General features: G+C 35.2%; 61 protein-coding genes and 9 pseudogenes (1 of these 70 running past the window's edge). 30 read left to right on the top strand and 40 right to left on the bottom strand.

The features are described from left to right. On the top strand, window positions 1-341 hold a 341-nt coding region (locus BAU28_RS23625), incomplete at its 5' end, for an AHH domain-containing protein (RefSeq protein ID WP_244158184.1). Between the two features lie 35 nt (window positions 342-376). Next, entirely contained in the window at window positions 377-946 is a 570-nt protein-coding gene (locus BAU28_RS23630; RefSeq protein ID WP_071720193.1) for an imm11 family protein, read from the top strand. Window positions 947-1,029: 83 nt separating this feature from the next. On the opposite strand, the pseudogene BAU28_RS30070 reads toward BAU28_RS23630, so the two are convergent. Together BAU28_RS30070 and BAU28_RS30570 are read right to left on the bottom strand one after the other, a co-directional pair. Beyond that, window positions 1,030-1,463 (bottom strand): annotated as a pseudogene (locus BAU28_RS30070) (hypothetical protein); the annotation flags it as partial. Between the two features lie 109 nt (window positions 1,464-1,572). Further along, window positions 1,573-1,740: a hypothetical protein gene (locus BAU28_RS30570; protein ID WP_083594910.1), complete on the bottom strand. Its 168-nt coding sequence runs from the start codon at window positions 1,738-1,740 to the stop codon at window positions 1,573-1,575. 553 nt (window positions 1,741-2,293) lie between these two features. Here BAU28_RS30570 and BAU28_RS23645 point away from each other — a divergent pair. Continuing rightward, window positions 2,294-2,650, top strand: coding sequence for a septum formation initiator family protein (locus BAU28_RS23645; RefSeq protein ID WP_071720197.1), 357 nt, complete (start codon window positions 2,294-2,296; stop codon window positions 2,648-2,650). A gap of 307 nt (window positions 2,651-2,957) precedes the next feature. On the opposite strand, the gene BAU28_RS23650 is transcribed toward BAU28_RS23645, so the two are convergent. The 4 genes and pseudogenes from BAU28_RS23650 to exsG all read right to left on the bottom strand — a co-directional run bounded on the left by BAU28_RS23650 (window position 2,958) and on the right by exsG (window position 5,983). After that, a complete protein-coding gene (locus BAU28_RS23650) occupies window positions 2,958-3,233 on the bottom strand; it encodes a stage V sporulation protein S (RefSeq protein WP_002171638.1) in 276 nt (91 codons plus the stop codon). 264 nt (window positions 3,234-3,497) lie between these two features. Beyond that, entirely contained in the window at window positions 3,498-5,102 is a 1,605-nt protein-coding gene (locus BAU28_RS23655) for a lipase family alpha/beta hydrolase (RefSeq protein ID WP_071720199.1), read from the bottom strand. Between the two features lie 270 nt (window positions 5,103-5,372). Continuing rightward, window positions 5,373-5,582, bottom strand: coding sequence for a hypothetical protein (locus tag BAU28_RS23660; protein WP_048372863.1), 210 nt, complete (start codon window positions 5,580-5,582; stop codon window positions 5,373-5,375). Window positions 5,583-5,831: 249 nt separating this feature from the next. Beyond that, window positions 5,832-5,983, bottom strand: a pseudogene (exsG, locus tag BAU28_RS23665) (exosporium protein ExsG). Window positions 5,984-6,202: 219 nt separating this feature from the next. On the opposite strand from exsG, the gene BAU28_RS23670 reads away from it, so the two are divergent. After that, window positions 6,203-7,195, top strand: a complete 993-nt coding sequence (locus BAU28_RS23670) for an excalibur calcium-binding domain-containing protein (protein WP_071720201.1) — start codon at window positions 6,203-6,205, stop codon at window positions 7,193-7,195. A 36-nt stretch (window positions 7,196-7,231) separates the two neighbouring features. On the opposite strand, the pseudogene BAU28_RS31125 reads toward BAU28_RS23670, so the two are convergent. Then, window positions 7,232-7,360, bottom strand: a pseudogene (locus tag BAU28_RS31125) (glutathione peroxidase); the annotation flags it as partial. Between the two features lie 104 nt (window positions 7,361-7,464). Between BAU28_RS31125 and ric the strand changes: the two are divergent. The 7 genes from ric (at window position 7,465) to BAU28_RS23705 (ending at window position 14,751) form a co-directional block, all read left to right on the top strand. Continuing rightward, window positions 7,465-8,172, top strand: coding sequence for an iron-sulfur cluster repair di-iron protein (gene ric / locus BAU28_RS23675; RefSeq protein ID WP_071720203.1), 708 nt, complete (start codon window positions 7,465-7,467; stop codon window positions 8,170-8,172). Window positions 8,173-8,322: 150 nt separating this feature from the next. Next, on the top strand, window positions 8,323-9,012 hold the full coding sequence (locus BAU28_RS23680) for a Crp/Fnr family transcriptional regulator (protein WP_071720205.1): 690 nt from the start codon (window positions 8,323-8,325) through the stop codon (window positions 9,010-9,012). Between the two features lie 343 nt (window positions 9,013-9,355). After that, the gene (gene nirB, locus BAU28_RS23685) at window positions 9,356-11,761 is read left to right on the top strand and encodes an NADPH-nitrite reductase large subunit (protein WP_071720207.1); all 2,406 of its coding nucleotides are present in this window, start codon (window positions 9,356-9,358) and stop codon (window positions 11,759-11,761) included. A gap of 15 nt (window positions 11,762-11,776) precedes the next feature. Further along, entirely contained in the window at window positions 11,777-12,094 is a 318-nt protein-coding gene (nirD, locus tag BAU28_RS23690; protein WP_071720209.1) for a nitrite reductase small subunit NirD, read from the top strand. A gap of 59 nt (window positions 12,095-12,153) precedes the next feature. Continuing rightward, window positions 12,154-13,578, top strand: coding sequence for a uroporphyrin-III C-methyltransferase (locus BAU28_RS23695; protein ID WP_071720211.1), 1,425 nt, complete (start codon window positions 12,154-12,156; stop codon window positions 13,576-13,578). Continuing rightward, entirely contained in the window at window positions 13,575-14,285 is a 711-nt protein-coding gene (locus tag BAU28_RS23700) for a sirohydrochlorin chelatase (protein ID WP_071720212.1), read from the top strand. The genes BAU28_RS23695 and BAU28_RS23700 overlap by 4 nt, the downstream gene beginning before the upstream one ends. Next, complete coding sequence (locus BAU28_RS23705; RefSeq protein ID WP_071720214.1) at window positions 14,278-14,751, top strand: precorrin-2 dehydrogenase; 474 nt, start codon at window positions 14,278-14,280, stop codon at window positions 14,749-14,751. The genes BAU28_RS23700 and BAU28_RS23705 overlap by 8 nt, the downstream gene beginning before the upstream one ends. A 231-nt stretch (window positions 14,752-14,982) precedes the next feature. On the opposite strand, the gene BAU28_RS23710 is transcribed toward BAU28_RS23705, so the two are convergent. The 7 genes from BAU28_RS23710 to moaA all read right to left on the bottom strand — a co-directional run bounded on the left by BAU28_RS23710 (window position 14,983) and on the right by moaA (window position 20,962). After that, a complete protein-coding gene (locus BAU28_RS23710; RefSeq protein WP_071720216.1) occupies window positions 14,983-15,486 on the bottom strand; it encodes a SpoIIAA family protein in 504 nt (167 codons plus the stop codon). 56 nt (window positions 15,487-15,542) lie between these two features. After that, a complete protein-coding gene (gene narK / locus BAU28_RS23715; RefSeq protein WP_071720218.1) occupies window positions 15,543-16,712 on the bottom strand; it encodes a nitrate transporter NarK in 1,170 nt (389 codons plus the stop codon). 80 nt (window positions 16,713-16,792) lie between these two features. Then, entirely contained in the window at window positions 16,793-17,026 is a 234-nt protein-coding gene (gene moaD, locus BAU28_RS23720; protein ID WP_071720219.1) for a molybdopterin converting factor subunit 1, read from the bottom strand. After that, entirely contained in the window at window positions 17,023-17,493 is a 471-nt protein-coding gene (locus tag BAU28_RS23725) for a molybdenum cofactor biosynthesis protein MoaE (protein ID WP_002171623.1), read from the bottom strand. The genes moaD and BAU28_RS23725 overlap by 4 nt, the downstream gene beginning before the upstream one ends. Before the next feature lie 91 nt (window positions 17,494-17,584). Then, a complete protein-coding gene (locus tag BAU28_RS23730) occupies window positions 17,585-18,874 on the bottom strand; it encodes a molybdopterin molybdotransferase MoeA (RefSeq protein ID WP_071720221.1) in 1,290 nt (429 codons plus the stop codon). A 43-nt stretch (window positions 18,875-18,917) separates the two neighbouring features. Then, complete coding sequence (locus BAU28_RS23735; protein ID WP_071720223.1) at window positions 18,918-19,931, bottom strand: molybdopterin-synthase adenylyltransferase MoeB; 1,014 nt, start codon at window positions 19,929-19,931, stop codon at window positions 18,918-18,920. Between the two features lie 17 nt (window positions 19,932-19,948). Then, window positions 19,949-20,962 (bottom strand): GTP 3',8-cyclase MoaA, encoded by a 1,014-nt coding sequence (moaA, locus tag BAU28_RS23740; protein WP_071720225.1) that lies wholly within the window; start codon window positions 20,960-20,962, stop codon window positions 19,949-19,951. A gap of 356 nt (window positions 20,963-21,318) precedes the next feature. Between moaA and BAU28_RS23745 the strand changes: the two genes are divergently transcribed. Next, window positions 21,319-22,011, top strand: a complete 693-nt coding sequence (locus BAU28_RS23745) for a Crp/Fnr family transcriptional regulator (protein WP_048372512.1) — start codon at window positions 21,319-21,321, stop codon at window positions 22,009-22,011. Between the two features lie 135 nt (window positions 22,012-22,146). Here BAU28_RS23745 and narI read toward each other — a convergent pair whose 3' ends face one another. Genes narI through BAU28_RS23765 form a run of 4 tightly spaced genes read right to left on the bottom strand, consistent with a single transcriptional unit; the run spans window position 22,147 to window position 28,552 of the window. Then, window positions 22,147-22,836, bottom strand: a complete 690-nt coding sequence (gene narI, locus BAU28_RS23750; protein WP_071720227.1) for a respiratory nitrate reductase subunit gamma — start codon at window positions 22,834-22,836, stop codon at window positions 22,147-22,149. 17 nt (window positions 22,837-22,853) lie between these two features. Continuing rightward, the gene (narJ, locus tag BAU28_RS23755) at window positions 22,854-23,384 is read right to left on the bottom strand and encodes a nitrate reductase molybdenum cofactor assembly chaperone (protein WP_071720229.1); all 531 of its coding nucleotides are present in this window, start codon (window positions 23,382-23,384) and stop codon (window positions 22,854-22,856) included. 19 nt (window positions 23,385-23,403) lie between these two features. Beyond that, on the bottom strand, window positions 23,404-24,879 hold the full coding sequence (narH, locus tag BAU28_RS23760) for a nitrate reductase subunit beta (protein ID WP_071720231.1): 1,476 nt from the start codon (window positions 24,877-24,879) through the stop codon (window positions 23,404-23,406). After that, window positions 24,869-28,552: a nitrate reductase subunit alpha gene (locus BAU28_RS23765; RefSeq protein WP_071720233.1), complete on the bottom strand. Its 3,684-nt coding sequence runs from the start codon at window positions 28,550-28,552 to the stop codon at window positions 24,869-24,871. The genes narH and BAU28_RS23765 overlap by 11 nt, the downstream gene beginning before the upstream one ends. Before the next feature lie 463 nt (window positions 28,553-29,015). Here BAU28_RS23765 and BAU28_RS23770 point away from each other — a divergent pair, with 463 nt between their 5' ends. The 3 genes from BAU28_RS23770 to BAU28_RS23780 all read left to right on the top strand — a co-directional run bounded on the left by BAU28_RS23770 (window position 29,016) and on the right by BAU28_RS23780 (window position 31,518). Then, window positions 29,016-29,516 (top strand): hypothetical protein, encoded by a 501-nt coding sequence (locus tag BAU28_RS23770; protein WP_071720235.1) that lies wholly within the window; start codon window positions 29,016-29,018, stop codon window positions 29,514-29,516. Window positions 29,517-29,782: 266 nt separating this feature from the next. After that, complete coding sequence (locus BAU28_RS23775; protein WP_071720237.1) at window positions 29,783-30,133, top strand: hypothetical protein; 351 nt, start codon at window positions 29,783-29,785, stop codon at window positions 30,131-30,133. A gap of 473 nt (window positions 30,134-30,606) precedes the next feature. After that, the gene (locus BAU28_RS23780; protein WP_071720239.1) at window positions 30,607-31,518 is read left to right on the top strand and encodes an NADH dehydrogenase; all 912 of its coding nucleotides are present in this window, start codon (window positions 30,607-30,609) and stop codon (window positions 31,516-31,518) included. Window positions 31,519-31,736: 218 nt separating this feature from the next. Here BAU28_RS23780 and BAU28_RS23785 read toward each other — a convergent pair. After that, window positions 31,737-32,081: pseudogene (locus BAU28_RS23785) on the bottom strand (glutathione peroxidase); the annotation flags it as partial. A gap of 498 nt (window positions 32,082-32,579) precedes the next feature. Between BAU28_RS23785 and BAU28_RS23790 the strand changes: the two are divergent. The 3 genes from BAU28_RS23790 to BAU28_RS23800 are packed head-to-tail and all read left to right on the top strand — an operon-like array spanning window position 32,580 to window position 36,981. Next, window positions 32,580-33,542 carry an AAA family ATPase gene (locus BAU28_RS23790; protein WP_025151142.1) on the top strand — a complete coding sequence of 321 codons (963 nt, stop codon included), beginning with the start codon at window positions 32,580-32,582 and terminating at the stop codon, window positions 33,540-33,542. Beyond that, a complete protein-coding gene (locus BAU28_RS23795) occupies window positions 33,542-34,756 on the top strand; it encodes a DUF58 domain-containing protein (protein WP_071720241.1) in 1,215 nt (404 codons plus the stop codon). The genes BAU28_RS23790 and BAU28_RS23795 overlap by 1 nt, the downstream gene beginning before the upstream one ends. After that, window positions 34,753-36,981 carry a transglutaminase TgpA family protein gene (locus tag BAU28_RS23800; RefSeq protein ID WP_071720243.1) on the top strand — a complete coding sequence of 743 codons (2,229 nt, stop codon included), beginning with the start codon at window positions 34,753-34,755 and terminating at the stop codon, window positions 36,979-36,981. Before BAU28_RS23795 ends, BAU28_RS23800 begins: the two co-directional genes overlap by 4 nt. 253 nt (window positions 36,982-37,234) lie before the next feature. Here the strand turns inward: BAU28_RS23800 and bsaA are convergent, their stop codons facing one another. Next, window positions 37,235-37,714: a glutathione peroxidase gene (gene bsaA / locus BAU28_RS23805; RefSeq protein ID WP_071720245.1), complete on the bottom strand. Its 480-nt coding sequence runs from the start codon at window positions 37,712-37,714 to the stop codon at window positions 37,235-37,237. A 246-nt stretch (window positions 37,715-37,960) separates the two neighbouring features. Here bsaA and BAU28_RS23810 point away from each other — a divergent pair, with 246 nt between their 5' ends. The 4 genes and pseudogenes from BAU28_RS23810 to BAU28_RS31625 form a co-directional block, all read left to right on the top strand. After that, the gene (locus tag BAU28_RS23810) at window positions 37,961-38,170 is read left to right on the top strand and encodes a DUF3925 family protein (RefSeq protein WP_048372529.1); all 210 of its coding nucleotides are present in this window, start codon (window positions 37,961-37,963) and stop codon (window positions 38,168-38,170) included. A gap of 158 nt (window positions 38,171-38,328) precedes the next feature. Then, complete coding sequence (locus BAU28_RS23815; RefSeq protein WP_071720247.1) at window positions 38,329-39,300, top strand: MBL fold metallo-hydrolase; 972 nt, start codon at window positions 38,329-38,331, stop codon at window positions 39,298-39,300. Between the two features lie 82 nt (window positions 39,301-39,382). Then, the gene (locus BAU28_RS23820; RefSeq protein WP_071720249.1) at window positions 39,383-39,817 is read left to right on the top strand and encodes a hypothetical protein; all 435 of its coding nucleotides are present in this window, start codon (window positions 39,383-39,385) and stop codon (window positions 39,815-39,817) included. Between the two features lie 37 nt (window positions 39,818-39,854). Beyond that, window positions 39,855-39,935, top strand: a pseudogene (locus tag BAU28_RS31625) (ABC transporter); the annotation flags it as partial. Window positions 39,936-39,977: 42 nt separating this feature from the next. On the opposite strand, the gene BAU28_RS23825 reads toward BAU28_RS31625, so the two are convergent. Beyond that, window positions 39,978-40,658 (bottom strand): DUF3600 domain-containing protein, encoded by a 681-nt coding sequence (locus BAU28_RS23825; RefSeq protein ID WP_071720250.1) that lies wholly within the window; start codon window positions 40,656-40,658, stop codon window positions 39,978-39,980. After that, the gene (locus BAU28_RS23830) at window positions 40,655-41,233 is read right to left on the bottom strand and encodes a sigma-70 family RNA polymerase sigma factor (RefSeq protein ID WP_071720252.1); all 579 of its coding nucleotides are present in this window, start codon (window positions 41,231-41,233) and stop codon (window positions 40,655-40,657) included. Before BAU28_RS23830 ends, BAU28_RS23825 begins: the two co-directional genes overlap by 4 nt. Before the next feature lie 310 nt (window positions 41,234-41,543). Between BAU28_RS23830 and BAU28_RS23835 the strand changes: the two genes are divergently transcribed. Then, window positions 41,544-42,530 carry a quinone oxidoreductase family protein gene (locus tag BAU28_RS23835; protein WP_071720254.1) on the top strand — a complete coding sequence of 329 codons (987 nt, stop codon included), beginning with the start codon at window positions 41,544-41,546 and terminating at the stop codon, window positions 42,528-42,530. A 29-nt stretch (window positions 42,531-42,559) separates the two neighbouring features. After that, window positions 42,560-43,198 (top strand): zinc dependent phospholipase C family protein, encoded by a 639-nt coding sequence (locus tag BAU28_RS23840; RefSeq protein ID WP_071720256.1) that lies wholly within the window; start codon window positions 42,560-42,562, stop codon window positions 43,196-43,198. A gap of 44 nt (window positions 43,199-43,242) precedes the next feature. On the opposite strand, the gene BAU28_RS23845 is transcribed toward BAU28_RS23840, so the two are convergent. From BAU28_RS23845 to BAU28_RS23870, 6 genes are all read right to left on the bottom strand, one after another. Continuing rightward, the gene (locus BAU28_RS23845) at window positions 43,243-43,626 is read right to left on the bottom strand and encodes a VOC family protein (protein ID WP_025149873.1); all 384 of its coding nucleotides are present in this window, start codon (window positions 43,624-43,626) and stop codon (window positions 43,243-43,245) included. A gap of 70 nt (window positions 43,627-43,696) precedes the next feature. Then, window positions 43,697-44,491: a sugar phosphate isomerase/epimerase family protein gene (locus tag BAU28_RS23850; RefSeq protein WP_071720258.1), complete on the bottom strand. Its 795-nt coding sequence runs from the start codon at window positions 44,489-44,491 to the stop codon at window positions 43,697-43,699. A 189-nt stretch (window positions 44,492-44,680) separates the two neighbouring features. Next, window positions 44,681-45,850 carry a DEAD/DEAH box helicase gene (locus BAU28_RS23855; RefSeq protein ID WP_071720260.1) on the bottom strand — a complete coding sequence of 390 codons (1,170 nt, stop codon included), beginning with the start codon at window positions 45,848-45,850 and terminating at the stop codon, window positions 44,681-44,683. A 19-nt stretch (window positions 45,851-45,869) separates the two neighbouring features. Then, complete coding sequence (locus BAU28_RS23860) at window positions 45,870-46,397, bottom strand: hypothetical protein (protein WP_071720262.1); 528 nt, start codon at window positions 46,395-46,397, stop codon at window positions 45,870-45,872. Window positions 46,398-46,487: 90 nt separating this feature from the next. After that, entirely contained in the window at window positions 46,488-48,176 is a 1,689-nt protein-coding gene (locus BAU28_RS23865) for a formate--tetrahydrofolate ligase (protein WP_071720406.1), read from the bottom strand. Between the two features lie 93 nt (window positions 48,177-48,269). Continuing rightward, window positions 48,270-48,950: a class I SAM-dependent methyltransferase gene (locus BAU28_RS23870; protein ID WP_071720264.1), complete on the bottom strand. Its 681-nt coding sequence runs from the start codon at window positions 48,948-48,950 to the stop codon at window positions 48,270-48,272. A gap of 204 nt (window positions 48,951-49,154) precedes the next feature. On the opposite strand from BAU28_RS23870, the gene BAU28_RS23875 reads away from it, so the two are divergent. Beyond that, window positions 49,155-49,514, top strand: coding sequence for a permease (locus BAU28_RS23875; protein ID WP_048372554.1), 360 nt, complete (start codon window positions 49,155-49,157; stop codon window positions 49,512-49,514). A gap of 33 nt (window positions 49,515-49,547) precedes the next feature. On the opposite strand, the gene BAU28_RS23880 is transcribed toward BAU28_RS23875, so the two are convergent. From BAU28_RS23880 to ytfJ, 4 genes are all read right to left on the bottom strand, one after another. Further along, on the bottom strand, window positions 49,548-49,760 hold the full coding sequence (locus BAU28_RS23880) for a hypothetical protein (RefSeq protein ID WP_000711202.1): 213 nt from the start codon (window positions 49,758-49,760) through the stop codon (window positions 49,548-49,550). A gap of 69 nt (window positions 49,761-49,829) precedes the next feature. After that, entirely contained in the window at window positions 49,830-50,150 is a 321-nt protein-coding gene (locus tag BAU28_RS23885; protein WP_002171596.1) for a hypothetical protein, read from the bottom strand. A 51-nt stretch (window positions 50,151-50,201) separates the two neighbouring features. After that, complete coding sequence (locus BAU28_RS23890) at window positions 50,202-50,978, bottom strand: hypothetical protein (protein ID WP_002171595.1); 777 nt, start codon at window positions 50,976-50,978, stop codon at window positions 50,202-50,204. Window positions 50,979-51,138: 160 nt separating this feature from the next. After that, entirely contained in the window at window positions 51,139-51,564 is a 426-nt protein-coding gene (gene ytfJ / locus BAU28_RS23895; protein ID WP_002171594.1) for a GerW family sporulation protein, read from the bottom strand. Between the two features lie 131 nt (window positions 51,565-51,695). Here ytfJ and BAU28_RS31135 point away from each other — a divergent pair. Further along, window positions 51,696-51,986: pseudogene (locus tag BAU28_RS31135) on the top strand (GCN5 family acetyltransferase); the annotation flags it as partial. Between the two features lie 121 nt (window positions 51,987-52,107). Here the strand turns inward: BAU28_RS31135 and BAU28_RS23905 are convergent. Continuing rightward, window positions 52,108-52,365, bottom strand: a complete 258-nt coding sequence (locus tag BAU28_RS23905) for a hypothetical protein (protein WP_025149882.1) — start codon at window positions 52,363-52,365, stop codon at window positions 52,108-52,110. A gap of 292 nt (window positions 52,366-52,657) precedes the next feature. Here BAU28_RS23905 and BAU28_RS23910 point away from each other — a divergent pair. The 3 genes and pseudogenes from BAU28_RS23910 to BAU28_RS23915 form a co-directional block, all read left to right on the top strand. Continuing rightward, window positions 52,658-53,237, top strand: a pseudogene (locus BAU28_RS23910) (WXG100 family type VII secretion target); the annotation flags it as partial. A 220-nt stretch (window positions 53,238-53,457) separates the two neighbouring features. Next, entirely contained in the window at window positions 53,458-53,607 is a 150-nt protein-coding gene (locus BAU28_RS31140) for a hypothetical protein (protein WP_244158185.1), read from the top strand. Between the two features lie 15 nt (window positions 53,608-53,622). Beyond that, window positions 53,623-53,982, top strand: a complete 360-nt coding sequence (locus BAU28_RS23915; protein ID WP_071720266.1) for a DUF6572 domain-containing protein — start codon at window positions 53,623-53,625, stop codon at window positions 53,980-53,982. Window positions 53,983-54,406: 424 nt separating this feature from the next. Here the strand turns inward: BAU28_RS23915 and BAU28_RS23920 are convergent, their stop codons facing one another. The 7 genes and pseudogenes from BAU28_RS23920 to BAU28_RS23945 all read right to left on the bottom strand — a co-directional run bounded on the left by BAU28_RS23920 (window position 54,407) and on the right by BAU28_RS23945 (window position 57,473). Then, on the bottom strand, window positions 54,407-54,598 hold the full coding sequence (locus BAU28_RS23920) for a hypothetical protein (protein ID WP_071720268.1): 192 nt from the start codon (window positions 54,596-54,598) through the stop codon (window positions 54,407-54,409). 17 nt (window positions 54,599-54,615) lie between these two features. Further along, a pseudogene (locus BAU28_RS31145) lies at window positions 54,616-54,822 on the bottom strand (WXG100 family type VII secretion target); the annotation flags it as partial. A gap of 202 nt (window positions 54,823-55,024) precedes the next feature. Next, window positions 55,025-55,458: pseudogene (locus BAU28_RS23925) on the bottom strand (N-acetyltransferase family protein). Then, complete coding sequence (locus tag BAU28_RS23930) at window positions 55,439-55,828, bottom strand: cupin (protein WP_071720270.1); 390 nt, start codon at window positions 55,826-55,828, stop codon at window positions 55,439-55,441. Before BAU28_RS23930 ends, BAU28_RS23925 begins: the two are co-directional and overlap by 20 nt. A gap of 11 nt (window positions 55,829-55,839) precedes the next feature. After that, on the bottom strand, window positions 55,840-56,325 hold the full coding sequence (locus BAU28_RS23935; RefSeq protein WP_071720272.1) for a GNAT family N-acetyltransferase: 486 nt from the start codon (window positions 56,323-56,325) through the stop codon (window positions 55,840-55,842). Further along, window positions 56,322-56,900: a 2'-5' RNA ligase family protein gene (locus BAU28_RS23940; protein WP_071720274.1), complete on the bottom strand. Its 579-nt coding sequence runs from the start codon at window positions 56,898-56,900 to the stop codon at window positions 56,322-56,324. Before BAU28_RS23940 ends, BAU28_RS23935 begins: the two co-directional genes overlap by 4 nt. A gap of 6 nt (window positions 56,901-56,906) precedes the next feature. Further along, window positions 56,907-57,473 (bottom strand): GNAT family N-acetyltransferase, encoded by a 567-nt coding sequence (locus BAU28_RS23945; RefSeq protein ID WP_025149896.1) that lies wholly within the window; start codon window positions 57,471-57,473, stop codon window positions 56,907-56,909. Window positions 57,474-57,609: 136 nt separating this feature from the next. On the opposite strand from BAU28_RS23945, the gene BAU28_RS23950 reads away from it, so the two are divergent. Further along, window positions 57,610-57,671 carry the beginning of a DUF1648 domain-containing protein gene (locus tag BAU28_RS23950; RefSeq protein WP_025149897.1) on the top strand. It continues 556 nt past the right edge of the window, so only the first 62 of its 618 coding nucleotides appear in the window; it begins with the start codon at window positions 57,610-57,612; the stop codon falls past the right edge of the window.

The raw sequence follows: 57,671 nt of genomic DNA on the forward strand, positions 1-57,671 counted from the left end.
GGCTGCAGGGATTGAGGCCACCCCCATATTCTAATGCAGCACATCATCTAACACCTTGGAATGATAAAAGGGCTGTTGAAGCACAAGAATTATTAAAAGAATTTGGAATACACCATGATTCCGCTGCCAATGGAGTATTTTTACCGTATAAAGTAAATGAATATGTGACTACTGAAGTGTTACATATAGGTAACCATAGTACCGATTATATGAAAGAGGTAACTAAGGTACTAAAAGAAGTTAAAGAATATGGTGGTACTCAAGCAGACGCTGTTGCAGCTTTACATGACATAAGAACACGTTTATTAGATGGCAGCTTAAAATTAAATAACCCGAAATAATTTATGAATAGATTAAATATTAAAGGAGAAGGAAAATGAAAATTTGGGAATTGAAGAGTTCATCTGACAACTATGAGTCTTTCCAACTATTAAATTATAAAAAGGATAAGAAATATTTTGAAGGAAAATTCAACTCCACTACAATTTTACTAGATTCATGGGGAGAAATATTTATTGAATGTCTAGAAGAAGGACATCATAGTGATTTTCCTCATTTTTGGGGAGAAACTGGTGCACCAATGGTTAGCGAACAAGCGAAAAAATTATTAGAACCTTTAATAGGTGCTAATGTTGAGTTTCTTCCGCTTATTCATAATACAACAGGTGAAGTATATTATGTGGTTCATGTTTTAAATGTATTAGATGCAATTGATAGTGATAAAGCAATTTTTAAAAAACTAATTACAGGTTTAATAATAGGATGTGAAAAATTTGCATTTACTCCTAACGTTATTCAAAATGAAATGATTTTTAAAGTATATGTAAATAAAAGGATTCATCCTACTGCTGTTTTTGTATCTGATGAATTTAAAAATACAGTTTTAGAAAGTGACTTAAAAGGCTTTGAATTTGTAGAGGTATGGGATTCGGAATCAAATATGTAGTTAAAATGACTTTCAAAAGCTGACAGACATTTTAAAAAAGCAGAACCTTAACTCCCATCAGGTTCTGCTTTTTTTGCTACCTACTACCTCACATATACATAGGCTTCATTAGTTGTTACATAGTATGTTTTGCCTTTGCTATTGTGTACTTTATATTGTGACGATCCATTGACAGTTACTTTCGCATCAACCGTAAATCCTAACCCTGCATCCACAGATCCAGCAACATCTTTCTCTTGCCAAGATGGAGAATCATAGAATCGTAGATTACTAACTTTAGAAACAACACGCTTTCCAACAATAGAAGAATCCACTGTGCTTTTCTTACTAAACTTCACATAAGATGGATCGTTTTTAATCCATTGCTCACCGCCAAGATTTAACCAACCATCCTTTTCGTCACATCATAGTGAGTCCACAATCCTTTTTCTACAGATAATCCACGATCACGTAGGATTTTAGCAAGTAATTTTACATATTTATCATAGCTGCGTTTGAATTTCTTGTAATCAAATGTTCCGTCCTCATTACGTACAGCAAAATAGATTTCTTTTACATCATGTTTGTTTGTCATCATTCATCATCCTCCAAAATAAAAAGCACCCGAATGGATGCCTAAATTAAACTTATTCATTATCAATATCTCTTCTTTCATCTTTAACTGATTTCGGGTCTAACAAGCTTCCTATATCAGGCGGCAAAGTTAACTCTATACCAGCTACTGGTTGATTATCCTCATTAAAATAATACTTCTTCACCTTATTCAATTCTTCATTTTTCTTATTTTCACTCATATTACCCCGCCTTTTATGTATGATATTAAACACTTTACTTAATTTGTACATTGAGAAAGATAATATACTATTTTTTCAACTCACACACGACTTATACAATTTTTGCATAATGAAAGGGCAACTGTGCACCAGCTGCCCTTTCGTCAAAATTTTATGATTATAAATACGGTAAATGAAGTAGTCTTTACAAAATGGATCTCGTCACGAGAGCACTTTATTAAGTGCTCTTTTTTTCTGGAGGTTTTCTACAAAATGAAATTTTTGTGCAAAAGATACAAACTCAGACAAAAATAACGATTTTGTTACTTTTTCGTAACTACTATAGGTATATGTACATGTTACAATTTATATGATTTTACAGATTACCCCTTGCAACTCCATGTATATTCTGCCCTTGTTGCTCCTCCGATAAGGGCAGTTTTTAATAAAAAATAGAGATTTTATTTAAAGTTTACAAAACCCACATTTACAAAAATGAGTTCAAAATTCCCATTTTGTTTATATGATTTCTTAAAAAATTTAAAATTCTATAATTAGTAATGGAGGCATTAAAATGAGCAGTACCCCAGAATTATCACAACAATTAGTCTCCCAAAACCAATTTAATCCTAACAATCGACAACAAACGAAGAAAAAACTAAGACGGCGTTTGTTGTTAACTTTAGCTTTTATATTGTCTGTAACTTTGTCTGCTCAACATTCCATTTACCAACAACAAAAATTAATAAAAGCAAAACAAGCCCTAATAGGTCAAGAAAAACAAAGATTATATGCTCTAGAAAAGGTTGGAAAATCCCTTGAGAAAGATATTAAGACTTTAACAGCAAGCGAAGAAGGAATGTTAAAATTCGCAAGAAAATTATATAAATTTTCCAAACCTGGCGAGACTATATTCCCAATAAATAATTAACGTATAAATATCTGATAGTAATTTAATTTATTTAATATTTGTATCACTGATTTTAATTATTTTTGCTCCAAAAGGTATAGGAAGGAACTTTGCTATTGTTGTTTTTATACTTGTAAGTATTTTCCACCCCTTCTTTTCCATTATTGGTGCTATGTTCGGGGCTAGCTGAAACACATTTAAAAGACATAAGCCCGGTACAAAACCGGGTCCATGCCCAAGGAACTTCCAAATGAAATAACGTGTCTAACTTTTTTGGATCACTTCATTCTATCAAACTTTTCAAATCCGCTTATACTAGCGCCCTCTATTAGGACCTCTTTTTTCTAGGACCTACAATTAATTTGATTGCTGTTCTTTCTTGATTATTGATAGAAACCTCTTGAAATGCTGGAACAAGAACCAAGTCAATGCCACTTGGAGCTACAAAACCTCTTGCAATCGCAATTGCTTTAATCGCTTGATTTAAAGAACCAGCTCCAATCACTTGGATTTCTACATTGCCACTTGCTCTTAGTACACCCGCAATTGCACCTGCAACTGAATTTGGACTTGATTTTGAGGATACCTTTAATATATTTTCCATGTAAGTTGCTCCCTCTATTATTTATTAGCTTTTCGTTACAGTTTGAAAAATAGTTAACATATCTTTATTCCTACCAAAAGCAAACAGTACTGTATAATTACATTCATTCGATACTTTTTGTCTTCTTCCTGCCCAACTACATAAATAAAAAGCGAGGACTAAATTTCAAACTTAGTCCCCGCTTTATTCATTATCTCCTGGTTCACACTAATATATCTTATTGATTAAAGTTTCACTTTATTTAATTCTATATGTTTATTTCTCTTACTTCTCCACATAAACAGACTTAACAATCGTACGATTATAAGGCTGTCCTTCCTTATTCATCCCTTTTATATCAATCGTAATGTTATATACGCCTGGCTGCTTTACGTTTTTCAAAGCGCCTGTAAACGTATTAGTATTTATATTTTGCGATTCATTTGATTCAGATACTAGCTCCCCTTCTTTATTAATTACTCTTACTGTTACTAAAAGGTCACCTTTCATTTCAGGAGCTGTAGGTGATTTTTTTAGTTTATAATCTGTTTTATCTACTTTGACTTTTGCCGGCATTTGAAGGACGAACGGAGCTTCTTTTTTGTAATCAGTTACAATTAAATATGCATCTTTCGGCTGCTTCGCCATCATTTTAACTTGCCATTCTCCTACGTCCATTTTATCAAATTTAAATGTTCTTATAGTCGCTCCTTTAAAGAAAGATTCACCTTCACCAATTGCTAAAGCACTATCTTTATTTGTATAAACTTTTCCTTTTGGAGATATAAGTTGTGTTTCTACATCTGAAGAGGCAGTTAAAACTGAGACTGTTCCTTCTGCCTTTTTGTCTACCACAACAGTTTGTCCTATCCACTGATTTTGTTGTAATTCTCCTCCTAAAATATTTTGATTAGAAGTTGTGTTTAATTGTTCTACCTTTTCATCTGAACTATAACTCGGAGCTAATAAAGCTGGTACTGCTACATTTGCTGTACGTAAATATGGTTCAATTCTTGCGAAAACAGCCGAACCTTTCCGTATATTGTCATGATCAAATCTTGAATCTGTAAATAAATGTGTTCCATACGGCAACTTAGCACTCCATTCGTTCACTAATCCATCATTAGAACCGTATGATGCTAAATACAGTCCGCCCATAGATAATGCTGAAAATACAGGTCCCCAACTTGTCCCAGTAGCCGTAAAGTAGCGGTTCAACTTAACTGCAGGATTATTATCTATTGTAGATCGAAATTTTGCCATTTCACCTAGTTGTAATGAATACGTACCATCATCTTTTTGACCTAATATAGAAGCAAGCCATCCTGCCCACCAACTATATGATAAATCCGCTAAATTTGATCCATAATGCGGAGTGGCAAGTGTAATAACATTTCCAACAAATCGATTCGCTCCGTATCCAACTAAAGCAGCTTGTGTATCGATACCACCTTTACTATGAGCTACAATATTTACTTTTTTACCAAAATGATTATAAATCTCTTCAAGTTTTTGCGCTAACAATTTTCCATTGTCCCACTGACTCGCTGACCCTTTCCCTGCAGCATCATACAATTGAATAAATACAGTTTGATAGCCTGCTCTCACTGCATAATCGTACATATCATTTATATCGTGATACACTGTTTTTCCATACCAACTATCCGCATTACCATTTCTTCCTTGCACAAAGAGAATTGGTGGTTTATTCTCATCATAATTAGCTGGCTTCTGACCTAAAAACCATTCTCCAGGAGTAAATACTTCTTTATCTGGAAATCCGGTCTTAAGCTCTTTTACAACCTCCGCCTGTATATTTGTACTAATAACAATTGGACTTATAATAAAAAGTACAATAAGTAATACGATACATCTTTTCATAATCCCCATTAAAATCCCCCTTTTTTCGTCCCGAAAGAAAGCGTTATCATTTTAATGAATACCTATTGTTATAAAACCTATTTAATCAATTATTTTTGTGATACATTTGAATAAGAAATTAATAACGACATTCCTTTCTTATCCAACGTTATTCTCTAAATAATCCTTCATTCCTTTTTGCAATAAGGGTATTAAATATTTCTCAACAAAGCTTTCTCTTTACAAAAAAGCTGCGTATAAAAGGTCTCTTTAATAACCTTTTATACGCAGCTTCTTTGTTTAAAACTCGATGATGTACTCATCATCATATTTATCGTATTGTAAACCAGCTCCGATTTTCAATTCTGTAACTTGATCTCTTAAAAATGGTGCATCTTCTATATTACTAGTTGCAATTTCAATTCCATATTTTTTTGTTAAGTGTGCTAACTCTATTAAAAACCATTCTCTTCGTAATGCGACTGGAATGTCATACGTTCGTCTTTTCATGTATACTAGCGCCTCATTTATTTTCATAAATATAAAGAGTATCCCCTCTATTTTTAATACACTTTTTAAATCTATACTTCATCATAAAAGGCTAATGAAACATTATAGTATATACATGTCTGTTTTAAACGTGCTATTGCAAAATTAGTATAAAAAAGACGGCATACCCCTTATTAGTTTACATAACAAAATTATGTAACAGTAAAATGGTAAGGCTTGTCCCTCATCCTTTTACTATTACAATTGAAATTAAGAGCATTTTGGTACACCTAAAGCTAAAAATAAACCTGCTACTCCTCTGTAATTGGTACTTTTAACGTAATAACATCATCTACTTTCGTTACTAAAAAGTAAGCATTACCTTCTTGTAACACGCAATTCACTAACAATTGGAATTCCATTCAAATCCCCTTCTTTCAAACGAGATACTATAATCTATGAAAATCTTTTCGAAAGGTAATAGGAATTAAATTCACTTTTCCCTATATGTAAAATATTTATTTTTTGTTTGTTTATCTATTAAAAATAATATAAATTTTTTTATTTTATTAGAAACCCTGTTAATCCCAATGAATTCTTATATAATCAAAAGGGCAAATCTTACAAATGGAGGTATTGAAATGGCAGTTTTGAGTAATATTGGTACAGCTTTATTTTTTATTGCTTTTATTCTTTTAATCTTATGTATTATTTCATTCTTTAAGAAAAATGGTAAGGCGATAAAATATGGTCGTTTTACCGTTATTCTTTTTATGATTTCAATTGTCTTAATGGTGACCGGCACAACAAAATCTGATCACCCAGTCGTCGAATTTTTTGCTATTTTAAGTTTCGTTCTATTTATATTCTTCCTTGTTCTTGCGATATTATCTGTTATTAAGAAAACAGGTGTAGCAAAAAAACAATTTATTATTACCGCTGTGTTATTTGTCATTTTCGTTGCGCTATTAGGTATTTCAGGTCCTTCATCTGAAAAAATGACAACAAGTAATAAACAAGTCGCTTCTAATAATGAAGAGAAAAAAGATGCCGAAAGGAAAAAGGAATTAGAAAAGAAAGAGGCGGACGAAAAAACTCGTAAACAAGAAGATGAGAAACGCCAAGCTGAGGAACAAGCTCGTAAGCAAGAAGATGAGAAACGCCAAGCTGAGGAACAAGCTCGTAAGCAAGAAGAACAACGTCAAGCTGAAGAACAAGCTCATAAACAGCAAGAAGAACAACAACGTCAAGCTGAAGAACAGGCTCGTAAACAACAAGAAGAGCAGCAACGTCAAGCTGCTGAGCAAGCTCGTAAACAACAAGAAGAGCAGCAACGTCAAGCTGAAGAACAAGCTCGTAAACAACAAGAAGAACAGCAACGTCAAGCTGCTGAGCAAGCCCGTAAACAACAAGAAGAGCAACAACGTCAAGCTGCTGAGCAAGCTCGTGTACAACAGGAACAACAAAAAGCACAGCAAAGTCAAACACAACCAGTTGCTGGAAGCAATAGTAATACATATTACAAAAATTGTACTGAAGTTAAAAATGCTGGAAAAGCTCCTTTATATAAAGGTCAACCAGGATATAGCTCTAAACTTGATCGTGATGGCGATGGAGTCGCATGTGAGAGATAATAATAAAAAAGAAGCTCATTAGGAGCTTCTTTTTTATTATACTTCCTCAATTTCCACTTCTAAATCCACGGGCTTCGTCTCTGGTACAAAACGTCCCATTACTTCCCCCTCCTTTTGAATTAGAATCCTCTTAAAGTTCCAGCTCACTACTTTCATAACGAATAATGATGTAATTAACACATAATAAGTGATGTATATCACTAAATTGATTTTAAATTACTGCTATTCTACATTTAGATATTAAATTTAAACTTTATGGAGGCATTCATATGGAGCATACATTTACTGAGACTTCTATTATTGGTGATATTGTTACACAATTTCCAAAGGCTAGTGATCTTTTTAAATCATATAGAATAGATTTTTGCTGCGGTGGTAATAGACCACTTATAGATGCTATTAATGAGCGGAATTTATCAGCAACAGAGATTATCACAGAGTTAAACACTCTTTATCATAATACGAAACTATTAAACGAATCTGAAATTGATTGGAAAACTGCTTCTTATCGCGAATTGATTGATTACGTTATAAATAAGCATCATCGCTATTTAAATGAAGAGTTGCCACAGTTAAGTCCATATGTGACTAAAGTATTACGCGTTCATGGGGCAGGTCAGCCTCATTTAGCTCAAATTCATAAGCTATTTCATGAACTAAAGATTGAATTAGAACAGCATTTAATTAAAGAAGAAACAGAAGATTTCCCATTAATTTTAGAATTCGAACAAAATCCAACTGATGAAAACTATGCAAAATTACGTAAAGTAGTAGATGCGTTGGAAAATGAACATAATCATGCTGGCAAGATTATTAAAGAACTTCGTAAAGTGACAAATGACTTTACACCTCCAGAAGGAGCTTGCGGCACTTATCGACTTGTTTACCAGCGCCTTGAAGCTCTTGAATCTGATTTATTTGAGCATATTCATTTAGAAAATAACATTTTATTTCCGCGTGCAATTACGATAGCATAAATAAAGCGCAGGACATGAGTATAAATACTCATGTCCTGCTTTTTCATTGTGTAAAAAACATTCACACTTCCCCCCACTATTTCACTGAAGAGCTTGATATAATTTAATTTATCGAAGAAATATACCAGTTAGCATTAAGGAGTTGTATTTATGAATGAAGAAATGATTAAAAAACATTTACGAGAGGTCTTCCTCTTTAAAGAACTTTCAGAAGAAGAACTACAGCCTATTGTAGATATTTCAAGTTTACGAACATATAAATCTAAGTCATTTGTATTTATGCAAGGTGCGCCACTTGACCGTGTTTTCTTTATCCACTCAGGGAAAGTAAAAATTCAAAAAACTGATGCAACTGGAAAAGAGCAAATTGTGGCTGTACTTCAAGCTGGAGAAATGTTTCCACACGCTGGTTTCTTTAGGCGAGGTGTCTTTCCGGCTCATGCTGAAATAATTGAAACTGCTCAATTAATCGTTACACCAATCGCTGATTTTGAGAAGATTTTGATTCAGTACCCTGAATTATGTATAAAATTATTTAAGGTTCTAGGAGAAAAAATTGTGGACCTTCAAAACAGATTAGAAGAACAGATTCTTCATGATACGTATGAACAAATTATTATGTTATTACTGCGCTTATGTAAATCAAATGGTATACAAGTAAATGATACATACACATTAAAAACACAATTTACAAATCGCGAGCTCGCCAATATGATTGGATCCTCAAGAGAAACAGTTAGTCGTACAATAAGTCAATTAAAACGTAGAAAATTAATTGATCTCGATGAAAATGGCTGTTACATTATTGACCCTAATGCTTTAGAAGCAGAAATCCTTTAAAAAATGAAACTTTTTTTAGTGGAGGATTCTTCATTCCCAATTGATTATTCCTCCTTTCTCTCTTCTTTAATTCCCTTAAATAGCTTTTTCTCTCATAAAGTGAAACTTCAAATTAGCCTCAACCTCACCCTATCTACTTCCCCTACAATCTTTTGGTATGGCTATCTACTCTACTCACATAACCAAATATTCCTTTTGTTTCTCCCTGCACATAAATCCGAATTTTAATAATTTGTGAATCATTATAAAAATGTGATAAATATCACATCTCCCCCTTTTTTGATTTTCTATAATGGAAATATAATTATTTGTTCAACATTTCACATAAAAAGGGGAAATGAATATGAAAAAACGTTTGGTTATGATCGGAAATGGTATGGCTGGAATACGCTGTATGGAAGAAATATTAAAACATGATAGTGATTTATATGATATTACTATTTTTGGAGATGAACCGCATCCAAACTACAATCGTATTATGCTCTCTCATGTTCTTCAAGGCAAAACAAATATGCAAGACATCATTATGAATGAATATAGTTGGTACGAAGAAAATGATATAACTTTATATACAGACGAAAGAGTTCAAAGTATTGACCGGGAAGAAAAAATTATTGTAACAGAAAAAAATCGTACTCTTACATACGACAAACTCATTATCGCAACAGGCTCTAGTGCTTTTATATTACCTGTTGAGGGTTCCAAACTTCCTGGTGTGACAGGATTTCGAACAATTGAAGATACACAATTTATGATAAACAGTGCTAAAGACTATAAAAAAGCAGTTGTCATTGGCGGTGGATTACTTGGTTTAGAAGCCGCAAGAGGCCTCATTGACTTAGGGATGGATGTACATGTTGTTCATTTAATGCCGAGCTTAATGGAGCAGCAACTAGATTCCAAAGCTGCTTCCTTACTGCGTGAAGATTTAGAAGCGCAAGGCATGAAATTTCTTATGGAAAAGAAAACTGTGAAGATTCTTGGAACAGATCATGTCGAGGGCATTCAATTTGAAGATGGTGAAATTGTAAATTGTGATTTAATCGTGATGGCTGTTGGAATACGTCCGAATACCCAAATAGCAAAAGATGCTGATTTAATTGTAAATCGCGGTATTGTAGTCAATGACTATATGCAAACGAATGATGAGTCCATTTATGCAGTTGGAGAATGTGCAGAACATGACGGTATCGCATATGGACTTGTTGCTCCTCTTTATGACCAAGGTGCAGTATTAGCAAAACATATAACACATTTACAAACTGCTGGATATGCGGGCAGTATCGTTGGTACACAATTGAAAGTTGCAGGTTGTGACTTATTCTCTGCTGGCCAAATTTATGAAGATGATCAAACGAAAGCAATATCAATCTTTGATGAATGTAAACGTTCCTATAAAAAAGTATTAATTCGTGACAATAAAGTCGTTGGTATTGTTTTATATGGTGATACCGCTGATGGTACACGCCTCTTTAGCATGTTAAAGAAAGAAGAAGACATACAAGAATATACAGCAGCTTCCCTTCTTCACAAAGCTGGTGAAGAAAGTGAACTTAACGTTGCTACTATGAGTGCGGATGACACTGTATGCGGATGTAACGGTGTTACGAAAGGCACAATAGTTCATGCCATTTTAGAACAAGAATTAACTACTTTTGAAGAAGTTAAAGGATGCACGAAAGCCGCGGGGTCTTGTGGTAAATGTCGTCCACTTGTTGAACAAATTTTATCTCATACACTTGGAGATGCTTTTGATGCCTCTGCACAATCTATTGGTATGTGTGGATGTACAACGTTATCACGTGATGAAGTCGTAGCGGCCATTTATGAAAAAGGTTTAAAATCACCAAAAGAAGTACGAAATGTACTTGGTTTTGTACATGAAGACGGATGTTCAAAATGTCGTCCTGCATTAAACTACTATTTACGTATGGCAATTCCGGAAGAATATGCAGATGATAAATCATCCCGTTTCGTTAATGAAAGAATGAATGGTAACATCCAGCATGATGGTACATTTTCTGTTATTCCACGTATGTACGGAGGCGTTACAACAGCAGATGATTTAATGAAAATTGCTGAAGTTGCGAAAAAATATGACGTCCCTCTTGTGAAAATTACAGGTGCGAGCCGAATCGGCTTATACGGTGTTAAGAAACAAGATTTACCTAACGTATGGGCTGACTTAAATATGACTTCTGGATATGCGTATTCAAAATCTCTTCGTAATGTAAAATCATGTGTTGGTTCTCGCTTCTGTCGTTTCGGTACGAAAGATTCATTAGGGCTTGGTATGCTCCTTGAGCAGTCATTAGAAATGGTAGATACACCTCATAAAATGAAAATGGGTGTAACGGGTTGTCCACGTAACTGTGCTGAAGTACTTACGAAAGATTTTGGCGTTGTGTGTGTTGAAAATGGATTCCAACTTTATATCGGAGGAAATGGTGGTACGGAAGTACGTGAAGCTGATTTTGTAATGATTGTCCCTACCGAAGACGATGTCCTTCGCATCGCTACAGCTTACGTACAATATTATCGTGAAACTGGTATTTACGGGGAGCGCACTGCCTACTGGACAGAACGATTAGGTTTCGATCACATAAAAGAAATACTACAAGATACAAGTATGGTCACGATGCTAAATGAGCGTTTCCAAACAGCTCGTAACACATATAAGGAAGCATGGGGACAAGCATTAGAAACGAAGTCATTAAAAGCTATGTATGAAGTAGAAACTGTGAAATAAGGAGCCGTGATCCATATGTTACAAACGAAAGAAAAAATAAAAGTTATGCGTGCAGAAGACCTTCCAATTCAAATCGGTAAAGAGGTGCAAATGAAAGACATGTCTATCGCCCTATTCCGCCTTTCAAATGGTGATATTCGAGCTGTAGAAAATCGTTGCCCTCATAAAAATGGACCATTAGCAGAAGGAATTGTCTCCGGTGAATTCGTCTTTTGTCCACTACATGATTGGAAAATTTCATTAATAACAGGTGAAGTTCAAAAACCTGATGACGGTTGTATTCAAACGTATGATGTAGAAGTTATTGACGGAGATATTTATATATACATGTAATTTACAAAAGGAAGCCTCCCCTGGCTTCCTTATTAAATAAAAATAGACGAGGTGCGAATATGAACGGATATGTATATTTAGTTGGTGCAGGACCAGGTGAGGAAGGGCTTATTACAAAAAAAGCGATAGATTGCTTAAAGCGTGCAGATATCGTCTTATATGACCGCTTATTAAATCCTACCTTTCTTAGTTATACAAAAGAAACATGTGAACTTATTTATTGCGGAAAAATGCCAAAGAATCATATTATGCGACAAGAAATGATTAACGCCCACCTCCTTCAATTTGCGAAAGAAGGAAAAACCGTTGTACGCTTAAAAGGCGGAGATCCCTCTATTTTTGGTCGTGTAGGTGAAGAAGCAGAAACTTTAGCAGCAGCGAACATTCCATATGAAATTGTACCAGGTATTACATCTAGCATCGCCGCTAGTAGCTATGCAGGTATCCCCCTCACCCACCGTAACTACAGTAATAGCGTTACTTTACTAACTGGACATGCAAAAGGTCCTTTAACCGATCATGGAAAATATAATTCATCCCACAATAGCGACACAATCGCCTACTACATGGGTATAAAAAACTTACCTACCATTTGTGAAAACTTACTACAAGCAGGAAAAAAAGAAGATACGCCAGTAGCAGTCATTGAATGGGGTACAACTGGCAAACAACGCGTTGTCACAGGGACACTTTCAACCATTGTTCATGTGGTCAAAAACGAAAATATTTCTAATCCTTCAATGACGATTGTTGGTGATGTCGTTTCCTTACGTAATCAAATCGCTTGGAAAGAACGTAAACCATTGCACGGTAAAAAAGTATTATTTTCAGCTGCTACAAATAAAGAAAGTTCAATAAAACAAATGTTACAAGAATGCGGTGCAGAAATATATCAAATTCCAACTTTCAAAAAGAAAGAATACACATTAACCTCTGAACAAATCAATGAGATTTTTAGCGTTGATCGCCTTGTATTTTGTTCTCCTGAAAGTATAGAAATCTTGATGCGATCATGCAGTAAACATCATAAAGATATTCGTTCCTTACACGCGGAACTTCAATATATGAACCTTTCCGTTCAAGAAAAGCTTACGCAATATGGATTGTTAAGTAAACCTGCACAGTTTTCTTCTCATTCTACTATTTATTTAGGCCGAAACATTAACCGAATTGCTTTTATTCAAGAAAAAATTGGTGCTGGTTCTTATATGATGACTCATGAGTATACAATTGATAATCGCTTCGATGAAATTCATTCACGTATGCTTTCTGAATTCTCATGGGATAGCATTGTATTTGAAGGGCGTGCTTCAATTGATACGTTTCTAGCAGAAGTAAAACGTCTTGGCTTTATGCATATTCTTACTCTTCCCTTCTCGTATACAGACGTTCCAACTTTACACTATGCGAATAAAGTCGGGTTTCATAACGTAGATCATCCATTACAAGACATTATTACGAATAAGGATATGGTGAGACAATGAAAGGAATTGTATATGTTGGACACGGTAGCCGATTACAAAAAGGTAACGAACAATTCATTCACTTTATTCACTCTGTTATGAAAGAACGTAACGAAAGGATTCAAAAAATAGCTTTTCTTGAACTCACAACTCCTACCATTCAAGATGCAGTTACAGAAGCGGTAATAGAGGGAGCAACTGAAATAATGATTGTACCTGTTTTATTATTTGCAGCTGCTCATTATAAACGTGATATTCCTTTTGAGATAGAGCAAATACAAAAGGAATATCCACATATAACATTTTCAGTTGCACCGCCTTTTAGTACACATCCACGTATGGTTGAACTTGTAGTAAAACGCATACGTGAAACTATGCCAATGCAAGGTAGTAGCGTTCTGCTCGTGGGACGAGGTAGTAGTGATCCTCAGCCCATATATGAGTTACAACAAATTGGATCAGCTGTCGAAAGAAAACTCGGTATGCTAGTATCTTGTTCCTTTTTAACAAAAGGAACTCCCTCTTTTACCGCTGAGCTCAAAAATATAACATCGAATACTTCCCATGTATATGTTATGCCGTACCTTCTCTTTACTGGATTGTTGCTTCAAAAAATTAAATTGCACACAAAAAAATATGATCACGTTACAACTTGTAATTGTCTTCAGTTTGATACATATATGAAGTTAGCATTATTAGAACGAATGGAGGAATGTGTGTATGTATAGCATGTACCCTCTTATGTTTAATCTAGCTCAAAAAGTAGTTGTTATAATTGGTGGTGGTAAAATTGCATATCGAAAAGCGGCTGGATTAAAAGATACAGGTGCTTTTGTCACCGTTGTCAGTCCAGAGATTTGTGAGGAAATGAAGCAGCTGCCTTATATTACATGGAAGCAAAAAAACTTTACTGATGATGATATTATAGATGCCCACCTTATCTATGCGGCAACAAATCAACATACTGTAAATTTGATGGTCAAACAGGCCGCCCATGATTACCAATGGGTTAACGTTGTAAGTGATGGTACAGCATCCTCATTTCACACACCTGGCGTCATACGAAATGATGACTATATTGTCAGCATTTCAACTTCAGGTAAAGATCCATCGTTTACAAAGCGTATGAAACAAGAATTAACTTCTGTCCTTCCTAATCTTATAAAAAGACTTTCTCGTACTCACAAATTGTAATCTATTTCTTAGCTAAAATAGTAATTAACTTTGGACAAACGTTTTTTAGAGGCGTTTGTTCTTTTTGTTTTGGTTTTGGTTTCGTTTTTTAGAATCGCACAAGCAATTGGACAAGAATCTGCGAAGAAAAATAATGGTGTTGGAAACTTGTAAGCAAGTGAATTTTATGACAACTGCAACATTACGGCATAAAAAAACAGTTTATTGAAAGCAACTGGTTCAATAAAGGTTTTATATTGGATATTCATTCAACCAAATTAGCGCTTGTTCATAATCATCAAAAAATTTTACAGATTCTTTTGTATTGGATTGTTGTAAATAATTCATTATCTCCCCTTCTTCAAGGAGAAACGCAATTGCCTTACTGTGATTCAAAATGGTTTCATTGAAGAACTTATCTTTCCATGCTTTTTGAACAGAAAAATGATTTGGCGTGTATCCTTTTCTATTCACCAACAATTTGTATTTCCGACCCTCGGAAATGAATTGCTGACAAACCTGCTCAAAGCCATTAAACCATTCATAAACATCATCTGTTTTTATCTTGCCAATTAGATGGGTAACAATTAAATCTCCTGAAACTGTTGTGCTGATATTCTGTTTACTCAACTTGGAATCATCTCCCTTAGTTACAATTATGCGTAAAAATCTCATAAAATCAATAAGGATAAAATTCTTATGCAATAAAGCAACATTATTTACGAAAAGAGCCTTGTTATTAATAAAACAATTCATTCTCTTTTGTTCAAGTAAAAAAAAGGATGCCTCTACTAGACATCCTTTTTTTCTTATTAATTATTCTTTAACATCACTAACAGCTTCTCTTGGCTATACATCCACACTGTAATGATTAAACAAGCAAGTGCTACTTCTGATAATGCCATAAATCCAATTGCATAATGACCTGTTAGTTGGAATAGTAACGTTAAAATTAATGGTGGGAAGAACCCTCCTAGTCCGCCTAAAGCTGAAACTAGTCCATTTACAATCCCTGCTTGTTCAGAGAAGTACATTGGAACCAGTTTAAAAATTGTACCATTTCCAATACCTGCACAAAATGCAACTAGTAAACAACCAAATGTATACATATGCATACTAGGCATAAATGATAAAATAATACCAGATAGTGTTAAGCCGATAAATACGAAGATTAATATTTTAAATGGATTAAACTTATCACCAAGCCAACCACCAATTGGGCGCATCATTGTTGCTAATACGATGAATCCTGCTGTCCGCATACCTGCATCTACTTTCTCTAATCCGAAGTGAGATACTAAAAAGTTTGGTAAATATACTGTGAATGCTACAAATGATCCGAATGTTAAAAAGTAAAAGATACATAAAAACCAAAGTTTTTCATTTTTATATACACCTTTTATTTGTTCTATTAATGGTGTATTCACCTTTTTCTCCTTACGATCGCCTAATAAAAAGTTCATAAGTGCAAATGCTGCAAGTAAAACTAAATAACACTGTACAGTTGTTCTCCAGCCAACTGAAGTTGCAATAACAGGTGCTAAGAAGGAAGTAATTGCTGTTCCTGCGTTACCGACACCGTAAATACCATTTACAAAACCGTGACTCTCTTTCGGAAAGTATTTTGGTAAAGAAGTTACCCCTACCGAGAAAACAGCTCCACCGATTCCTACAAATAAGCCACCAATAATTAAATCCATCATAGAATTGGCAACACTAATATAAAAGACAGGGAATAATAAGAGAATAAAACTAATAAAGAATAATTTTCTTGCTCCGTAACGATTTGTCCAATAACCAATTGGAATGCGAAGAATAGAACCTAAAATAACGGGTACTGCTGTGACCATAGAAATTTGTCCTGCAGTTAATGGAATATCCACTTTAATATAAGGCATTAATGATGATAAAATGACCCATACCATAAAACCGATAACTAGATTAGAAGTTTGTAAGCTTAATTGAAAATTAGGACTTTTCATCCTGTTCCCTCCTATGTATGCATAGTTATATTAATTCCCTCCAGTCTAATCACGTACTAACATGATTAGACTGAAAAGAATCAACCACCACTTACTGGCGGAATGATTGCTACAACATCACCAGTTTGAATTATGTCGTCTTCATTTGCATATTCTTCATTTATAGCGACCATAATTTCGTTTGAAATTACTACGTTGTATTTCTTTATAAGAATATCTTTTACCTCAGCAACCGTAATATTTTCACAATCTATTTGCAACGTTGACTTACTTGCTTCTTCTTGCAAATTTGCAAATAATAGTACGTCAATCATCTTCTCATCTCCTTTTCAGGCTCACCATTTACATATGCTACTTTCTCTAACTGATCACCTATCCATGACTCACCATCTTCCCAAAACTCCTTTTTCCAAATCGGAACAATTTGTTTAATACGTTCCATAATATATTCATTCGCCTCATAAGCTGCTTTCCGATGTGGTGTAGAAACGGCGACAACAACGGCAAGATCAGAAATTTGCAATGTACCAATGCGATGTGTAATTGCCACATATGTCCCAGGCCACTTCTCTTCTACTTCGATACCAATTTTCTCGAGCTGTTTTTCCGCCATATTCTTATAAGCCACATACTCTAAATATAGCGTACGACGTCCTTTCGTAAATTCTCTGACAGTACCAATAAAAGTAGTAACAGCACCACACTCACGCCGAATTACTTTACTTGTAACATCTTCAATCGAAATAGGTGTATCAATTACTTCATAATACGTATGTGTCATCTTGCACCTCTTATCTTTGTCTAAAACATTTTTTACATAGATCATTAAATGGGATCCTAATCTGTGGAAAATCCATCAATCTATTTTTCTACTATTTGTATGATCGAAGTGGTTCTTCCCATGGCCACTCGCTTCCTAAGTTCGATTCTAATAACAGTACAGAAACAGTTATTCCTGCTTCAAATCCTCTTGTTCCACCCGGTAAAACGATAAATGCATTCGCATCTGCAAGTGAAGAAATTGCACTAGATTTATCTAAACCAACTGGTATAACTTGCAATTGACCATCTACAATTTCCACTTTTCCTCTAATAAAACGAGTAAATGGGTTTGCTTTCGGAAAGTCTTTTTGTAAAATTGCTTCTGCACGATATACATGCGGATCTTTCCTATGCAAATATGTTTGAATGACTGGTCGAACATATAATTCACATCCGACATAACAAGCAGAAGGATTACCAGATAGACCAAATAATAGTTTTCCTTCTAGCTCAGCTACAGTTGTCACACTTCCTGGTCGCATCGCTATTTTATTGAAAAGTACATTAGCTTGTAATCTCTCATAAATAGCAGGTAAATAATCATAGTCTCCTACTGAAACACCACCAGTTGTAATTAAAATATCAACTTCTTTCATCGCCTTTTTTACAGTGTTATAACACGTCTCTAAATCGTCAACGAATTGTCCATAATACCGTACAATTCCACCTGCTCGTTCAACTTGAGCGGCTATCATATAGGAGTTACTATTTCGAATCTTCCCTTGCTTCAGTTGCTCATATACTTCCAAAAGTTCACTTCCTATTGTTACGATCCCAATAACCGGCTGCCTTACAACATTTACTGAACTATAACCAAATGTAGCAAGAAGCGCTGCTACTCCAGGATTAATAGCAGTCCCTTTTTTCACAAGTAGGGCATTTTGTTTTACATCTTCTCCTTTAAAAGAAATGTTATCACCAGAGGCGAAAGGACGTTTTAACTTCATATATGTTTTTTCGTTTTCTTCAAACCCTTCCGTTAGCTCTAACATAACAACGGCATCACAGCCCACTGGAATTGCGGCTCCTGTCATAATACGTACAGCTTGAAATGTTTTCACCTCTTTTGTAAAAACAAAACCAGCCCCAATTTCACCAATAACTTCGAACTGAATCGGATTACTGCTACTTGCTTCTTTTGTATCTTCCGCTCGAATCGCAAACCCGTCGTATGGAGAGCGATCAAAATGCGGGACATCATGATCCGCAACAACATCTTCTCCAAGAATTCTTCCATAGCTTTCTATAAGTGAAACCTTTTCAGTTTCACCTCGATGAGCGTACTCCATTACACGTGCGACTGCTTCTGCCACTGGAATTGGTATACGGTTTTCTACCATTCTTTTTTCACCTCATTTTGATAAGGAGAAACTTTCTTTCTGTTCATCCTATATATTTTGCGTATAATCGTTTTGCTATTTTCATATCATTTGTCCCATGAATAAATGCCCTACCGTCTGTAAATAAAACAAAACGATATTCATCAATTAGAAACGATAGTAAATACGGAGTTTTTTGGACATTCACACTTTTTTGTAAGCGCTTTTGAATTTCTTCTAAATTAAGAGTTTTCTCTATTCCTGGACGGATTTGAACGGTATTCCGCCCGCATAACACTTCAGTTTTCATCTGTGATTCAAATGTTAAACTTGGGTACGTGCGTACATTTCCACAAGATGGACATGTACTTTTTTTCTGCCTATTTACTTTTAATGAGAGATATTGATTGTTCCAAATATCAAATGATAACATTGTCCCTCGCAGCGCCTGAAAATCATCCACCAATATTTTCATTGCTTCTGTTACTTGGTTAGCAACGACCATTTGTACAGCTGGCTGAATGATCCCTGCTGTATCACATGTTGCACCACCCATAGGATGATCCATTAAGCAGCGAAAACACGGTGTTTCCCCTGGAAGAATTGTATACGTTACACCGTAACTTCCAATGCATCCACCGTATATCCAAGGTATATTTTCTTTTTGTGAAATGTCATTTATAAGTAGGCGTGTATCGAAATTGTCAGTCGCATCCAGTATAAGGTCCACTTCTTTTGTTAACTCTTCCATTTCTTGCACTGTGACATCCGTTACAACTGACACAATTTCTACTTCAGAATTAATCTTTCTTAAATGCTCTGCCGCTGCAATTGCTTTTGGTTTACACTGCTGCGCATCTTCTTCTGTATATAACTGCTGCCTTTGTAAATTACTCCATTCGACGTAGTCACGGTCAGCAATCGTCAATTTCCCAATTCCCATCCTAACGAGCGCTTCCGCATTTGCAGCGCCAAGTGCACCCGCACCAATTAGGAGCACATGTTTTTCTCTTATTTTTCTTTGTCCCATTTCACCAATTCCAGAAAACAATACTTGCCTTGAATAACGCTCCTGCATATGGAATCCTCCTTTCGTTATCCACCAATATAAGACATTTCAACTTTTGGACGTTTTTTTGTACTTTCTGCCGTTCGTTCATCTGAATACTGATCTTTTCTAGACTCCCATGTATGTTGTAGAATTTTTAATAGTGATGCATCGGAAATATTTTCTCGCAGAAGCGTTCGTAAATCCATTCCTTGGGTTGCGAATAAGCACGTAAAAAACTTACCGTCTGCCGAAATACGTGCCCTCGTACAAGAAGAACAAAATGACTCAGAAACAGAAGTAATAAATCCAATTTCTGCATCGCTCCCTACATATCGATACAATTTTGCTACTTCTCCAAAGTAACGAGGCTTAACGGGCTCAATAGGATATACACGATTAATTTTTTCTATTAATTGTTCCTTCGTAATGACTTGTTCAAAGTTCCAGCCGTTCGTACTGCCCACATCCATAAACTCGATAAAACGGAGCTGAATTTCTTGTTCTTTAAAATAACGAGCCATAAGAAGAATTTGACTATCATTCATCCCTTTTTTTACGACCATATTTACTTTTACTTCTAATCCAGCTGCCTTTGCTGCTTCGATTCCTTTCAATACAGGTTTTGTACTTACATTTCGTCCATTAATTTTTTGGAAGACATGATCCTCTATCGCATCTAAGCTAATATTTACACGTTTTAATCCTGCTTGTTTTAATGCCTTCGCTTGTTTTGCTAAATGAATACCATTTGTTGTGAGTCCAATATCTATTAAGCCTTCTAGCTTTACAAGCCTTGCAATTAACTTCGGTAAGTCTTTACGCAATAAAGGTTCACCGCCAGTGAGCCTAATTTTTTCAACTCCCATACTTATAAATAATCTCGCTAATCGTTCTATTTCATCGAACGTTAATAAAAACTCTTCCTGTAAAAAAGCGTAATTAGGTCCGAACACTTCCGCTGGCATACAGTACGTGCACCTAAAATTACAACGGTCAATAACTGAAATACGTAAATCTTGAAGTGGCCGCTCTAAAGAATCTTTCATCTTCTCGTGCATCTATATCCCTTCTTTTCTACTCAAATCCTTAGTAAGCTTTCAAATTTTTCATTTGCCTTCATTATAAAAAAGAAGCTACATATTCAATGTGACTTTTCTCACATTACTTTCCCCATTCAAAAATTCTTCACAAATCCGTTCGAATTTTGTTCACATCTCTAGCCTCATTCTCTTTTTCAAAATAAAAAGCTTAGAGTTATATAATTCCTTACTACAAGTAGCTTTTTTAAAATTTAATGCTGTTTTCCCTTACGGTCATTGAAATTTTACTTTATTTTTAAAATAGCTCTTGCATTTTCATCATACTTACACTCACAATAGGAAATGTATTGCTTATAAGAAGAAAGGTGATCGCTGTGGCAAACAGTATGACATTATCTCAAGATTTAAAGGAATTACTCGCATCTGTTGAATATAAAATGCAGATTAAAAAAGGAAGTTTTATTTTTCAAGAAGGTATGGAAGCAACAGAACTCTATATCATCCACTCCGGAAAAGTACAAATTAGTAAACTAAGTGCTGACGGGCAAGAATTAACACTTCGTATTTGTTCAGAATACGACATTATTGGCGAATTAACATTGTTCACGGACAATGCGAAGTATTTATTAAATTCAAAATGCCTTGAAGATGTTGAAGTAGGAGTTATAAAGCGTGAAGCCTTAGAAAAAGCATTACTCCAAAAGCCCGCTCTTGTATTTGAATTTATGAAATGGATTAGTGAACATTTAAGAAGAATGCAAACGAAATTCCGAGATTTAGTATTACATGGCAAAAAAGGTGCCCTATATTCTACTCTCATTCGAATGACAAATAGTTATGGTGTTTTAAAAGAAAATGGAATTCTCATCGATTTGCCATTAACAAATCAAGAACTTGCAAATTTCTGTGCAACTTCACGTGAAAGTGTAAATCGAATGTTAAATGATTTAAAAAAACAAGGTACGATTTCTATTTATAAAGGAAAGATTACAATTCATGATTTACAATTCCTAAAATGTGAAATCTCTTGTGAAGATTGCTCTGCCTCTGTTTGTAGCATTGAGTAGCATCTTATTTAGATGCTACTCTTTTTTTCATATTTAGCTACTTCACACATACAGTTACTCGCACCTATAAGGAAAGCCAAGGCCTCCAATTAGACCTCGGCTTTCCTTATAAATTACTAAACATATATAACAAAATTATTTTTTCAATTCATTAGGAATACGTCTTCTGTAAATTACATAACTACGGCTTAAATATTTAATTGGGGCACTAAATACATGTACAAGTCTTGTAAATGGCCATACTGCGAAAAGCCCCATCCCTGCAATAATATGAATTTTAAACCATACAGGTACTTCCATCATATATTCAACTTTCGGTTGGAAAATAAAGAGACTTCGGAACCATGGACCAATTGTTGTACGGTAATCAAACCCTTTTGAGTCGATATTTAAAAACGTTGAGGAAAGTCCTGCCAGCATTACAATAAGTAATAAAATAAGCGCAATATAATCTCCCTTTGTACTCGTTGCAATGATACGTTTTACTGTTACACGTCGGTACGTTAATATAATTAAACCGATGATAGAAGCAACACCTGCCGGAAGCCCGAAACTAATTGCAACTATATGGTACATATGCTCTGAAATCCCTATTGAACGGTATACGGACTCTGGAATTAAAATGCCCATAACATGACCGCCGATTACGAACATTATCCCAAAGTGAAATAATAGACTTCCGATTCGGAGCATTTTCTTCTCTAATAGTTCACTAGATTTTGATGTCCATCCAAATTGATCATAGTTGTATCTGAAAATATGTCCACCAATAAAGATTGCAAAAATGATATAGGGAAATAACACCCATAGAAATTGATCCATCATTTTGACAACTCTCCTTTCTAATTCATTTGTACTACCCAGGCGTCGATAGCTAGGAGTACGGCTGCAAGAATTGGTTCGTACATACAGTCTGCTTCTTTTAACTGCCCGTGCAATGCTTGTATATTCTCCTTGTATTTACTCATGATTGGTTCACTATCTTGCTCATTTGCATTTGCAAAAAACTCAAGCAAAAGCGGTAAATAATCAGGGAGTTCTTTATCTGTTACGCTAAAACCAGATTTTTTATAATGCTGTTTTAACTCTAATAATTCAATACCTCTTTCTCTTTGTTCACCAGTGTTCATATAAGTTAAATACATATTTGTCTTTTTACCAAAGTCGAATGTATATACGTAAGAATCAATTAATTGATCGTTCGTTTTATCCAGTGCTTGTTTTATAAATGCTGTAAGTGATGCTTTAACATCTTCCTGTTCAATTGCTTCAATCTCTTCTTGTAATTCAGTTAAAGCTTCTCCCCACCCAAGTTCCGGGTAGGAAAGAAGAAAAGAAGAACAAGAAAAAGCAGTTTGTAAACTTTGTTTCATAATTTTCTGCCCCCTTTATTTATGAAATTGTCGTACAAGAGCCTGGGCCACCCGCGAAGGAAAGACCACAGCTTCCTTGTTCACTATATAAATCTGCAACTTGTTCGCGGTGAGATGTCGGGATGACGAAGCGATCTTTATATTTCGCGATAGCAAGAAGACGATACATATCTTCTACATCTTCTTTCGTTAAACCAAGTTCTTTTAATACAGCTTCATTTGGTTCTTTATTAATTTGCAATGCTCTCATATGTGTTCGCATGACAGCCATTTTTTTCAATGTAATACGAATGTGTGATTCATCTCCTGCAGTGAGTAAATTCGCTAAATATTGAATTGGAATACGCATATTATCAATAGCAGGGAAAATCTCTTCTGCTTGCCAGTTACTACCTTTCCCTTCCACCATATTCATAATTGGGCTAAGCGGTGGGATATACCAAACCATTGGCATTGTACGGTATTCTGGATGAAGAGGAAGAGCAATTTTCCAATCGATAATCATTTTATAGATTGGTGACTCTTGTGCCGCTTTCATCCATTCTTCAGGAATGCCTTGTTTTTTTGCTTCAGCTGCTACTTCTGGATCATTTGGATCTAGGAAAACAGTAAGCTGAGATTCATATAAATCCTTTTCATTTTCAACAGAAGCCGCTTCTTTTACTTTGTCAGCGTCATATAGCATTACCCCAATATATCGAATACGTCCTACACATGTTTCAGAACAAATTGTTGGCATACCAGCTTCAATACGAGGGAAACACATTGTGCATTTTTCTGCTTTATTCGTTTGCCAGTTAAAATACACTTTTTTATACGGACAAGATGATACACAAAATCTCCATGCACGACATGCATTTTGATCCACAAGAACAATCCCATCTTCTTCACGTTTATACATCGCACCAGATGGACAAGACGATACGCAAGATGGATTCATACAATGTTCGCATATGCGTGGTAAATACATCATAAAGACATTTTCAAAATCCGTTTTAATTTCTTCTTCCATTTTCTTTACGTTTGGATCTTGTAATCCTGTAATATGTCCGCCTGCTAAATCATCTTCCCAGTTTGGACCCCATTCAATTTTGTCGATAAATTCGCCTGTAATTGCTGATTTCGGACGAGCAACTGGTTGATGCTTACGCTGTGGGCTATTTGTTAATGTTTCATAATCATAGTTCCAAGGTTCAAAGTAATCATCAATTGTTGGTTGATCTGGATTGTGGAAAATATTCATAAGACGCTTCATTTTCGAACCGGATTTCAGCTGAATTTCACCATTTTTCAATTCCCAGCCGCCTTTGTATTTCTCCTGATCTTCCCATTGTTTCGGATAACCAATTCCAGGTTTCGTTTCTACGTTATTGAAATACATATATTCAGCACCTGGACGATTTGTCCAGGTGTTTTTGCATGTTACGCTACAAGTATGGCAGCCGATGCATTTATCTAGGTTCATTACCATTCCGACTTGCGCTTTAATCTTCAAGCCAATCTACCTCCTTCAATTTGCGAATTACAACGTTTAAGTCGCGCTGGTTCCCAGTCGGACCATAATAGTTAAATCCATAGCTTAATTGACCATATCCACCAATCATATGTGTCGGTTTAACGTGAATTCGAGTTGGACTATTATGCGTTCCCCCTCGGTTACTAGTTAATTTCGTACCAGGTACGTTAATGTGGCGATCTTGCGCATGGTGCATAAATGCCATTCCTCTCGGTATACGGTGCGTTACAACAGCACGTGCTACAACAACACCGTTACGGTTAAAGCACTCGATCCAATCATTATCAGCAACGCCAGCTTCAGCAGCGTCCTCTTTATTCATCCAAACAGTTGGACCACCTCTAAACAGCGTTAACATCGGTAATGAATCGAAATACATACTATGAATCGACCACTTATTATGCGGTGTTAAATAGTTTAGTGTAATCTCTTTTCCTTCTACTTCAGGTCTAGATTTACGGAACGGTTTATGTTGCAGAATTGGTTTAAATGTTGCCATCGTTTCACCAAATTCTTTCATCATGTCATGATCTAAGTAGAAAGATTGTCGACCCGTTATCGTTCTCCAAGGGATAAGACGTTCAACATTTGTTGTAAATGGTGAGTAACGTCGACCACCTTTTTCAGAACCTGTAAAGGCTGGAGAAGTAATTACTGTTTTAGGCTGTGCTGTAATTTGTTCAAATGTGAAGCATTCTTCTTCACGTTCTTCTGCTAAATCACGTAGTTTTAAATCGGTTTGTTTTTCAAGTGCTTCCCATGCTTTTACAGCCATATGACCGTTTGTTGTAGAAGAAAGTGTTAATACCGCCTCGGCAGCATTAATTGCTTCTTTTATGTCTGGGCAACCTTTCGCAATAGAATCAGTCCGAACAACTCCTAATCGACTCTTTAATTGCTCATACTCTTTTTCTGCAGACCAAGAAATCCCTTTCGTACCAATCGGTTGTTTCCCTGCATTTGGTCCAAGCGCTGTCATTTTGTCATAAATCGTTTTATAATCCCTTTCAACAATATGAATTTGCGGCATTGTTTTACCTGGGATCGGTTCACACTCACCTTTGCTCCAGTCTTTAATCTTGCCAAGTGGTTGTGCTAATTCTTGCGGTGTATCGTGAAGAAGTGGTGTTGCAACAACTTCTTTCATTGGTTCAAGATCAATTTTCTTCGCTAAATCTGACACAGCTTTAGAAAGAGAGGTGAAAATATCCCAGTCAGAGCGTGCTTCCCATGGTGAACCGATTGCTGGATTAAATGGATGCACAAATGGATGCATATCTGTACTACTTAAATCATGCTTTTCATACCAAGTTGAAGCAGGTAAGACGATATCAGAATAAAGCGCTGTTCCAGCCATACGGAAATCTAGATTAATGAGTAAATCTAACTTCCCTTCAGGTGCTTCTTCATGCCACTTAATTTCTTCTGGTCGTAATGAATCGCTATCATCATTCATTAATCCATTTGTTGTACCTAATAAATGTTTTAAGAAATATTCGTGACCTTTACCAGAACTTGAAATTAAGTTTGCACGCCATACGAATAAGTTGCGCGGGAAGTTATTTTTATTATCTGGATCTTCAATCGCAAATTTCAGTTCTTTTTCTTTTAGTTTTTGCGCAACGTATTTTCCAATTTCTTCTTGCGTTGTTGCACCTGAAGCAACTGCTTCTTTATATAATTCAATTCCATTTTTCTCAAATGTTGGATAAGAAGGTAACCAGCCAAGTCGTGCAGCTAATACGTTGTAATCACCGTGATGTTGATAACGTGAGTTGCCCTCAACTGGTGATGCTAAATGCCCAACTGGTGTATCTTCATAACGCCATTGATCTGTTACAAAATAGAAGAAAGATGTACCGTTTTGTAATTTCGGTGGCCCTTGCCAGTCTTTTGCCATCGCGATGGTTTGCCAGCCTTCTGCTGGTCGCAATTTTTCTTGACCAACATAATGTGCCCAACCGCCGCCGTTTACACCTTGTGCCCCAACAAGAAGAACAAGATTTAAAACTGCTCGATAAATCGTATCAGAGTTAAACCAATGGTTAATACCGGCCCCGACAATAATCATCGAGCGTCCATTTGTATCAACAGCATTTTGTGCGAACTCACGAGCAATTTGAATAATAAGCTCTCGTTTTACTCCGGTCATTTTCTCTTGCCATGCAGGTGTAAACGGTACGTCATCATTGAAATCGTTCGGTTCTTGCCCACCAAGCCCTCGGTTCACACCGTAATTTGCTAACGTTAAGTCGTATACAGTTGTGACGAACACTTCGCCTTCTTCTGTCGTAATTTTTTTCACTGGAATTGTACGTTCTAATATTGTATTTCCATCATCAGAGAAGTACGGGATTTGTACAGTTTCAACAGCATCTTCCATTCCAAGTAAAGAAAGACGTGGATCAATCTTTTCACCTGTTTGTTCATCTTCTAAACGTAAGTTCCATTTCTTTTCGTTATCCCATCGTGATCCCATTGTGCCATGAGGTGTTGCAAAATCGTTCGTATTTTCGTTCCAAAGAACAGGTTTCCATTCCCCTAACTTTGTTTCACGTCCAATATCAGAAGCGTTTAAGAAACGATCAGCAACAAATTGATTTCCTTTTTGTTTCAATGTGACAAAGAACGGAAAATCAGTATATTGCTTTGCATACTTTGTGAAGTATTCCACTTGATTATCTACATAAAACTCTTGCAAGATCACGTGCCCCATTGCCATCGCAAGTGCACCGTCTGTACCTTGCTTCACACTAATCCAATCATCAGCAAACTTTGTAGACTCAGCGAAATCAGGACTTACAGAAACCACTTTCGTTCCTTTATATCGAACCTCTGCTAAAAAGTGGGCATCTGGTGTTCTCGTCATCGGTACATTTGAACCCCATGTCATAATGTAGCCAGAGTTATACCAGTCACTACTTTCTGGTACATCCGTTTGATCGCCCCAAATTTGCGGAGAAGCTGGTGGTAAATCAGCGTACCAATCATAGAAACTAAGCATTGGCCCACCCATAAGTTGCATAAAACGGCTACCAGCTGCATGACTTAACATCGACATAGCTGGAATTGGTGAGAAACCAACATTTCGGTCCGGACCATATTTAATTACTGTATAAAGTAATGAAGCAGAAACGAGTTGTAATACTTCATCCCAATTCGCGCGAATGAATCCCCCTTTACCACGCGCCTGCTTATAAGCACGTGCTTTTTCAGGGTTTTCCACAATGCTTTTCCAAGCATCTAGTGGTGATTTATGATTTTGTAATTCCTCTTGCCACATATTCCAAAGAACACCACGTACATATGGATATTTCACACGAAGTGGACTATAAATGTACCAAGAAAAACTCGCTCCACGCGGACATCCTCGTGGTTCAAAGTCAGGCATATCAGGACCTGTTGTTGGATAGTTAAGCTCTTGTCCTTCCCATGTTACAATTCCATCTTTCACATAAATGTTCCAACTACAAGAACCAGTACAGTTCACACCGTGTGTAGAACGGATTACTTTATCATGCTGCCAACGCTTTCTGTACACATTTTCCCATTCACGATCTTCATATGTTTCTTGTGTATGATTATCGTTATAACGATCTATTGGTGAAAAATATTTTAAACGTCTCATTAGTGCTGAAGGTTTCTTCTTCATACTGTTCACTCCTCTAATACGTCTCTCTTACATACCCTTACTATAAGAGAGGTTGTAAAATACAGATGTGACATTTCGCACAGTTCAAGAGATTGTCAAAAATTCAGTGGAAAATATGAAAAAGTGAAAATCTAATCATTGTGGGGGGCACATCCTCCACTGAATGTTAAATTACTTCCTCGCTTCTACCAAAGTTTAAGATGAAGTACAGATAATAATGAGCACGCAACATATTTCCTTATATAAATAGAGGAAGTAATTTAGGACTAGTTGAATTTTATATACCTAAATAGTTAGATGAGTTTATAAATTAAAATGCAATACCTCAAGGAGGAATTGTCCGAAAACAATTGACTCAACAACGCCAGGAAATTCTTATGAATTGCCAACATATTAGATTGAATGGATAGAAGAATACGCCAAAAATGACATGATTATAAAGTAATAATAAAAGGAGAATATGATGATATTAGAACCACTTTATGCAGAAAACATTGTAGTAGGTGTCATATATAAAAATGAATTTAGATGGTATGTAACAGATAAAGAACTATGGTTTTTAGATTATAATAAATTAGATAATGCATATAAAAATTTAGGTGTACGCATTGAAGATAATGACGAAACTGAAGAAAGAAATGGAATAGAAGTATTAGATAATAAAAATATAGAAGTATTTTTACCAAGGATTAATAAATATAAAACAACTAAAGAGGAATTAAATTATTTACTACTTAAAAATATTAAAAGTAAAAATGCAGGAGAAGATCTATTAGATTTGAGTCCAGTCTTATTAATTAACTTTGAAAATAAAATACTATATTCAATGTTTCCGGAACCAGCATCATATGAAGAATATGTACCAAAAGATTGGATTGGTAAATACGAAGATTTCACTGAATTCATACCTAAATCAGAGAAATATTGGATAGATGAGTTTAATACTAATCTATTTTTACTATAAGTTAAACAGGAAAAGAATGATGATAGTATATGAGCTAATGAGAGTAATAGAGAAGTAAATGGAATCCCTAAAAATTGGAACCCACAAAAGATTTTAGATAATATCAGTGCAGCATATATTAATAGAACTTATGAATTTGATAACATACACTCTGGAATAGATTCAGATGGTATAGAGATACAATGTATCTAGATTAAAATACAAAAATCATTTCAACTTTCCCATCAGAATAAAGTTTATTTTCATTATAAAGGAGTAAAATAGTAATGAAATATCCATATAGTTTTGAAGTACTTAACAATAGAGATTTAGTAATGAGACTTCCTCAAGAAATTAAACTTGTTGAAACTTTTTTAGGAGTTGAAGTTTCTGCTTTTGGAGATTGGATTTTAGAAGAAATACATAGTGTTTTAAACGGAGAAAAAAATTACGGAGTAGTAAATGGCAACATTTGTGGTTTAGAAATTCGAATCGACACAACTACTGTGTTAGACAATTTAGCCGAAGATGGTAAAGGAGAATTTTGTGAGATTGAAACAATGGAATTGGTAGAATTAATTCGTATTTGGTTAGATAAACGAAAAAAATTCAAAAAAGAGAAATATAAAGAATTGTAATAATTTTAGTGGCTGGCCTCTTAATGAAGTCGGCTTTATTTATTATTTCATATACCTCTCATTATTTATATCCCTTTTGTAACTAATAATTAGAGCTACTATTTTACGTTTTATGGCCGTTTCCCCTAGAGAATTAACCGAAAAACGGAGTATGTATATCTACATATAATACAAGTATATTCAAAACGACGTATGTTCCGTAAAACTTAGAGTATTATCTAGAGTTTTAGACTCGAAGTTGTAAATTTCGAAGTTTGCAGATGACTGGTGAACACAAATTCCGAATATCTTCCCCGCTCCTAAAGAAAAAAGCCGGTATCTTTACCGACTATAATTTGAACTACCTAAAATTCAGATTATTATTAATTAATTATCTTTATATAATAAACATGGAAATATTTACTTCCACCTTAAAACATTATATTATTATATTCATTAATTATGTATTTTAAATTTCAAAAGGAGATGAAGTTTTGATTAAAACTAGAACTGTCATATTAGTTGTCTTTATAGCTATAATTTTTTGTTTATCTCTTAAAGTAATATTTGGTGATAAACCGGCATCGAATACAGAGACATCTACTAAAGCTAAAGATGCTACCTCTGAACCCCAAAAGGAAAAACTATCCGCACAATTAGATACGTTAGATTATAATAAGGAGACAGATAAACTCAATTTATCCATAACTACCAATATTCCTGATTCTACAAAGGCAACCATAAAAGTGTATAGTTCAAAAAAATCAGAGAACTACGATTATACCGCTACAAGTAGTGAGGTATTTAAAGATGGTAAATTACAAACGACTATATCCCCGTCACGTCTTGTCGAAAACGGACAATACTATGTGAAAATACTCATTGATGTTTCAACTGCAGAATATACTTCTAAAAATAAACATCTAATTGATAAACTTGGAAGTAGATATGAAGTAGAAAAACAGTATAGCGGAGATAACTTAGTAAAAATTCGCGATATTTCTTCCGACAAATACGTAATTGAAATTGACACAAAAAATATAATATCTATTGAAAACGGCTTTTCTGAACAAGAAGCACAACAAGAACTAGCTAAAAGAATAAAAGAACGTGAACAACGCGAGCAACAAGAAGCGCAACAACCTAAACAAAATGAAGTTCAGACTACAACTGTTGATGCAAATAGTAAGGGCGAAGCGTGGCTAAAATTATCCGAGGCAGAGAAACGAACATTAACAAACCGACTAATTAGTAACTGGAAGTCTAATGGCTACACAGTTACAGTAGGTGCAGATTGGTTTATCGGAGCTTTAGATGCATTCTATGGAACCCCAGAAACAAATGTAAATACAATCGCGGATGCTATGACTCTATCTGGTGTCGCTGGCGGAGTAGTAAAAAAATAAAAAAATCGACCGCCTGTAGTAGGCGGTCTTTTTACGTTCACTTATCCTCACATTCACATACGTATCGCTAACCGTAATATCGTACGTATTGCCTTTAGAATTTACTAATCAGCATTTACATTTTAAATATATATAGTCACACTATCAAATATACAAAAATTAGTAGCGAAAAAGTTGAACAACTATTTAACAAAAGTGACCAAAACAGTGACTCCTAATTATTTCCCAAGCACTTTCTCAATCTCCATCTCTAAATCCACGGGCTTCGTCTGCGGTGCAAAACGCCTTACTACTTTCCCGTCTCTTCCAATTAGAAACTTAGTAAAGTTCCATTTTACTACTTTCATACCAAATAAACCTGATGCTTGTTCTGTCATGTATGTATACAGAGGATGAGCCTTGTCACCTTTCACATCAATTTTTGCAAACATCGGGAGGTTTACACCGTAGTTTAATTCACAAAAACTTGTAATGTCTGCTTCTGTACCTGGTTCTTGTCCCCCGAATTGATTACAAGGGAAACCGAGTACTTCTAGTCCTTGATCTTTATATTTATCATATAAAGACACATTGGGGATTAAGTGTTCGCTAAGTGAATGAGGGCGGTATTGTAATAGAATTGTGACCAAAGTAGTGACTAACTAATTAATCATAATATTAACTAGTAAATTTCAACCACATTTCTCACTATTTATATCGATTCATTTTCAAAAACCTAAACCCATGATTATATATAAATAATAAATATTCCTCACTTTCCGACACGGATTATCCTATTGTTTTATTGTATGTAAGTATTTTATTTTTCTTCAACGATACTATTTTATATCAAGACATATTTTACATAAAACTAGAAATCATTATTTACTGTTTTGCCCTTGGTTACGGCAACAATTATACTAGATGTAATCCGAATGAAAAATCTGAATATTCTTGAAATTAAGAGTAGGATTTCCTTTGAGGACATAGAAATTATAAAGTATATCACCATGATTTTTTAACATAAATTCTATTTTCAACTAAATGATTTAGAAAACGATAATAAAATTAGGAGGATTACGATGCCCCAGCTTGATTCATTACATCCCATTGTAGAAAAAATAATCAACAATATTGAAAAATTAATGGTCGGAAAACGAAAAGAAACGATCTTAGCCTTGACAGCTCTCTTAGCTGAAGGTCATGTACTATTAGAGGATGTTCCCGGTGTCGGGAAAACAATGCTAGTACGTGCTCTTTCTAAATCAATTGATGCCGATTACAAGCGAATTCAATTCACACCTGATTTACTGCCGTCAGATGTAACAGGTGTTTCTATTTACAATCCAAAAGAGCTCCAATTTGAGTTCAAGCCTGGACCAATTATGGGGAATTTTGTACTTGCTGATGAAATTAATCGTACATCTCCAAAGACACAATCTGCCTTACTTGAAAGTATGGAAGAAGGCAATATCACAATAGATGGCATTACAAGACCGTTACCAAAACCTTTCTTTGTAATGGCTACACAAAATCCGGTCGAATATGAGGGAACATATCCTTTACCAGAAGCTCAGCTCGATCGTTTCTTGTTGAAGCTAAAAATGGGATATCCTACACCAGAAGAAGAATTTGAAATTTTAAACCGGATGGAAAAAACAAATCCACTCTCCCATTTACAAGCTATTACTACAATAGAAGAATTACTTTATTTACAACAAAGCGTACGGGAAGTAAGCATGGACAAAGCAATCAAGCATTACATTGTAAAGCTTGTTAATCAGACTCGTTCTTATAGTTCTATACAGCTAGGTGCAAGTCCACGCGGCTCAATTGCTTTAATGAAAGCTTCACAGGCTTATGCATTCATCCATGGCAGAAATTATGTTATTCCAGACGATGTTAAATTTTTAGCTCCTTACGTGTTAGCTCACAGACTCATTCTAAAAATGGAAGCAAGATTTGAAGGTATAACAGGAGAACAAGTTATCGCCAAAATCGTTGCACGAACTACCGTGCCGACTCAAAGGACGATGAACCTTTGATGAAACGACTACTACGAGCACTATATCACGTTACCAAGTTATTGCTAATCCCTTTATGCCTAGTCTTAACATTTGTGTACGCTATGCTTCAAGGAGGATTTGTAAGTTGGTTTTTGTTTTACAGTACGATTCCTATTGGCCTTTATTCACTACTACTCCCCTTCTACGCTTTACGGGACGCTGAAGTAAAACGAATAACAAACCAAAACGAATATGTAGCAGGAGAACAATTTTTAAGCACTATTACAATAAAAAGAAAATTTCCTTTTCCCTTACTTTATTTAGTTATAGAAGATAAACTGCCACCACAATTTACAAGTTGTAGACAAACAAAGATGAATAAGGTAATACTCTTTCCTGGATTAAAACGAAATATTTCGTTTCAATATGTTATTGACACAATCCCTAGAGGAGAGCACACTTTTTCAAGCGTACGTGTCAAAACTGGCGATCTATTCGGTATGATAGAGAAAGAAGTAACTTTTTCAGTTCCAGATACATTTTTAATCTATCCCCAGTATGTAGATATAACGTATCGACAATTGGAAAATCATTTCGAACAAGGAGCGCTTTCAGCAAATATAAATTCAGCAAAAGACTCTACAGTCTCTGTCGGTGTCAGAGACTATAAACCTGGTGACCGCTTTTCATGGATTGATTGGAAAGCAACTGCACGAACAAACAATATTATGACGAAAGAATTTGAACAACAGCGCAGCCATAATATCATGATATTCATGGACAGAACCCACTCCCCTCTATTCGAATCAGTCGTAACGTTTACTGCCTCTATTGTGAGGGCTGTCTTGAAGCAAAATTCACCAGCGTCATTCGTGTCTGTCGGAAAAGAACGAACTATTTTCCCTTTAGACAATGGAGATACTCAGTTGCAACAAATCTTTTGTCATTTAGCGAAAGTACAAGCAGACAGTGTATTCCCGCTCTCTCGAAGTGTAGAAATGGAATTAAGAAAAATTTATCAGCCCGTAACGATTATACTCGTGACAAGCGATCTTTCTCCCGATATTCAAAAGGCGGCTGACTGTGCTGCTATAAAAAATAGAAAATTAATGGTGTTTGTCGTGAAAGAAAAAGCGAATCAACTCTCACATCGAGAACTAAGTATACTAGAAACTCTACAAAAACGAAAAATATTTGTAAACGCGGTTTATGAAAACCGGTATACAAACGTGTTTTTTGAGGTGAGCAAATGATAACATTACAAACAAAATACCAATGGGATATGAGCAGATTCTTCATGCATGTATGTGCACTTCTTCTTTTACTAGAATGGCTAAGACCCCTTATAGGTATTACAAACGTAGGTAGATTAGATATTTTTGTAATATTTATAGGAATTTGCTTCACTCTCTCTTTTTTTCAAACAAGGTGGCAGATTCCAATAAAAATCGTCACGATCTTATTCATCATTCATTCCCTGTATTATAAAAAAGCTTTTATAAATCCATTTTGGCTAACAACATTTTTTTCTGATATTTCTCGAAATTCCTCCCTGTTTTTCCAGGGGAATTTGCTAGATATTTCTCCAGTTTTTCCAACATTTTTATTTTTTCTATCATTTTGGTTTTTGAGTTCTTTCATCTCTTTTTGGATGATTCATAAAAAACGTGGATTGTTATTTCTTGTATTGACTATTATTTATATCACAACTTTTCATAACTTACATTTATACAATGCAAACTACGCTATTATTCGTACTGTTGTCATCGGCTTTTTTATGCTTAGTCTTCTTCAAATAGAACGAATAAAAGAGATTGAACACTTACAAAATTATGCTAGAGAAATCTCAAAATTACTTAGACCTCTTACAATATTTATTGTATTGTCAGCAACCATCGCATACTTTGCTCCAAAATTTGGCCCTCAGTGGCCAAACCCAATGAATTTTTTAAAATTCAACACATCCGAAGCAAGTAAAAAACAAGAAGTTTCTAAAATTGGGTATGGTTTAGATGACTCACAATTAGGCGGTCCTTTTAAACCGGATAATACAATTGTTTTCACAGCACAAGCGCAAAACAAACAATATTGGAGAGTAGAAACAAAAGATTTTTATACAGGAAAAGGCTGGGAGGTTTCTGAAAATCAAAAAAAGGTTTCATTTAAAAATAAAAACGACGTCGTGAGCTGGTACGAACAAAATACAAAAACGGAGACAACTGAGGCAACAATCACCATGCAAAAAAGTTATACTCACCTTACCTATCCAGCAGGATTAGTATCAGTTGAGGCTTCTTCTGATGTATCATACAGCGTTGACCCATTTTCAGAAAAAATCTATACGATGCACGGAGACTCTTCTACTACTTTAAATTCGTATAAAGTAAGATATGAGATCCCGGAATTTTCCATAGAAAACTTGAAAGCTGTAAAAACGAATGAAGGTCATGAAACAAGTCCTTATTTCATGACAAAGTACACACAACTTCCCGAATCATTACCGCAGCGAGTAAGAGACTTAGCTGTTAATCTTACAAATGATAAAGACAACCGATATGATAAAGTATTAGCTATTGAAAATTACTTCACAGACAATTCTTTTGTATACGAAACAATGAATGTCTTGTTCCCTGCCAATAACCAAGATTATGTAGATCAATTCCTTTTCGATACAAAAAGCGGCTACTGTAATAATTTTTCGACTTCTATGATCGTGTTACTTCGTTCTGCCGGAATTCCTGCTCGCTGGGTAAAAGGCTATACAGAAGGAACTCTTGAGAATACACTTATTGGTACAGAAGGTGAAAATATTTATAAAATCGCGAACAATAACGCACACTCTTGGGTCGAAGTATATTTTCCAGGATACGGATGGATTCCATTCGAACCAACAAAAGGATTTACCAATCCCTATAATTTTATAAATAATACTCCTGCTTCTACTTCACAAAATAGCGAAGAAAATAATTCTAACAACGAGCAAATACACCAACGGAACAATGAAGCAAAGCTCAAAAGTTTAATAGAAAATACAGAAGAAGCCCCTACTAAAAAGATCACAAATTCTAAAAATGGGGTTTCTTGGTGGTACGTATTCCTCTCTACGATACCGATTAGTATCATGGGATACATTCTCTTCACCACTAGAATGAAATGGATTACATTTTTTATTATTCTTTTCTATAAATACCGAAAAGATGATGCTGTTTATATAAAAGCTTACGGTGCACTTTTAAAACAATTTGCGAGAATCGGCATACCACGGGGTGAAAGTCAAACATTCCGAGAATATGCTCTCCGCATCGATACCCTTTACAACTCGACTGATATGCAACAACTTACTTTCAGTTATGAGAACGCTATGTATCAAAAGGGAAAGGCCGCAGCCGAATGGAAGAAATCCGTACACTTATGGGAAGTGCTTATGAAAAAAGCAGCTTCTCTGCCTAAATCAAATGAATTCGATACAGTGATTTAATCTTGATAATGTGAGTTTAAAGAAAACACCTCAAAGACTAAGAGCTACTTTGTTCTTTGAGGTGTTTTTTAATAAACATAATAAAAAGATAGCTAACTCCTAATCGCCTCCGCCATCTCCTGAACTGCCACATACGGATATCGGTACAACAGTAAATACGTACAGTCACGTACTACCAAGTATGCAAAAATCGGTAGCGGAAAAGTTAAACGAGCTATTTAGCGGAAGTGACCAAAGTAGTGACTCCTAATTATTAGCCAAGTACCTTTTCAATCTCCACCTCTAAATCCACCGGCTTTGTCTGCGGCGCAAAACGCCCTACTACTTTCCCGTCTCTTCCAATTAGAAACTTAGTAAAGTTCCATTTTACCGCTTTCATACCGAGTAAACCTGGTGCTTGTTCTGTCATGTATGTATATAGTGGATGAGCCTTCTCACCTTTTACATCAATCTTTGCAAACATCGGGAAGTTTACACCGTAGTTCAATTCACAAAAACTTGTAATATCGGCTTCTGTGCCTGGTTCTTGTCCTCCAAATTGATTGCAAGGGAAACCTAGTATTTCTAGTCCTTGGTCTTTATATTTATCATATACTTCTTGTAATCCTTTATACTGTGGTGTAAATCCACATTTACTAGCTACATTTACAATAAGAAGTGCTTTTCCTTCGTAATCTTTTAACGATTTTTCTTCACCTGTTATTGTTTTAGCTGAAAAATCATGAACTGTCATTGTTCCTACCCCTCTCTTCACTATCATTCTATGTTTATACTATACTACATTCGTGAATAGACAGCTCTTATTACATATTTCTCTCCAAAAATGAAAACGCTTTATTTTTGTTCAAAAATTCGACACAAACTACTAGACTTTTATGATGGAAAGTTTTACAATTGAATTGTGAACAAAATGTGACAGTTTACATTATAAATTGTGACATTTTCAATTCCATTATAAAAGAAAAGGATGGTGTTGATTATGAAAACTGCACAGCGTGAAATGATTTCAAATCGTGAGTTTTATTTCGTACTATATATGATGTTATTGTATGTTACTGGTTGGGTAATCGATGTAAATGGCTTATTCCTAAGTTCCTACTTTAATTTAGCAGGAGAGATTACACTTCCATTAGTTGGCGGTATTGTTGGACTGTTCGTTATGTCTATTAATAAACAACAAACGAAATAACGACATTACATAAAGGCAGAAGACGAGTTTTCGTTTTCTGCCTTTTTCTTTTTTTAGCGTATAATATAAAGTGAAACTTTAATCAGTGGGGATTTTACGGGCAGTAAGACTTCCACAAATAGCGGTAAAAATCTACAAGTATATAAGGAGTGGTAAGTATGAAAAAAGTAGAGCAATTATCTTCCCATCTATATCTTATTGATGATTACGACTTACAACATAATGAACGAACAGGTACGTACGTTTTATTAGGTGACGATATTACTTTAATTGAAACTTGTGCAGCCCCTTCTCTTCCCTATATTTTAGACGGCTTACAACAATTACATATTGATTTAAACGATGTAAAAAACATTATCGTTACACATGTTCATTTAGATCACGCAGGTGCAGCAGGTTTAATGATGGAGAAATGCCCAAATGCTACTCTATTTGTGCATCCACGCGGGGCTCGTCATATGATTGATCCTACAAAACTTATTCTAGGTGCAAAAGCAGTATACAAAGAAGATTTCGATAAGCTCTTTGATCCAATTCTTCCAATTGAAGAAGAACGTGTTCATATTGTACAAAATAGTGATACATTAAAGATTTCAGAAGACCGCATCCTTACATTTTATGATACACCAGGGCATGCGAAGCACCATATTAGCATTCACGATTCAAAAACAAACGGTATTTTCACTGGTGACACGATTGGAATTTATTATAGAGAGCTCGCAGACCTTGGTGTAGAGTTATATCTACCATCAACATCCCCTTCACAATTCCAGCCAGATGCGATGATTGCTTCTAAAAATCATATTCAAAGTATGAATGTAGATACTATTTATTTCGGTCATTACGGGGCATCATCTCATGTTACAGAAGTATATAACCAACTGGAACATTGGTTACCTATTTTCGTTAATACTGGTAAAGAAGTCTTTGAAAAATATAATGATTTTGATGAGGCGACTAAGACATTACAAACTTTATTAATGGATAAAATCTCTTCTCACCTTACAAAGTTAAACGTCCCATCCAATCATTCCGTTTATAACATTTTACATCTAGATATAGAAATTAGCGCAATGGGCATTATTGATTATTTCACGAAGCAAGAGAAATCTAAATTCACTATTAACTAACAAAGAAAAAAGATGTATACAATTGTTATTGTATACATCTTTTTTCTTTGAATATATTTTTAGTAAAGGATGGTGGAATGGTATGCAAAAAGTGATACAATACCTCTGCTTTACATTATTTATCATTTTATTATTATTTGTCGGAGTAAAAATTCAATTTTATTTAGATACAGACGCGCAAGTGAATTTTAACGTTTACCCAAGATTATTCTACTTTACACTCTTCCCTCTTTTGGTCGGCATTTTATTACGATTCCTTCAATCCATTAATCGCGAAACGAGTAAACAAAACTGGAGCTTTCAGCCGGATAAATTTATTGCTATTACAGTACCTACAATATTAATTTCCTTTTCCCCAGCCCTACTCTTTTCACCACTTGGCGAATACCTACCGTATTTAGTTAATATTATTCTTGTGAATACAACTTTCGTTACCATTATTAGTTTAATAGCTGGTTACTCACTCTTAGATTGCTTTATACAAAGGGACAAGACAATTAGTAAGGAATACAACTAAGTGATCTCCCACTTTCACTTTATTATGCAAGTCAAGGGTAGTTGGTTATGGTGGTTTATTTATTAGTGCAATACTCCTTGTGAGAGTTGCTATACATGCGGTGAGAAAGTTCAAGTAAACAAAAAAGGAAAACCTGATAATAAAGGCTCTCCTTTTTTTGTTATCTCACCTTTTCATTTACATACTCCATAAACTGCTCCGCTTTAATAAATCTTTCTTTGTATGCCTCAGGTACTTCTTCTACTTTCATTCCACCCGTTGATTTTGTTTTTACTTGTACTATTTCATATGTCATTAAAGCTTCCACATAGCGATCAAACTCTTCTGGTGTTAATACTTCTTCACTAGATTTATGACCGTTTAATTTATCAAAGTATGGTTGAAGTCCCATACTTATCTTTTTCATTTCTTCCCTTTTCTTCGGTGATAACTGATCATAATCAATATTACCGTTTGAATCTCCATACTCAAGCTTTGCATTTGTTAATTTCTTTAGTTCTTTTGTAAACTTTTCATATTCCTTTGCACCCATTTCATCTTTCGCCTGTGATAACTTTGCACTAAAACGCATATATCCTTCTAATGTCATAGCTCCAGCATGCTTCTTTAAATTCTCAAAAGATCCGTATATACCATCTGCCATAATAGATTGATAAGCAAAACCCGTTGTCGGAATTAAAAATGCTGCTGCAAGCACTCCTGCTATAAGGCGTTTCTTCCTTTTACTCCCCCCGCGCTTCATTTTAATTTGAACGATTACTTTTTCTTTTAACTCCGGCGGGGCTACAATTCCCTTCGCTTCTTCTTGTATAGATTCTCTAACTCTACAATCTAAACTCATTTCACATTCCCTACCTCTCCTAAAAAGATATCTTCTACTTGCTCTTTCTGGCGTAGTTTCTTTAAAGCCGCATGAATTCTAGATTTCACGGTACCGATTGGAATATGTAATATATGTGCTACTTCTTCTTGTGAGTAATCGTGTAAATATCTTAAAATAATAACTTGTTTCAATTTATACGGTAATTTATGTATGAGCTCGATTAGTTTTTGATTTGATATTTTACTTACAATATCGTTAGAAAAATCAATTTGTACTGGTTTTCTTTGCTCTTCTGCTTTTTTTACAATCCGTAGCCGCATCCACCTCTTTCTTCTATAAGAATGAATTTGTTTAATCGCAAGTCCAATTAGCCAAGGACGAAATGGCTTCTCGCTATCATATTTACGAAGCGATTCATATAGCTGTATGTATATTTCTTGAACGACGTCATCTACATCCGTTTTGTCTTCTATTAAAAAATGTGCTGTCTTGTATACTTCTTGAATCGTTTTATCATACAATTCGCCATACGCTTCTTTATTGCCTGATATAGTTAATTGAATTAAATCTGCATAATCTATTTTATCCTTCATATAACACCCCTCCTTTGTCTTACACTATATATTGGCAATTAAATGATATTTCGTTCGATTTTTTTCAAAGGTTTTTATATAAAGTGAAACTTTAATCAGTGGGGGGGTGTCCATCCCCCACTGATTATTAGCCCACACCAATCGGGCTTTTAGGCGGGAGTCTTACTACACGTTAATGCGGGATAAATTAATATAATAATGCAATGCCTTCATAAGTTTCACTTATAACCGTGCATAACAATTATATAATTTTCCAATTCCTAATGAAGATTTAAAATGATTTATATAGCAAAATTTAGGGGGATATATGATGAAAGCTATCGTTGTAACTTCGCTCGGTGGTCCTGAAGTGATGAAATATACAGATGTGGGCATTCCGACTATTTCAGAAAATCAAGTATTAATTCGCATTGTTGCTACTAGTGTTAATTTCGCCGATATTAAATCACGCTATGGTAAAAAAGGAAATAAAGCATTCCCCTTTATTCCAGGGATAGATGCAGCTGGTGTTGTAGAACGAGTCGGTTCTCATGTGAAAAATATTTATCCTGGACAGCGTGTCATTGCTTTTCCTCAAAATGGCTCTTACGCTGAATACGTTGTCGCAAACGAAAATCTCACTTTCGTTTTACCTGATGAAGTCGATTTCCAAACTGCTGCTGCTTGTCCGATCGTATCTTTTACAAGCTATAATTTACTCGCAAATGTGGCCAGACTGCAAAAAGATGAAGCAGTTCTAATCCATGCAGCTGCTGGTGGAATTGGTACTACAGCAATTCAACTTGCAAAACTATTAGGAGCTGGAAAGGTTATCGGTACTGTCGGAAGTGAAGCGAAAAGAAAAATTGCTTTAGACGCTGGCGCTGATTATGTTATATGCAATCAAAATGAGGATTTCGTAGAGAAAGTTAATGATCTTACAAACGGAGAAGGTGTTAATGTTATTTTAGATTCTATTTCTGGTACTGTGTCAGAGAGAAGTTTAGATTGCCTTGCTTATTATGGTCGTCTTGTCCATTTCGGTAATGCTAGTGGAGAAGTTGGTAATTTTCGAACGAAAGATTTACATGCAAGTTGCCGTTCTATACTCGGTTTTAGCTTTGGCACTACACGGAAAAAACGTCCCGAATCTCTCAAAGAAACTGCAAATCAAGTTTTCCGTTATTTACGTGATGGAAGTTTACTAATTAAAGCTACGAAATCTTTTCCTCTTCAAGATGCAGGGAAAGCACATGAATGGGTCGAAAGTAGACAAAGTACAGGGAAAGTAATACTAAACGTTCAGACAGCTCCCTAAAATGAATACATGAAATCGAGGTGTCATTCATGGGATCACGAATTATGCATGTTATTATCGCTAACGGTATTGCCGAGAAACTATCTATTCAAGATAAAACTTCTTTCTTACTCGGAGGTGTAGCTCCTGATGCTGTTCATTCAAAAGACGAAAAAGGAACTTCACATTTTTACGCTGGTACAACGAAGAACTATACGAGAAGAATAGATTACGAATCCTTTATTCATAAATACGAAAAGCATATGGACTCCCCTTTTCTTTTAGGCTATTATACCCACCTCATTGCCGATGATAATTGGCTAAATGGATTTTTTCTACCTTGGCTCAAAAACAGAATTGAGAACGACGAAGCCATCGCACCTATGTACTATAACGATTTTAAATTATTGAACGCAAAGTTGTTGCATCATTATGATAAAGAACAACAGCTCTTCTCCCTTCTTAATCAAGAGGCTCACATTGTGAATATCGAGGAAGTGTCAGAAGAGAACGTTTTAGCTTTTCGGCAATATATTTTTGAGGATATGCTATATCCTGAGCAACACTTGCACGAAAACTTACAAGTGTTTACATTTGATCAAATCGTTGGTTATATTGAGACTGCAATTGAAAAAGGAGTATTTTATATCGAGCAACCCTCTAGTAGAAAATTCACTTCAAATATTTAATCCCCCTCATTACATACGAGGGGGATTTTCACATAACAATACCATTATTTTTTCTTTTCCATTACTGCAAAGTAATTCCCTTCACTATCTGCAAAGTTAAACACTTTACCAGAAGGCATGGTTACCATTTCTCCAACTGTAACATTTTTATTTGTTAGATCTTTATATAGTTGATCAAGGTTTTCTGAGAAGAACATTAAAGACGGTGTACCAAGATTCAATTCCGGACTCATTTTAGAAATAACTTCTTTATTATGTAGTATGATACTCGTTTCAGCATCATTGGTTGGAGCGATTTCAATCCATCTCATTCCTTGCTTGTTATCTTCCTCTGCAATTACATGAAACCCTACTTTTTCAGTCCAAAAATTTACTGCCTCATCTTGATTATTTACATATAACATAATTTGTCCAACTTTATGAATCATTTGTTTTCCCCCTAATAGTTTTAATATTCTATGTAGCTTTCTATAGGTGCTATTATTAATCCTTTTTCATTCATATGTACTTCTTCACAAAATTTATCGACTTACTCATCCCATCAAGCTGGTCAATATAATTATTTCTTTCAATTATGTTATACCCGTCGAATCCGATTTCATCTAATGCCTTGAAGAATGTATCAAAATCCACTTCACCATTTCCTGCCACGACTTCTATATACTCACTTAAACCATTTCTTTTTACCTCTTTACAATCTTTAATGTGCGTTTGTACTATATACTCTTTTAACAGAAATAAACTCTCTATCGGATTTTCATTTACATCACTTATTATATTTGCTGGGTCAAAGTTAACAGCTAGTCCATTTGAGCTTATATTTTCTATAAATCTTTTTAACACTATTGCTTTTTCAGATCCCGTCTCAATAGCAAAGACTCCCCCTAATCTTAATGATAAATTCCCTATCTCATAACAAGTCCTTTGCATCTTATCATATCGCTCGCTCTTTTCATCATCTGGAATTTTTCCAATGTGAGCCGTTATTATATTTGCTCCTAATTCTAATCCCCTATCAGCAACACGTTTCAACGGCTCTATTACACTTTCAACTTCCGCCCCTACAATTCCACTTTCTCCAAAACTAATTGCTAATGACGGAACTTTAATTCCATTAAAAAATAGGCTTTTCTTTAAATTAGCCCATTCTACCTTTGAAATATTAGCTAAGTTAAAATTCGTATTCATAGCATATAGTTGAATATAGCCTAACCCCCATTCTCTCGCCTTTTTTATTCCTTCATTTACTTCAATATGTTTTGTATTTAAAAACATTCCTAATTTCCTGTTCATAAATGTACCTTCTTTTTATTATTTCGCATCATGTTAATATTCGACTCTTTTTATGTTACTTCCTTGTACAAACTAAACTAGAAATGCTACACCTTTATCAACATTTCCTGTAGAATCGTTAATAAAATTTCATCTATTATTCCACAACAAAAAAGACGTAACTATACATAGTTACGTCTTTCCAATCATTTATCTAGGTTTTTTCTTACCAGTAAAAGCTGGCTTCTTTTTCTTTGGTGCTGGTGGTTTAGATTCTACAAATGATCCTTTGAACATTTCTTGTTTCGTAAACACGATACCTAATTTTTTCGCAAATTGCAGTAATTTACGCTCTTCTTGCGGTGTTACAAGAGACACGACAGTTCCTTCTTTACCCATACGTCCAGTACGTCCTGAACGGTGAATATATTGGTCTACTGTGTCTGGTAACTCTAAATGAATTACATGTGTTAAATCATCGATATCTATTCCACGTGCTGCAATATCAGTAGCAAGTAAAATTTCTAATTTCCCGCCGCGGAACGCACGCATCGTTGCTTCACGCTCTTGCTTACTTGCCTCTGCATGAAGAGCTGCTGCTTTCATTTTACGGAATTTCAATTTCTGAGTAATTTCATCTAAACGGAATGGGTCATTTAAGAAAGCAACTGCTTTTACATCGCCCATATGCATAATTCTTCTTACGTAATCATTTTTTTCGCGTCGCTCACAAATGATATACGTATGCTCAACTAAGCTTTTTGACTCTGAACGTGTTACACGTACTAATTGTGGTTCAACTGCTAAATCACGTGCCGCGTCTTCTGCTGCTTTTGTCATTGTCGCCGAGAAGAATACTAATTGACGATCGCGCATCGTTGATTTAATTACATCCTGTACAGCACCCATCATCTTTTGTTTTACAATTTGATCAAACTCATCAAATACAATCGTTTTCACTTCATGCATTTTTAGCTTTTTCATACGAATTAATTCTAAAATACGTCCTGGTGAACCGACAATAACTCTCGGATGTTTCTTTAATTTTTCCACTTGGCGCTTAATGTCTGCACCACCAATTAAAGATGCACCTGAAATATCAGTTCCCGCTGTAAACTTTTGAACTTCTTCATGAATTTGCATAACAAGTTCACGAGTTGGCGCTAAAATTACAACTTGGGGTTGTTTAACTTCAGGATTAATTTTATGTAAAAGGGGTAATAAGTACGCTAATGTTTTTCCTGTTCCAGTTGGAGATTCAGCTATAACGTCTTGTCCTTCTAAAATAGTTGGAATCGCTTGTTTTTGAATTTCAGTAAACTCTTTAAAACCAGCCTTCTCCCAAGCTTGTTGTAAAAATGGTTGCATATCTTTTATCATTCGTTTTTCTCCTTTATCTCTATTTTTGAAGAAAATGTTGTATTGTTCGCACCGTTTCTATCATGTGTGAAATAACAGCTATTAAATCATCAACATGGTCTTCTGTAATCGCTTTTTGAAATAGAACCTCTACCTTATTATGATATGAAATCGCTTGCTTATTATATTCGTATGAAATTTTCTGCGTAATCATTCGCTCTTTTCCCCATATAGAATGTAATAATTTTTCAATTTCTTTGCATCCTATCTCAGGGTGCTCCATTTCGAACGAGAATTCCAGCTTCATTTCACAACCTGGTATAAACTGAGGTACTTCTAATATTTCACCCGATAAGTTCTTTGCATCAACAGATAGTGAAAATGTCGCTTCTACCATCGTTTTAAATGTTTCAGTTAGTTGAAATGAAATACTATACATACGACTTAGTGAAGCAAGGTCCATCACATCTTTTCGATCTGTTACGAGAATATCACCGTGTAAATCGAAATCATAGACAGCTCCTTCCACGATTACCTTTAAATTTTCAAAAGCAGTTGGATCAAACATAATTTCCTCCAAAAAACAGGCGCCTTTCTATGGAAAGGCGCCACTTGATGTATATATAGTTTACAGATAAACGAGATGAATTACAACCTTTTAGAATAAACCTACTGCTTTTCCATCTTCGTTTACATCCATTTGAAGCGCAGCTGGCTGTTTAGGAAGTCCTGGCATTGTTAACATTGTTCCTGTTAACGCAACGATGAACCCTGCACCGATAGATGGTTTCAATTCACGAATTGTAACGATAAAATCAGATGGGCGACCTAATTTTGTTGCATCATCAGAAAGAGAGTATTGTGTTTTCGCCATACATATCGGTAGGTTACTCCAACCTTCTCCTTCAAATTGAGCTAATTGCTTGCGCGCTTTCGGAGCAAATTCAATATCTTTTGCGCCGTACACTTTTTGAGCAATTGTACGAATTTTTTCTTCTAGTGGTAATTCTAATTCATAAAGTGGTGCGTAGTTATTCTCACCTTTTTCAATCTCTTTTAACACTTTTTCAGCAAGGTCAACTCCGCCTTGGCCACCCTTCTCCCAAACTTCTGTTAAGGATACTGCATAGCCACGCTCATTGCACCACTCTTGTAAGTATGCAACTTCTGCATCTGTATCTGTAATGAACTTGTTAATTGCAATTACGAATGGAACACCGAAGCTTTGAATTGTTTCAACATGTTTCTGTAAGTTTTCCATTCCTTTTGCTAACGCATCTACATTTTCTTCTTTTAATTGATCTTTCGCCACACCACCGTGCATTTTAAGCGCACGAATAGTCGCAACAATAACTACCGCTTCTGGCTTAATACCAGCTGCACGTGCTTTAATGTCTAAAAACTTCTCAGCACCTAAATCAGCACCAAATCCAGCTTCTGTAATAACATAATCACCCAATTTTGCTGCCATTGTCGTAGCGATAACACTGTTACAACCGTGAGCAATATTCGCAAATGGTCCGCCATGAATGATAGCTGGTGTATTTTCTAATGTTTGTACTAAGTTCGGTTTTAATGCGTCTTTTAATAGAAGTGTTAACGCACCTTCTACGCCTAAATCTTTAACTGTTACAGGTTGATTTGCAAAATTATAAGCGACCACGATGCGAGATAGACGTGCTTTTAAATCTTGAATATCTGTTGCAAGGCAGAATACGGCCATAATTTCAGATGCTACTGTAATATCAAAACCGTCTTCACGTGGTACACCTTGAACCGGTCCACCAAGACCAATTACTACGTTACGAAGGGCACGGTCATTTAAGTCTACACAGCGTTTCCAAACAATTTTACGCGTATCAATTCCAAGTACGTTTCCTTGTTGGATGTGATTATCAATAAACGCCGCTAATGCGTTATTGGCAGTTGTAATCGCATGAATATCTCCAGTAAAGTGAAGGTTAATATCTTCCATTGGTACTACTTGTGAAAAACCACCACCTGCAGCTCCACCCTTTAATCCCATTGTTGGTCCAAGAGATGGTTCGCGAAGCGCAATTACTGTTTTCTTACCAATTTTATTAAAAGCTTGACCTAAACCAACTGTTACTGTTGATTTACCTTCTCCTGCTGGAGTTGGGTTAATCGCTGTTACTAAAACAACTTTACCGTCTTTCTCATCTTGTAAGCGCTTAAAAATATCAAGAGATAACTTGCCTTTATAATGTCCGTATGGCTCTAATTCTTCTTCTAAAATATTCAATTCAGCTGCAATTTCTTGAATCTTCTTCATACTTGCTTCTTGTGCGATTTCAATATCAGATTTAACTGTTGTAGTAGTTGTCATATACCCTAGTCCCCCTTTAATTGGTTCTGATGATATTGTATCAGTTTTTTGTATTTTCTGCACTTATTTACCTCCTAAAATCCTTCGATTTTGTTATACGTTTTTTAACATAAATACCCATAAGAATGTTAAAGCTTGTTGTAACTCTATAGGTAGTTGGCCTAGCATTTTCTCATTTACTCCACGCTTATATACGCCGGTACCATCTACAACTTCAAATCCTTGTTCTTTCGCTAACTGTTCGAATTCCCAAGGCATCATCGTATTGCAAACAACATCTTTTCCATATAACCGAGAGTAACTGTTCTCTCTCGGCTTTGCTGTCGGTCCTAAAATTGCAATACATGCGTATCCATCTTTCTTTAAAACACGCTTTATTTCATTTAATGCTTGTAATGGTTCTTCGGTCCATTCTAAAGAATTAATTGCCATAATTGATTCAAACTGCTCATTTTCAAAAGGTAATGAAGAAAGATCTCCTTTAATAAACGATAAATTTTGACTCTCTCCGCGTTCCTTACCTTTTTGAATCATAACTTCTGATAAATCCACGCCAACTGCCTTATATCCAGAAAGACTTAGCTTATATGTACCATACCCATCACCACAACCAACATCTAACACTTGTACTTCTTTTTCCACGTACTGCTCAAAAAATGGAATGATTGTACTCCTACTCCCGCTATCCCACATTTCTTGACTATTTTGATTCCAAAACTCTGCATTGTTATCCCATTTTTTCTCTGCCGATTCATGCCAATTAAACTTCGTCATACATTCCCCTACCTTCACGTATTATCATTCATTTCATTCTACATCATTTTCCAAAATTCCTGTTTCTCTTCATAAGGAGATAAACAGAATAACAACGGAATCTAAATTCTCCAATTTTTGCTTTACTTGGGTTTAACTCATACTCATGTTCTGTTCCTTATGAAAGATACTATAGATACACCCAATTGAAAGAGAGGGATGTATATGCGAAGAAAGAGAAATCATCATTTTAAAAGTGGTGAAAAACATTTTAAAAATGGTGAAAAAAATGAAGAGTATGCAGCTGAAATATCTCCAGCTGGCATTCCAATTAGACATGAGCGCAAAGTAATTGCAAATGAAATAGAAGGTACAAATACCGGTGCAATGATCGGTTATGTCGCATTATTTCTTTCGCTATTCTCAATTGCTTTTTACCCTGTTACACTCGGCTCCCTTGCTATTTTAGTTGGTTTATTAGCTGTCAATTTTGGAGCGAGAACACTCGGATATACAGCAATTGGTTTTGGGAGCTTTTCTGTTTTATTCACTTTACTCTATCCGCTTGCTATATCAGCGTTATAAAAAAAACACACCAAGTTATACTACTTGGTGTGTTCATTCATGATACAACATGATATGACCGCATCCACAACAATGCTTCGCTGTAATTTCTTGAAAAACTGGATAATTTTCTTCATCCCTATGCTCAATAAACACCTTTTCAAATCGGTACATATTTGGCGCATATGCCCAATCTTGTTTCGTACGTGCATATAATGTTGAAGAAAAAAACTCCTCACCACCGCAAACGATACATTCCTTCTTCATCAATACCCCTCCTATGCCTGTCTTACTTCATCTATATGAACACAAGCATAAAAAAAAGACCTTCTATTACTAGAAAGTCTTCTCTGAAACAAAAAGAAATGTACCGAATAAACCTACTCCGCTGTATTCTTTCGTTAAACCAGCTTCTGTTTTATACGTTTGCTTTACAGTCATAAAGAATACACCGTTTCGTGCATTAATACTTTCAAACTGTAATTTCTCTTTCTTTCCATCTACATTTTGCGTGCATTCAAAGCTACTCTCGTCACATTTCAATGTATACTTATCCTCTAAATACAATTTGAAATCTGATTCTTTCGGACAAGTTATAAGTAATATCGCCACGAGAATAATACTTACAATACCCACAATTGTATAATATTTCTTCATTTGTTCTCCTTTCAAAAGACAAGAAAACTTGACTTCATGCGCCAAGTTTTCTTAGTCTACAACCCATTGCCACTCTTGTTCTTTCTTATCAAAAATGAGCCAACCCGTTTCTGTTGCTTCTGCTTTCAATTCATCGATATTATCTAGTACCTCATCCGTACTTTCGAATGAGCCCACTACATATACCGGAATTTCAAGGCCTCTTCTCGACTCAATTTTCCCCGCTAAATCAATGTATAACCCATCTTCCATTAACGGAACAAGCCCAAGGATAACTTCCTTGGAAATTGCTGGGAAAATCTTTGATTTTTGGAAGAAAGTAAAACGTTTCTTTCCAAACGAACCGAGTTTATATGGAATCACTTTACTTAGCATTCCTACAAAATCACCGATTCTACGGTAATACACTTTGTTGTACCAACCGTCATCATGTGAAAAATAAACAAATCTATTTTTCAATAACGGGAAGAACGTTCTTCCAAGTGGTTCTTTTTTGTGAGCCAGATAAAGCAGTTCTGCTATTTCTTTTGGCTCTAATTCATCTAAATCGCTTGCATCATCAAAATCTACCCAACAAAATTCATCAAATTCATCAATCTCTGCTTGAATGAGTTTATGTATGTTTTCTTCCTCGACATATTCAAATAAAGTATGATAATGAAAATCTGTCCACTCAAAATTATGCTTTAAAAGCAATGCTTGGTGAAGCGGTGAAGGGATGTTACTTGCAAACTCTTTAAACGTAATTCCAGATGTAATAAAACAATGACCCCGACGATTACCATTAATATATATCATATTTTTTACTTGGTCAGATCCTCCAGACAAAGCACCTAGCCACCTTCGTTTTGTATGTTTCAATTCTATAGCATATTTTAACATGAAAAATTTTAGAAACATAGAAAAAACTTCAAAAACTATTTACAATTTCATGTGTTTTATTACATACTGATTACAAGAAAAAACACCTGCTCATAAGCAGGCGTTTTTAAAGGATATCATCTGGGCTTTGAGGGTGATGATTTCCCTCTTTCTTTTCATCTTTTTGGAACATCGATTGAATTTTATCAATTGTTTGTGGAGCTAATTCAATCATTTTCTCTGCTAAATGTGTCGCATTTTGTAAATGAAGAATATTTACCCCATCTTTATTTACCACAAGAAATGCTACCGGTGTAATTGAAACACCACCCGCGCTACCGCCCCCAAATGCAGGGTTACCGTTCGCTCTTTGTCCATCATTCGTCTGGAAATCAGAACCTCCTGCTCCAAAACCGAACGCTACTTTAGAAACCGTTAACACTACACCACCGTCAGCCGTTTGAACAGGCTCTCCAACAATCGTATTAACATCGACCATTTCCTTTAAATTTTCCATTGCTGCTTTCATTAAACCTTGAATTGGATGATCCACCGTTCATAACCTCCTTTGTCATATCTTTCCTAGTTTTTCCGAAAGTTTGTGAACTAAACATAAAATTTTATATTGATTTCAAAAACTAAAAGTTATAATATTTAGAAAAATAAAAAAGAGGTTAATTCGTTATGATACGAAAATTAACAAAGAAAGACCATGAACAAGTATTCGCTTTTTAAAAAGAAGAAGTAGCTCTTAACTTATTTATCATTGAAGATATTGAAGCTTTCGGTTATGATACAGATTTTCAAGAACTATGGGGAACATTCGAAGAGAACGGAACATTAAAATCGATTTTACTCCGCTTCCATGATGCGTTTATACCGTATAGTAAAGAAGATTTTGTGGTTGCTGACTATGAGGCACTTCTTTCCGCATATAAGCCGCTTAAACTCTCTGGCCAGTCAAATATTGTAGAAAGTATGGCCTACTTCTTTTTAGGTACATCGCTCCACAGGAAGAACCAACTCCCTATAGCTACAACTAACAAGGCCACTGTTCCAGCAAACCACTTGTTCATTACTATCTCCATAATATCCATTAGTTTCCTACCTCCCCAGTGCTTGCTTTATAAGTTGTTCTCTTGTAGCTTCCTACATGAGACAACCTAAATCGTATATTCGTTCCAGTTAATTTATTTTCAACATATAGAGTTTTGTATTTCTTATTAAAGTTAGCTACAAAGTTCATTGCATCAGCACCTATGAGGACAACTCTATCGTCACCTATATAGAACTCAATAGCAGCCTGATCTAGGTTGTCGTGCCAGTTAACCCACTTCTTAAACCATCCGAACATTATAATTCCTCCTCTTAGTTCTCATAAATAGTTATTCTATTTTTTCCCAAGTTTTCCCTATCAATACCACGTAGACTTTCGTTTCATACTTTTAAATTGCTCTAACTACACTTAGCTACATTCCGCTATGTACTACTATCCCTCGAACATCAAACGATAATTCGTTGATTACTTCGCATTAATAAATACTACTACACTCCGATACACTCTGATATATTCCGCTGGTTATCAGTTTATATATCAATAGCGCGCTCGTGTAACATACACCACCTAATGCGTAGATATGGTATAAATAAAAGTAACACCTGAACGTCTAGAGCAAGTAGCCAAGACGGTAAAGAGCGTACGGTACACCTTAGAACAAATACATAACGATTTATATAATCAAACAGAACACATAGCTGCAAACTGGACAGGGGCAACTAGCCAACATTTCTATCAAATGTTTAACGAAGCAAAGCCGAAAATGTTCACTGTTTTAACGGAATTCGATAAAATAGCTGACGAACTAGAAAGAGCTGCGTAAAAATTCCGCACAGCAGATGCTGAATACGACGGCAATCTAGTTGAAGGTGAGATTGTAGCTAATGCCCCTTCTACAGAAAATAACAACACATCACCTAGTGCATCTTCTTCGAAAAAAGGGGACGATAGTTTAGGGAAAGCTGCTAGAGACCTAGCGGGCGAGCTATCGGGAGAATACGATGTACGGCGCGTTATAGAAGGTGTTGATCCCGACACTGGCGAAAAACTTTCGTGGTGGGAACGCACTGGTGCTGGTGTCATGGTTTTTGCGGGGCTTACTCCTGTTGGTAAGGGAATAAAAGTCGTTAAAGGTGCCAAAAAGGTAGCTGACGCCGTAGATACTGCGAAGAAGATAGACAAGACAGCGGAAGCAGTAAAAGCTCAAAGACAGGTACAAATAGGAATAAATAAAGCAACTAAGAAGTACATAAGGACTTCTCAAAAGAGGTAGATACAGTAGTATAACAAATAACTTTAAAGACTAATAAAACAGGGACAAAGACAAGACTTGATTTTCTAGGAGCGAATAAAGATTTAGAAGATATAAGAATAGTTGAAGCAAAAGGTTTGCCAACTGCTCCCCTTACTAAAAAACAAAAAATTGCGATTCCTGAAATTGAAGAATATGGCGCGACAGTTGTAGTTAAAGGGAAACCACCGTTTGTAGGCGGTACGGAAATACCTCCAACTAAAGTTGAAATTAGAAGAAAACAATAGATAAGAGGTGTACTTATGTCTTTATATGAATTAGAAAAAGTTGATTTTATGGGCTACAATAAAGAAGAAAAAATAGCCTATTTGGTCATTGCTGATGAATTAGACTGGACAGATGAGGAAAAACATATTGAATTACTACAAGAAAAAATCAATTTATATTTGGGCTTTATAGAAAGTGGCGAGGTTTACGAAAGGTATCCTGAATTAAAAGGGTATGGTTTTGTTATTAAGATATTCGGGAAATATCTTTTTACTGAATGGGGTAAAGAATTTTTAGAAAAGGTTGATGAGGTTCTCGTTGAAGCTGGATACGGTTTTCAATACGTGCATAAACCATTTGATGAGACTGAACAAACAGATAATATAATTGACTAGCAAAGAGCGTTTTTATGCGCTCTTTTTTATTTGCAAATACGTAACAAATATGTAGAACGCGTATAGAGGTGCTACATCGTGTTAAAGGTCTGCTGCTACTTCCTAATATGGAAATTTTTATCAAACCCATAAGCCCTTCCCCTTTTAAATATTAATATAGAATATTTCACCACAGGAAAGTTACTAGACAAAAGAATATTTTTTATACTCTTAAAACTCTGGAAACTACCTCATCCTCAAGGGAAGTAATTTTAATCAATACTAGTAAATGCACAGATAACTGATAACGAGACGGAAACAATTCCTATTATTCTTTTCCTAGATATATGTACACAAAGAAAAGAGCAACCTGTGTGGCTACTCCTCCTGAAATCACTCTTAATGGATAAAATTATCATGATGATTTTTTCTTATTGTATTAGTCTTATTTATTATTAAATTTACTAGACATCCGTTCGTAAAATTTATTAGTACCAAGTGCACATGCGCCTAAAATAAGAACACCTATAATAAAGCCAATCTTTTTAGGTAATTCATAAGGAGACATAATAGCGACTACAAGAAAAATAGCAATTGCGACATATGTAATATATTTTCCAGCCTTAAATGGTTGCATATTAATATGCTCCTCTCTTAATCCTCAAATTTAATGGTACCACCTAGTCCATAACCGTCTCCAACATATAATCCCGTTTCTTTTCCTAATTTAAAGTCATAACCAAGTGTTCCCAAACCCAATTCACCTTTTACGACTACATCTTTATCCCCTATAAAAGGAACAAATTCTGGAATATGAAAATTTTCCAACTCTGCTTCATACTTATTTGTAGTAACTTTCGCTACTGCCCCTCAATTTTTACCTCTATCATATCTTTTTTCAAAAAGTCTTATTTAACAGCATCCTAGCTATTAGGTAAATTAACCTCAGCAGAAGCACTTCACGCTTGAAAGGTGAGACTTGATTTATCTGTAATTCAGTGTATATCCTTTGTGAATAAGCAATATACTCATTGTTTCTTTTCTCCCGCTGGAAATATTTCTCTCACTTCAAAGTCATAACTACTTGCCTTTCAACAAAACCAAAATCTTCGTACATTTCTTTCGCAAAGTTTCCCGCAAATACATTCAAGCGAATTTCAGAGTATTTCTCTTGTAATTCCTTAATCCCAGCTTCCATTAGTTTTCGTGACAATCCTCTCCCACGATACTCTGGAAAAACGTATAGCTCATAAATAAACCCAAGTTTCTCGCTAGAAAAATAGTCTGTATTTTCTCCCATCAATATCCATCCAACCATCTTATTTTCTTCCCTTATAACTAAATAATATGCTCCTTTTTCTACTAAAGGCTTTGTGATTTCAATCGCTTTTTCCGTACTTAGTTGACAATTCCCTCTCGTTCCTTCGAAAAGAGATTGAGCTGCATAATGTAATATTTGTTTTGTTTCGTTTCTTCCTCATTCGCTTTTGTAATCATTCCTTTCTCCCTCCTGCCCTCTAATCATCATTGGAATACCATTTTCAAGACCGTCTGATTCAATTACAATTGCCATCAATCCTTTTTCCGTACTTGTTTCATGGAATTCTCCCTTCGACCAAAATACAGCTTGTCCAGCCTCTACCTTCACTTTTTCTTTATCTGCACTACATACAAATCCTTCTCCTTGTACAATAAGAAGCAGTTGAGATACAACTGCTTCATGATATCCGATGATTCCATTCTCTTGTAAATGCATGGCACCGATATGTATATTCCCTTGATACTTTAATATTTTTGACATTATAAAGTTAGATTGAAATGCTGATATATGCTTCCCTACTTTTTCACTGAAATCAAATATTTTCATTTCGCCCCTCCTTATATGTATAAAACCATTCTCACTGTTTGTAGCATATGCCCTTCGAAATCCTCTTCAAATTGTTCTAAAGCTGCAAAACCTTTCGCTTCATAAAAACGTTTTCCTTTTTCATTTGCTGCTTCTACATGTATGTACAGTTTACGAATCCCTTTTAATTCCGTAAGCCCTCTTTGTAATAAAGCACTTCCTATCCCTTTTCCTTGCTGCTCTGGTAACAAATAAATTGCGCCTAATTCTGCTTCATTTTGCAATCTAATGGGTGAAAAATTCGCAAAGCCAATTACTTCTCCCTCTTCTTCTGCAACAAATAAATGTGTATTTTCAAGGCGATATTTCATTTTTTCATCGGAATACGCTTCATTTAAAAAGTTGTCTTGAATCGCTCTCGGAATAATCCCTTCATATGTATCATGCCAAGCTATTTTCGCTACTGATTTTACAGCATGAATATCTTCTTGCTTCATTTCTCTAATTACATATGTCATCTTGATGTCTCCATTCTCTTTAAATTATATTCTGCTAATATACTAGAAGAAACGGCAGAACCATTTTCATAACTTACTTTAATTAATTTTAACTTCTCAATCGTAGTTGTTGTAAGATCAAACTTTTCATATATATACTCCATTACACTTATAAACTGATTTGAATTTAACCTATTTGCAATCGTGCAATGTGGAACCCATTTTCCTGGTACGTAATATGAATTTAGATTATCATGAAAAGTTTTGAAATAATTATGATAGGAATGATGAAGTCTTAACAATTCATCGGTAATGGTCGGCGCTAGAAAGATCGTTCCGTTAGTAGGAAAAGTTCCAACAGAAGGAAACGTTCCAACAGAAGGAAACGTTACAGCCGCAATGTTCTCTTGAATAGCTACAAACTCTTTTAATTTTTCAATATATAAATTAATATCTAACTCATTATAATCTGCAATAGTAATATGGGGTTCTGCTCCAGCTAGTTGATTTGTTCCAATTAAATTTGCTAATTCATTTTGCAGTTCTGTAATTTTATTAGTAAACACACTATCAAATGTAGCAATAATTGCGTACATGCTTCCTCACCCCTTAGTTACACATAACAATTCCCATTCTTCACGAATCATTCCCATTCGAATAGAATCATAGTATGTTCCGTTATAATATCGGCATTTTCGCATTCTACCTTCTAAGCTCATTCCTATTTTCTCCGCTACTTTCATCATTCGTTCATTGCCAGACCAAGTCGTAAGCCCCACCCTACCAATCTCCATATTTTCAAATAGTAAGTCCCTATATAATGTTAATGCTTCTGTACCGTAACCACCATTCCAGTATGTTGGATTATAAATAACAATTCCCATCTCCAACCAACGCGTCGGTTTATGCTCCCAATAAAATCCGACTGTCCCTATAATTTGACCGTTATTTTCTATAATTAAATTTGATAGAGGTTCTTCCTTTAAACGAGTTTGCATCTTCTCTTTATAAGACGGGTATTCTTGCATTGAAAACGGAAAATACGGCGCATCCCATTTTTTCCACTCTGGATTTTCTTCTTTAAATATGAGGCTCCATAATGTTTTTATATCTGATTCTTCAATTGTACGAATTGTAACTTTGTTCCCCTTTAATATAACGTTTTGCATAATTCCCTCCTACATCCCTCTTTATTTCATATATAATTATAATATTTTTTCTGAAAAATCAAAACAAATATCATTTATTATATTGTATAATTTTGTTATAAGATACCAATTATTCATGTAGAAAGCAGGTGATGCAGTGAATAATCGATTTAGCATCGGCCTTTTTATTACTATTATTACGACAAATATTATTCTCTA

This window comes from Bacillus paramycoides, from assembly GCF_001884235.1.
Taxonomy (GTDB): domain Bacteria; phylum Bacillota; class Bacilli; order Bacillales; family Bacillaceae_G; genus Bacillus_A; species Bacillus_A paramycoides.

Bases quoted from the DNA above. Each gene is read 5' to 3' on its own strand.
- BAU28_RS23630 (WP_071720193.1), top strand. From the start codon at position 377: ATGAAAATTTGGGAATTGAAGAGTTCATCTGACAACTATGAGTCTTTC.
- BAU28_RS30570 (WP_083594910.1), bottom strand. From the start codon at position 1,740: ATGAGTGAAAATAAGAAAAATGAAGAATTGAATAAGGTGAAGAAGTAT.
- BAU28_RS23645 (WP_071720197.1), top strand. From the start codon at position 2,294: ATGAGCAGTACCCCAGAATTATCACAACAATTAGTCTCCCAAAACCAA.
- BAU28_RS23650 (WP_002171638.1), bottom strand. From the start codon at position 3,233: ATGGAAAATATATTAAAGGTATCCTCAAAATCAAGTCCAAATTCAGTT.
- BAU28_RS23655 (WP_071720199.1), bottom strand. From the start codon at position 5,102: ATGGGGATTATGAAAAGATGTATCGTATTACTTATTGTACTTTTTATT.
- BAU28_RS23660 (WP_048372863.1), bottom strand. From the start codon at position 5,582: ATGAAAAGACGAACGTATGACATTCCAGTCGCATTACGAAGAGAATGG.
- BAU28_RS23670 (WP_071720201.1), top strand. From the start codon at position 6,203: ATGGCAGTTTTGAGTAATATTGGTACAGCTTTATTTTTTATTGCTTTT.
- ric (WP_071720203.1), top strand. From the start codon at position 7,465: ATGGAGCATACATTTACTGAGACTTCTATTATTGGTGATATTGTTACA.
- BAU28_RS23680 (WP_071720205.1), top strand. From the start codon at position 8,323: ATGAATGAAGAAATGATTAAAAAACATTTACGAGAGGTCTTCCTCTTT.
- nirB (WP_071720207.1), top strand. From the start codon at position 9,356: ATGAAAAAACGTTTGGTTATGATCGGAAATGGTATGGCTGGAATACGC.
- nirD (WP_071720209.1), top strand. From the start codon at position 11,777: ATGTTACAAACGAAAGAAAAAATAAAAGTTATGCGTGCAGAAGACCTT.
- BAU28_RS23695 (WP_071720211.1), top strand. From the start codon at position 12,154: ATGAACGGATATGTATATTTAGTTGGTGCAGGACCAGGTGAGGAAGGG.
- BAU28_RS23700 (WP_071720212.1), top strand. From the start codon at position 13,575: ATGAAAGGAATTGTATATGTTGGACACGGTAGCCGATTACAAAAAGGT.
- BAU28_RS23705 (WP_071720214.1), top strand. From the start codon at position 14,278: ATGTATAGCATGTACCCTCTTATGTTTAATCTAGCTCAAAAAGTAGTT.
- BAU28_RS23710 (WP_071720216.1), bottom strand. From the start codon at position 15,486: ATGAATTGTTTTATTAATAACAAGGCTCTTTTCGTAAATAATGTTGCT.
- narK (WP_071720218.1), bottom strand. From the start codon at position 16,712: ATGAAAAGTCCTAATTTTCAATTAAGCTTACAAACTTCTAATCTAGTT.
- moaD (WP_071720219.1), bottom strand. From the start codon at position 17,026: ATGATTGACGTACTATTATTTGCAAATTTGCAAGAAGAAGCAAGTAAG.
- BAU28_RS23725 (WP_002171623.1), bottom strand. From the start codon at position 17,493: ATGACACATACGTATTATGAAGTAATTGATACACCTATTTCGATTGAA.
- BAU28_RS23730 (WP_071720221.1), bottom strand. From the start codon at position 18,874: ATGGTAGAAAACCGTATACCAATTCCAGTGGCAGAAGCAGTCGCACGT.
- BAU28_RS23735 (WP_071720223.1), bottom strand. From the start codon at position 19,931: ATGCAGGAGCGTTATTCAAGGCAAGTATTGTTTTCTGGAATTGGTGAA.
- moaA (WP_071720225.1), bottom strand. From the start codon at position 20,962: ATGCACGAGAAGATGAAAGATTCTTTAGAGCGGCCACTTCAAGATTTA.
- narI (WP_071720227.1), bottom strand. From the start codon at position 22,836: ATGATGGATCAATTTCTATGGGTGTTATTTCCCTATATCATTTTTGCA.
- narJ (WP_071720229.1), bottom strand. From the start codon at position 23,384: ATGAAACAAAGTTTACAAACTGCTTTTTCTTGTTCTTCTTTTCTTCTT.
- BAU28_RS23765 (WP_071720233.1), bottom strand. From the start codon at position 28,552: ATGAAGAAGAAACCTTCAGCACTAATGAGACGTTTAAAATATTTTTCA.
- BAU28_RS23770 (WP_071720235.1), top strand. From the start codon at position 29,016: ATGATATTAGAACCACTTTATGCAGAAAACATTGTAGTAGGTGTCATA.
- BAU28_RS23775 (WP_071720237.1), top strand. From the start codon at position 29,783: ATGAAATATCCATATAGTTTTGAAGTACTTAACAATAGAGATTTAGTA.
- BAU28_RS23790 (WP_025151142.1), top strand. From the start codon at position 32,580: ATGCCCCAGCTTGATTCATTACATCCCATTGTAGAAAAAATAATCAAC.
- BAU28_RS23795 (WP_071720241.1), top strand. From the start codon at position 33,542: ATGAAACGACTACTACGAGCACTATATCACGTTACCAAGTTATTGCTA.
- BAU28_RS23800 (WP_071720243.1), top strand. From the start codon at position 34,753: ATGATAACATTACAAACAAAATACCAATGGGATATGAGCAGATTCTTC.
- bsaA (WP_071720245.1), bottom strand. From the start codon at position 37,714: ATGACAGTTCATGATTTTTCAGCTAAAACAATAACAGGTGAAGAAAAA.
- BAU28_RS23810 (WP_048372529.1), top strand. From the start codon at position 37,961: ATGAAAACTGCACAGCGTGAAATGATTTCAAATCGTGAGTTTTATTTC.
- BAU28_RS23815 (WP_071720247.1), top strand. From the start codon at position 38,329: ATGAAAAAAGTAGAGCAATTATCTTCCCATCTATATCTTATTGATGAT.
- BAU28_RS23820 (WP_071720249.1), top strand. From the start codon at position 39,383: ATGCAAAAAGTGATACAATACCTCTGCTTTACATTATTTATCATTTTA.
- BAU28_RS23825 (WP_071720250.1), bottom strand. From the start codon at position 40,658: ATGAGTTTAGATTGTAGAGTTAGAGAATCTATACAAGAAGAAGCGAAG.
- BAU28_RS23830 (WP_071720252.1), bottom strand. From the start codon at position 41,233: ATGAAGGATAAAATAGATTATGCAGATTTAATTCAATTAACTATATCA.
- BAU28_RS23835 (WP_071720254.1), top strand. From the start codon at position 41,544: ATGAAAGCTATCGTTGTAACTTCGCTCGGTGGTCCTGAAGTGATGAAA.
- BAU28_RS23840 (WP_071720256.1), top strand. From the start codon at position 42,560: ATGGGATCACGAATTATGCATGTTATTATCGCTAACGGTATTGCCGAG.
- BAU28_RS23845 (WP_025149873.1), bottom strand. From the start codon at position 43,626: ATGATTCATAAAGTTGGACAAATTATGTTATATGTAAATAATCAAGAT.
- BAU28_RS23850 (WP_071720258.1), bottom strand. From the start codon at position 44,491: ATGAACAGGAAATTAGGAATGTTTTTAAATACAAAACATATTGAAGTA.
- BAU28_RS23855 (WP_071720260.1), bottom strand. From the start codon at position 45,850: ATGATAAAAGATATGCAACCATTTTTACAACAAGCTTGGGAGAAGGCT.
- BAU28_RS23860 (WP_071720262.1), bottom strand. From the start codon at position 46,397: ATGTTTGATCCAACTGCTTTTGAAAATTTAAAGGTAATCGTGGAAGGA.
- BAU28_RS23865 (WP_071720406.1), bottom strand. From the start codon at position 48,176: ATGACAACTACTACAACAGTTAAATCTGATATTGAAATCGCACAAGAA.
- BAU28_RS23870 (WP_071720264.1), bottom strand. From the start codon at position 48,950: ATGACGAAGTTTAATTGGCATGAATCGGCAGAGAAAAAATGGGATAAC.
- BAU28_RS23875 (WP_048372554.1), top strand. From the start codon at position 49,155: ATGCGAAGAAAGAGAAATCATCATTTTAAAAGTGGTGAAAAACATTTT.
- BAU28_RS23880 (WP_000711202.1), bottom strand. From the start codon at position 49,760: ATGAAGAAGGAATGTATCGTTTGCGGTGGTGAGGAGTTTTTTTCTTCA.
- BAU28_RS23885 (WP_002171596.1), bottom strand. From the start codon at position 50,150: ATGAAGAAATATTATACAATTGTGGGTATTGTAAGTATTATTCTCGTG.
- BAU28_RS23905 (WP_025149882.1), bottom strand. From the start codon at position 52,365: ATGTTCGGATGGTTTAAGAAGTGGGTTAACTGGCACGACAACCTAGAT.
- BAU28_RS23915 (WP_071720266.1), top strand. From the start codon at position 53,623: ATGTCTTTATATGAATTAGAAAAAGTTGATTTTATGGGCTACAATAAA.
- BAU28_RS23920 (WP_071720268.1), bottom strand. From the start codon at position 54,598: ATGCAACCATTTAAGGCTGGAAAATATATTACATATGTCGCAATTGCT.
- BAU28_RS23930 (WP_071720270.1), bottom strand. From the start codon at position 55,828: ATGAAAATATTTGATTTCAGTGAAAAAGTAGGGAAGCATATATCAGCA.
- BAU28_RS23935 (WP_071720272.1), bottom strand. From the start codon at position 56,325: ATGACATATGTAATTAGAGAAATGAAGCAAGAAGATATTCATGCTGTA.
- BAU28_RS23940 (WP_071720274.1), bottom strand. From the start codon at position 56,900: ATGTACGCAATTATTGCTACATTTGATAGTGTGTTTACTAATAAAATT.
- BAU28_RS23945 (WP_025149896.1), bottom strand. From the start codon at position 57,473: ATGCAAAACGTTATATTAAAGGGGAACAAAGTTACAATTCGTACAATT.